Below are 57,671 nucleotides of genomic sequence, written 5' to 3'. Positions count from 1 at the left end.
GCGGTCTTCTTCCACATCTTCTACCGTTCCGATGAATGACTCGAATGGGCCGTCGATAATCTTAACTTGTTCACCAATATCGAAATGAACCGTATTGCGTGAAGAAGCTGCACCCTCTTCTGCTTGCTTGAAGATCGCTTGCGCTTCAGCATCCGTGATTGGCTGCGGGCGAATACCCTTACCACCCAAGAAACCCGTGACCTTCGGCGTATTCTTTACGAGCTGCCATGTCGCATCGGTCATTTCCATTTTAGCCAGTACATAGCCAGGGAAGAACTTGCGTTCTGCCTGAACTTTTTTACCACGACGCACCTCAACGATGTCTTCGGTTGGCACCACCACTTGCTCGAATTTATCGGCAAGGTTTTTCTGAACCGCCTGCTCCATGATGGAGGTCGCAACTTTTTTCTCAAAGCCCGAATACGCGTGAATGATGTACCAGCGCTGGCCTTTGCCGCCTTTGCTTGCGGGGGTGGCTTGCGTATTTTCGTTTGTTTGCACGGCCTCGTTCATGGTCTTCTCCTTAGTTACCTAATCCTAAAATCCATTGTACGGATGTCGCCAACACACCATCGACGATCAAAAAGAAAATCGCCGCCACCAAGCCCAGCACCAATACCATGGCGGTGGAAATACTGGTTTCTTTGCGCGTTGGCCAAGTGACTTTATTCATCTCCTGACGCACTTCGCGGATAAACTTCGCGGGATTCATGCTCATAGTTCAAACTCCGACAAAAAAGCACACCGTTTTAGGGGTGTGCGCGGCAAGCATATAGGGGGTTTCTAGGGGCAATGCAAGCGGTGTTTTTGCCAACCGCGCCGACATAAAATGTCATCCAACTGTCATACACCGTTTTGGGGGGGGATGCTAGATAGTCAATCACTCACTTGTACGGAGTCATTATGACTATTGAACTGGCCTTATCCGCGTCGGCGGCTGCGGCTGCACAATCTGCAGCACAGAATCTGCGCACACTCACCCCGCACGAGCAGGCGCCTGAAAGCTTGCTACAACCGATACAGCAGCGCGTACCACCAGCTCCAGCTACGTGCGAGCCGCGCTACCTGTTGATCGCTGCGTTTGCGGGATGCAGCACATCGCACGAACGCTATGTGCGCATAGCGCGTGAGAATGGCCTTCAGCTTGTCTATATCAATGTCAATTTAGGTGGGGCACCGCTTGCAGCAGGTGATATTCCACCTGGTGCCACAGAGTTTGTGATTCGCCAAAGTGGGCGGGTGCTGCATTTGCCAAACGATGCCTTTATCGCGGCAACGGCACGCCTAGGTCTTGACTCAGCCGGTAATGTCAGCGTGCTCGATCAAAATCGCCTACTGTTGCGCAGCTTTGATGGATACCCCTCACCAGATAGCGCCATACAATCCTACGTGCGCGAAGCACGTGATAATTGTCGGCCAATAGCATCAATAGATAGTGATAGTCGTGGCATCGCATAACCAACATTCAGATGAACAGCACAAAGAGCACGAAGCCCTCACTCCTTGGATATTAGGGGGCATTGGCGTTGTCAGCGCCATTACCTTAGCGCCGTATCTATTGCCGTTTCTAGGGCTTGGCACGCCCATCAATGCACCGCATGGGCACGCAGCCATGTCACTTATTGGTCAACCAGCCACGGCAGGTGCGCTTGGTTCGGGTTGGGCTGGTGGATTGCAAACGGCACTCTCGCAAGTCCCCGTCATTGGCTCTGCGCTTACTTCCACAGAAACCGTGAACATGATGGGCGCATCCATTACTGCAGGCGCACTCACAACGGCAATCAGTGCAGGGGTTATTGGTATTGGCGGTATGCTACTCGCCAACTGGTTGGAAAAACGCGAAACAGGTCACGAAAAAATTCGCTGGAGCAAAATCGTACGCTACGCATCACTCGCAACGAGCATGCTCATCAGCTTGCCTAGCTTGCTGACAGGTTTAAGCCTTGGCATCACCTTTATTGCTGAGTTGTTCGGTGCCAATCAACTACAGATGATTACCACCATGCGCGACTCACTTGGCGGCGTCGCTATGCAACATGGTGCAAGCGCTGGGAATGTTGGTGGCCTCATCGCACTTGTGCCGCACCTATTTAGTTGTGGGGTGGCAGCGCTACCGATTCTTGGCACGTTGCTTGTGGGGCAAAAATCCAAACCATCACCCACGCCTCAGGTAAGCACCTTTGCGCAACACTTACCAGACGGTTCGCGCGCACTTTCTATAGCACTACGTGACCAGCAGACTGGCGCAGCATTAACGCCGCACGCGATCGAAACAACACATACACGCAAACTACACACGATGGTGGTGAATCAATCACTCACGGACTATCACCATCTTCACCCTGAATATAATCCGAACACCGAGCAGTGGGAAACAACCTTCACTCCGCGTACGCATGAAGCATACCATGCATGGAACGAATTCACGCTGCGTGGCGATACAGCACCCACACAGCATAAGACCGATGTGCCGAGCGATGCGCAACTACGCAGCATCGAACCTGTCATCGCCCATCAAAATCATGCCAAAGCAGGCGATGTCATCATTCACTGTAACGGCAACTCACCTTTGCGTGCAGGTACTGAGAACACGTGGAGCATTGATCTGCGCGATGCACATGGAAAACCCATCACCTATTTTCATCCGATTATGGGCGCCGATGCGCATCTTGTTGGATTCAGCAAAGATGGCACGAGCATGATTCATTGTCACCCCATCGCACGTCACGATAATATCGTGCAGTTTCATATCGCGCCCAAGCACGAAGGCTTCACCAAATTTTTCTTGCAAATTCATCCTGAGAACGGCGACTTAACAACGATTCCGTTTGGCCAATATATTGCGCCCGCCCAGCACTACACACAGCGCACAAAGCAGGCGCCACATCATCATGCTGCAGTAGCGTTTGCCTAATCGTGCAACTGTCGCTAGTCTTGCGCACATGTCAATTGCACGGATCAAAAAATTCTTTGCTCCTGAAGCGGAGCCAACACCGATCGCGACGCGTCATTTTAGCGTGCCTGAAGGTGTGCGCGCCTATGCAGTGGGCGATATTCATGGCCGCGCGTCATTGCTCAAGAAAATGCTCGCCGCAATAGAAGAGGACGCTGCGCAGCACGCCTCACAACGCACCGTACAGATTTTCTTAGGCGATTACATTGATCGCGGTATGCAGAGTCGTGACGTCGTTGATCTGCTGATCGCGCCACCGCCGAAAGGCCATGAGCGCATCTGCCTGATGGGCAACCACGAGGAAGCATTGCTGCACTTCCTAGATGACCCCAATATCCTGCGCGATTGGGCAAACTTTGGGGGCTATGCCACCCTTGTTTCATACGGCATTCCCATGCCTGAATCTATGTCGCCCGAGCGCCTCAAAGCCTTGCGTGATGCATTCGCCCGCGCCATCCCACAAGCGCATCTCGACTTCTATAAGAACCTGCCTTTGCGTACCAGCTTGGGAGATTATTTATTCGTCCATGCGGGTATTATTCCAGGCCTGCCACTTGAGGAGCAAAAGCCCGAACACCTGCTCTGGATTCGCCGTCCATTCCTGAACTACAAAGGCTATTTTAACCACTACATCGTACATGGCCATACGCCTGTAACATCAGCAGAAATTCTACCTAATCGCGCCAATTTGGATATCAGCATTGCTGCCAAAAGCAGCCTTGCCGCACTGGTACTTGAAGGCGACGAACGTCGCGTATTGGTGGTTGAGGAGAGTGATTGATTTTTATCTCCCAAAGTGAGAGAATCCTAACCCAAAGGAAGCTTATGTACCGTCGCCCAGTTGCCATGAGTTGCGTGTATCTGTTCGTGCTGTCTGCACCGCTTTCTGCAGCACAATCTCAGGATATCGAAAAATTCCTCACCCTTGAAACTACACCGCTTGAGCAAGTCACCGACTATCGCTCGCAGCCACTTGCCCTACTCGCCCGCTTCCCGCAAGCAGGCACCGCAATGGCGCGCTATGTGGCGGATTTGGTCAGCAAACAGCCCTCGATCGTTCAATCCATCATGACGATCATTACCGACGCCACGCCAGACCAAGCAGCAGCGATCGGTGCGGGCGTTGCACGCAGTATGCGTCTGATTAGTGGCACACAACCCGAAGTTTCTGCCGCCATTGCCAGCAGCTCGCTGCGCGCCGATAACCCATGGTATAAGACCACGTTTCGTGCACTCGAAAAAGGTTATGTGCAAAACGCACCGCTCATCATGCCCGAACCCCTACCCCCTGTTCCTTTGAGTAATGACTATGTCGGTTTGGAGCTTCCACAAAATGCTGGTCGCGTTGGTCCAGCACGCATTGGTCAACCCGTTCCAAACTGGTTCAAACGTACTGGAAATAAAGGAAATTACGAGTTTTTTGAGCGACGTGGCACGATTGTTGCCATTATAGCATCAGACAAAGAGAAAAATGGCGCCGTATCCACCAGCCCAACGCAATGAACTAGTTCATGAATTTGGTTTGAGGTAAAGCGTATAAGAATAGGTCATCCGATACCATGAAGCTCGCACTGCTTAACGAAACACCGCTTGCCGCCAAACCCGCTCAGCTCCCTGAGATGGACGATTTGCTGTCGTTCCGGGAAATTATTGCCGTACTCCAGCGCCATAAAAAACTAATTCTGTTCTGTGTCGTAACTGGCCTGATGCTCGGCCTCGTTTACATCATGTTCTCTGCACCGCGCTACACCACCACAGCATCATTGCTGGTAGACCCAAGACAAAATAACAGTGCGCTACCACAGCAAATTGCTGGTGGCGTGACCTTCCAAGAAAACCTGATTATCGATAGCCAGATCGAAGTGATCAAGTCGCGCCGACTGATGGATAAGGTCGCGCAAAAAGCGGGATTATACGAAACCGTTGCCGCACCAACCAAAAGCCCTTTCGATTCTTTGAAAGAGACAATTTTTGGCCCCGACGACGCGAATAAAGCCAAAGCTCAGGGTGAGCGCACCAAGCAAGCAATGCTCGATGGATTCATGAGCGGCCTCAATGTTAGCCGCGTTCGTAACACCTACGTGATTGCTATCAGCTACACCGCGCCAAATCCTCAAGTTGCTTCAAACATCGCTAACCTGATTGCTGAAACCTATCTCGATTCAGAAATGGAAGCGCAGTACGAATCTTCCGACCGCGCCAACAAATGGCTCAAAATGCGCCTAGGTGTATTGCAGAAAGAACTGACAGCTACCGAATCAGCCGTTGAGGATTACAAAGCCGAAAACAACATTGTGCAAACAGGTGAAAAAACGCTGCTTTCCGACCAGCAGCTTTCCGAGCTGAATAGCAACCTGATTATTGCGCGCGCAGAAAGTGCTCAAGCAAAAGCGCGTTACGACAACATTCAGAACATCATCAAAGTTGGTAATCCTGAAACAGCGACCAGCGACGTTCTCAATAACAAAGTGATTGGCGAACTGCGCAGCAAATACATTGATCTGTCGCGCCTTGCGAAAGAAATTCTCCGCCGCGAAAGCAGAGATCACCAAGCCTATCGCAACCTGCTTCAGCAAATGCAGGACATCCAGAGCCTGATCTGGAGCGAGTATCGCCGTATCGCGGAAAGCTATAAGAATGAATACGAAATCGCCCGCTCGAAAGAACTGAGCCTACAACAGGAATTGGACGCAGTTAAAGGCACCAGCGCTGTGAGCGGCCGCAGCCAAATTGCCCTACGTGATATGCAGCGCCGCGCTGATTCAACGCGCAATCTCTACACCAAAATGCTCGATAAATCGAACGAGGAAATCGAGAAGCAAACGCTGCCATCTATCCACGCACGCATCATCAGCTACGCAACGCCACCGCTCTCTTCAAGCTGGCCTGATAAGCAAATGGTGTTGGCGATTGCGCTGTTACTCGGCAGCTTAGTGGGTATCGGTTTTGCCTTCCTGCGTGAGCAGTTCGAGAAATTCCTCTGGAAAGCAGAGGATATTGAATCCGCAGCACAGCGCACATGCCTTGGCATGCTGCCAAAAATCGCCTTCGACCGCGAAAAGGTGGTTCACTTCACCAAACGCTGGTCCACAAAGGACATCAGTGTCTCCGAATTATCGAACACGTTTAATGCAAGTGGTTTTGCTGAAATCACCAAACCGCTCGAGCAGCAAACGGGTATCATCACCGAGATTATGCGTAACGTTCAATTGGCGACGCATTTCAGTGCCGATAAAAAAGAAGGCCACGAAGCGAAAGTGATCTCGTTCGTTTCGGCGCGCCCTGGTGAAGGCAAGTCAATCACCTCGTGTTTCCTTGCCAAGCACCTTGCAAAAACGGGCGCACGCGTAGCGTTGATTGATTGCGACTTCCGCCGTCCAAGCTTGACGCATTGGTTCCTCTCAGGCGGCACGACAGGATTTTATGAATTAGCCTCGCGCCTCGGTCAGGAAGATGAGCGCATGGTGCTGATGGACCTTGCTAAAATCTGCCATAAGACGGGACAAGAAAATCTCTTCTTCATTCCTGCTAAAGGCACCACCACATCAATTTCCAACCTGAATCTCGTTGCCTCAGGTCAAATGCACGCGCTGATCAATTACCTTAAACAAGTGTTTGACGTCATCCTCATCGATTTGCCGCCAATCATGAATATCGTTGATGCGCGCATGATTGCGAACTCGATTGATAGCTTCATTCTCCTTGCACATTGGGGAAAGACCGACCGCAGCATCGTGAGCAAAGCATTGCACCGCGCCCCTGAAGTATTTAACAAAACCGTTGGCTCGTTGCTCACGCTGGTAGATACAGAGAAAGCCAGTAAGTACGGCTACTATAACTACAACTACTACTATTATTACCATCACCAGCCTTCATGAGCACCGCACGCCGCACCCTTTTTGCTGCACTAAGCTTAGTGTGCGTTGTCTGGTCATTCGCAGCACTTTATGCCCAGAAAATTCGCCTAGAGCACGGCAACCTCATCGAGCAGATTCGCGGTGAAGGCAGCCTAACGGACATGAAGGTGATTGATGCAGCCATCACCAGCTATAATCATGCGATCGACATATTACCCTGCAATATACCACTTCATGAAGACCTAGCCTTGCTACTTGCACTACGCACCGACAGTGTGATGCAATCTACCGACATTAATGCCGAGGCCGACGCACTTGATACCGTGCATGGCGCCCTCACTAATCTGCTTGCCTGCTCGCCCACCAACGGTAAAGCGTGGCTCGATCTAGCGATGATTAATGTATACCGCGAAGGATTTACCAAACGCTCAGCACGTGCCTACATCATGTCAGGCAAGGTAGCGCCCGGCGAGTCATGGCTCGCGGAAAAACGACTCATCTTCATTCTACCTTTTGTGCAATTGCTGGATGCGGATGGGCAGCGCACTATCACACGTGATCTGGCAACATTAGAGGTGGCACATTCTAATCGTACCGATGCCGTCATCGCAGCAGCACAGGTTAGCTCTAAGGCTGAGTTGCTGGGTTTGTTAGGTCAACCAAGCGCGACACGCGCACCCTAAGCATCGTAAACATACTTGGAAAAACGCCTAGATTGGGGTATAGATTATGGCAATGTTATTAGACCCTAACATGCAGCGCAGTTCGTCGTTTCTACATCTGAAAAGCTTTCTAGCTTCACCGATCGACTATGTCTTTTCGCGCTGGCAATCGGCAAAGTCACATGGCGTTGCGCGATGGGGCAGACCTGAAAGCCTCCATGATGATTGGGTAGAGCGCACGGCACTCATCGCCGGCATGATTCAGCCCAACAGTTCCATACTGGAATTTGGCGCAGGTAAAGAACGTCTGCGTGAATTCTTGCCACAAGGCTGCCGTTATCAACCTGCGGATATTATTGCCCGCTCGACCAACACTATTGTGGCCGACCTCAACGTCACCACACCTAAACTGACCGAGAAATATGACTATATCGTCTTCTCGGGCGTACTAGAATATATTCACGATGTGCAAAAATTACTGCATTATGTGCGCGATAACTGCACCACCTGCATCCTTTCTTACGCGCCAACCGATTGCTTGGAATGCATGACCACCCGTATGCGTAGTGGCTGGGTTAACCATCTCTCGAAGAACTCGTTTGAATCTATTTTGCATAACGCAGGGTTTGAAATCCTCGAGAAACGCGTCTGGCGCGGTCAGGATATTTACAGCCTACGCTAGGCTTTATAGACATTCACCCATAGACGCTATAAACTGCACGCCATGAGAAAGTATCTCTACCTCGCTTATGATACTCTGTGCATTTGTGCTGCGCTTGTCGTGGCGCTCTATTTGCGCCATGGATTCCCGCTCATTCAAGAGGGTAGCCCCGACGATATCTACACATTGCTACTCGCAACATTTATCGGCACGGTTTGTGTATTGCCGCTCATGCGCTTGCACACAGGTATGTGGCGCTTTACCTCGACCTCTGAAATCGCCGATATCGTGATTGCAGTCGGCTTAGTTGTTGTACTCGCCAACGCAGGGCTATTCCTCGTCAACCGTCTCGACATGATGCCGCGCTCCGTACCACCCCTGCATTGGGCAATCGCCGTATTTGGTATGGTCAGCACACGCTTGATGGCGCGCCAACTTTTTGGTCCCGCACGCAGCCACGCCGCCAATAAAACCAGCCACCAGCAGCATGTAATCGTGGTCGGCGCGGGCCACACTGCCGAGCTATATCTGCAATTCATTAAACGTATTAGCCGCCAGCCGATTCAAGTCGCAGGCTTAGTGGATAAGGACGAAAGCCTCACCAACCGCATGTTCCAAAAGCACACGATTTTGGGCACCCCGTCTGACATACCTCGCCTGATGGAAGAGTTCCACGTGCATGGCATTCAAATTGGGCAAATCGTACTTGCGGAATTGATGGATGAATTAAGCGAGGCCGACGTAGTGCTGCTGCATCAGCTTGGTCGAAGCGGCGTGGTAGAGGTCGTTCATTTTGCGAAACATATGGGCCCGCAATTGCAGCCAGAAACCGCTAAAACAATCGCTGATTATTATCAAGAAATTGGCACCATCCCCAAACATCATTTTGAAAAGCCTAATGGCCTCTACCCCTATGTAAAACGCATGTTCGATATGGTTTGCGCCATCATCTTGCTTGTGGCTCTCGCACCACTCATGCTACTCGCCGCAATAGCAGTATTACTCGACGTTGGGTTGCCCATTTTATTCTGGCAGCAGCGCCCTGGATTGCATGGAAAACCCTTCAAGCTTTATAAATTCCGCACCATGCGTCAAGCGCGTCGCAAGATAGGCGAAGACCGATTGCTGCACAAATCGGGCGACGAGATGCGCACCTCACGCTTAGGAAAATTGCTGCGCCGTTTGCGTCTGGATGAATTGCCTCAACTCATGCATATTTTGGTGGGCACGATGTCGTTTGTTGGCCCACGCCCCCTGCTACCTGACGACCAACCAGAAGGCGGTGAAGTTCGCCTGAGTGTGCGGCCAGGTGTCACAGGCTGGGCACAGATTCATGGTGGTGATGCGCTCACCCCTCAGGAAAAGCTTATTTTAGATGCATGGTACATACGAAACATGTCACTATGGCTCGATATCAAAATCCTATTGCGTACGTTGCTCGCCGTGCTTGAAGAAGATCGTCGCAAAACACCGATACTGAATAAAGGCACCACCGCCCATGAGCCAGTATAACGACAAGCTCTTTTCTGGCGGCCCCAGAAGCTATCTGCACCACATGCGATTCCACTGGCTCAAAAAGCATATTCGAGAAGCTGCGAATAGCTACACACTCTTTGAGCTAGGTTGCTTTGATTGCCGCAGCTTGAAATTCTTGCCCAAGCCCTCGGCCTATGTAGGCGCAGATGCGGATTGGGAAGGCGGCTTGCAAAGCGCCAAGACCACTTTTTATGACGATAAGAGTATGGAACTGCTCATCGCGCGTTCTGCTGGTGACTTGGCGGCCTATAAAGACCGCAGCTTTGATTATGCAATTGCGCTCGAAACCATCGAGCATATCCCCGACGCAGTCTTAAGCGGCTACATCGAATTTCTTGCCCGCGTGACACGCAAAAAATTACTGATCAGCGTGCCCGTCGAAATCGGCCCTGTCTTTCTCGCCAAGCATCTGGTGAAGCGCAGCATTGCAGGGCTTGAAAGCGGTGAAACTGAAAGTTACACGCTTGCCGAAATTTTCTGGTCCACGCTTGGCAAAACCGAGAAGGTGCGGCGCTTTGAGCATAAGGGGTTTAACTACCATACGCTCATTAACCAGCTCAGCCAGCATTTTCATATTCGCGCGGTCGCGGGGATTCCATTCCGACCATTCCCCTATCTTAGTTTCCAAGTCGGCATCGTCGCCGAGCCCAAGGTCAAGCCATGAAGATACTCGTCACTGGTAATGCAGGCTTTATCGGATTCCACACAGCACGCACGTTGCTTAAGCGTGGCGACCACGTAGTGGGATTTGACTGCGTGAATGATTACTACGATACACGCCTGAAAGAAGCGCGCCTTGCCGTGCTGGAAAAGGAAGCGCCCCACGGTCAGTATCAATTCTACCGCGCCAATCTAAGTAACAAAGAAGCGGTGACACGCTGCTTCAGTGACCATCAATTTGATCGCGTGATTCACTTGGCTGCACAAGCGGGCGTGCGCTACAGCATCTCGCATCCCGAAGATTATGTGGAGTCCAACCTCGTTGCGTTCCTCAATATGCTCGAAGCATGTCGTCACCACAACGTGCCGCACCTTACCTACGCATCAAGCTCCAGCGTTTATGGTGCGAACACGCACATGCCGTTTTCCGAACAGCATGGCGTCAACCATCCACTGCACATGTATGCTGCAACCAAGCGCGCCAATGAATTAATGGCACATGCTTACAGCAATCTTTTCACCCTACCGACAACGGGATTGCGGTTCTTCACGGTCTATGGTCCATGGGGCAGACCCGACATGGCGCTGTTTCTATTTACCAAAAATATTTTGGAGAATAAGCCTATCCAGCTATTTAATCATGGCAATCACACACGTGATTTCACCTATGTTGACGACATTGTCGAAGGTGTCATACGCGCAAGCGACCAAATCGCACAGCCTAACCCGAACTGGAATGCTGCAGCACCCGACCCAGCTACCAGCTACGCACCGTTCCGACTGTTTAATATCGGTAATAGCTCGCCTGTAAATCTTGGTGTCTACGTGGAAGCATTGGAGTCAGCCCTAGGTAAGAAAGCCGCCCGCGAATTACTGCCATTACAGCAAGGCGACATACCCGACACCTTCGCAGACGTGACATTGCTGCAACAAGCGGTAGGTTACAAACCCGCAACCAGCGTGGCATTTGGCGTGCAGCAATTTGTTGATTGGTACCGCAGTTATTACGGTTAACCTTAGTTAACAGGTCGTAAAGATTGTAGTAGCCGCGCCTAGCGTTCGCAAAAAAACTATACTTTTAACCAACTTACAGTGTATAGTATAAGTGGATTGCGCATCGAAGTAACACAATAACAAGAACATACACTTAACCATGAGAAATCGCACAATAACATTGGCTTCATCACCATGGTTGGAAACGCTAACGTTCCGATTCATTTTTGCAATTGCCGCTTCCAGCTTCTTGCTTACCAGTTGTGATTCGGTTCCAAGCGGCGGTCCGCGTCCTGACAGTTTCAATCAAGCGCGCTGGCAATATGTTGGCCCAGCAGATGACAAAACAGGCGCTAGCGCCCTACCCTTCGTACTCGTGAATGTTGATGGCAAAGTGATGGACACGCTTTCAACGGCAGAAGACGCGAATTATTTCAAAGGTGCATTCGTTGACAACAAACCACCCGCTCCCATGGCGATCGGTGTAGGCGATACATTGCGTATCACCATTTTTGAAGCGGGTCCTGGTGGATTGTTCATTCCATCAAGCGGCACGATTAGTGACGGTAACTACATCACCTTGCCCGACCAAGAAGTGGACCAAACGGGTCGCATCAGCGTTCCTTACGCTGGCAAAGACGGTGATAATGGCCTGATCAAAGTATATGGCCGTCACGTGGCGGAAGTTCAGCACGATATCCAAACCCGACTGATGAATAAAGCGATTGAGCCCCAAGTAATCGTGACCATCATTAAGCGCACCTCAAACCTCTATTCGGTCATGGGTGATGTGAATTCGCCTAATCGCTTCAGCCTAGACCAAGGCGGCGTCCGTATCCTCGACGCACTCAGTAACGCGGGCGGCCCACGCAACAATGACTACAACACCCTCATTACCCTCCAGCGTGGCAAAAGCTCAGCAACGGCGCGCCTCAGCACATTGTTGCTACAACCAGAAAATAATATCTTCGTGCAACCTAACGACCTGATTGCCGCCAAAAAAGATGAGCGTTACTACAATGTGCTTGGCGCAACGAACAACAATAGCCGCTTCGCCTTCGAAGCCGAGACCGTCAGCGTGGCGGATGCTGTATCCAAAGCAGGTGGCCTCAATAGCGAATTGGCCGAACCAAACACCGTTGTACTGCTACGTCGCGAGAACGTAGACACACTCACCTCCATGGGCATAAAGCTTGATGGCTATAAGAGCGGTGAGCCACTCCCCACCGTTTATCGATTTAACTTCGGTGAGCCAACGGGCTTATTCTTGGCGCAAAAAATTCAACTGCGTAACGATGACGTTGTCTATGTCTCGAACAGCAACTTCAGCGACTTCAGCAAGCTGTTGGGTGTCGTGCGTGACATACTGCTCATCCGCCTTATCGATACGAACGACTAGCGCGTGGCTGAATCGATCAATCAACATTTAAACACGGTCGCTAAGGCACTTGCTGTCATGCTTTCGGTGCTGTGCCTTGCCAAAGGCGCCGTGCATGATTCAACGATTGCTATCGCGCTGCTGATAAGTATTCCTATGATGTGGTTCGCGCTACGCGCCACCACGCAGGTTCATGGCCAGCTTAAAAAACTGGGCACAGTGTTCTTTGGCGCAATCTTCGCGATTTGTTTGCTGCAGTGGGCTTTTCCACCATCGGGCGATACTGCCGCACTTTGGCAAGAACTTTCCACCCTTAGTGGCGGCGAGATCAACGCCACCCTCGCTATGGACAAAGCCGCTTGGCTACAAAGCATTGGCCGTACCGTATTTTTACTCGTGGTATTTATTCTCGCACTGTGCATTGGCTCAACAGAAGCAAGCGCCCGCCACTTTCTGGAATGGCTGTTATTTAGTGGCGCACTCTGCATCACCCTTACCTTTTTTGCGGCCACCAGCGAAGGTGTGCCGATGACAACCTTTTACTCCTATACGCATGGTTTTGTGAACCCCAACAATGCCGCAACCTATATGGGCGTCATGCTGCTGGTCGCATTGGCGCAGGTATTTCGTTTTGTCAAAATCCCGCCAAAAGCATTCTACAAAATCTTCCTCGAGTTCATTGATACACTGAGCATGCCGATTATTCTTAAAGGCGGCTTCTTGCTGTTTGCCCTGCTGCTTGCCATGGCGGGTTTATTTATGACTGGCTCACGCGGCGGAATCATTGTGACATTCCTCAGCAGCGCAGCGCTCTGTATCACCATCTTGTTCAAAATGAATCTTCAGTCGGAAATGCGTAAAGGCATCATTATTGCAGCCGGCATTATCATGGCTATCATGTGTTTTTGGATTTTCCTAAATTTCGGGCAAGTAGCGCTCAACAAGCTATCCATGCAAGGGGCGGATTCAAATTCACGCTTTGATATTTACGCCGCAACATTGCCGCTCATTGCGCACCACCCGGTTCTGGGCGCGGGGATAGGCAGCTTCTCTGGTGCATTCCAAGCCTATCGTCCAGCCAATGTGTCCTCTGATGGTATCATCGACAAGGCCCATAATAGCTATCTTGAGTTCGCGGCTGAAATGGGCATACCTGCACTTATACTACTACTCGCTGTTGTGGGTTTGATTGGCTACGCTCTTTATCGTGGCGTACGCGAACACAAGGAATACTACGTTCTACCGACCCTTGGCTTATCGGTGCTCGCGCTTGGCGCGCTCCATTCGCTGGTCGATTTCCCCTTACAAGTTCCCGCCATTGCTGCGCTATTTATCGCGATTATCACCATTTGCCTTTCGCAAAATGAGCGGCCATTCTGCGTAGCTGCTGAGAAGCCACCTGAACCTACCAAGCGTGTCCGCACCCGCACGAAGCGCGCTAGGAAAGAGATCTGATTCGCTCCAAATACGCTTCAAATACGCGCTGTTCATCAAACTCTGCTTCGGCTTTAGCGCGGCTTTCTTGCCCCATGCGCTCACGCTGCACATCACTCAATTCTAGGAACTCTATCATACGCTCTGCTAACGACGCCGCATCCTGCGCACGGCATAGCAGCCCATTTTTTCCATGCGTCACGACCTGACGACAGCCCGCCACATCGGTTGTAATAATCGGCCTCCCCATGGCAGAGGCTTCCAGCAACACGCGTGATAAACCCTCACGGTAGGAGGGCAAAACAACGCAGGCATGCTGTGCCATCACCAAACGCACATCCTCCATCATACCGCGATAGGTTATAATCCCCTCGGCAACCCAACTATCCATAACCTCGTGTGCAACCGCGCTCTGGTTTTTGGCACCCATTGCACCCACTAGCGTAAATTGCGCATCAGGGTAGCTAGCCTTCACACGCCGCGCCGCTTCAACAAACTCGCCCACTCCCTTGTCCCACAACATGCGCGCAATGAGCACAAAACTTTGCGGAGTGGCGGTGCTGCTAGATGGCACAAAATGCTGCAAGTTAATGCCCGAACCCGCAAGCAGCAACGCCTTCTCAGGCACGACTAAGCGCGACTGTATAAACAAATCACGATCTTCAGAATTTTGGAAAAACACGGTATGGACCCGCGCAAATGCTGCACGATACAACAGCTTCACTACGCACGTTACCCACGTGTTACGAATGAACGCTGTCCCCAAGCCAGAGACATTGGCAATGACAGGTATGCCCCATAACCGCGCAGCCAGTGCACCATAAATATTCGGCTTCACTGTATAACTCAGCAGTGCCGCAGGCCGCGTACGGCGCAGCAAAAACACGTAGCGTATGAAAAGCATCATATCCGCAAACGGTGACGTTCCCGCATTATCCATTGGCAAATCGATATGCTGTTGCACGAGCGCTTCAAGCTTAGGCGTATAGTCATCGTGCGGCGCAGCCGAAATGAGCCTATAACCCGCACCTTTCAGGGCATTCAACAGCCCTGCACGGAAATGTACAATATTCCATGAGCTATTAATCGAGATCAGAAGGGTCTTAGACACTGGGGACATCGAATAAGATGTTTTTATACGGAATATACGCGAAGGCATGGTTGCCAAATAGGAACCATGTCATCAAAATCACCATGTGGAAGGTAATCACCGCAAAGATACTAATCATTTGCGCACGTCGCCCAAATGTCACCACCAGCGCGGGGTACACCATCATCGGCAAGAAATAGAGATACACGGTCAATCGACTAGCAACCGTTGGATAGAACAAGTTGATAAACAGAATCGTCAAGGACGCATACAAACCGAACGATAGCAACGATGGGTTGTAAACCGTATCCGCCATACGCTTGCGGTAAATAAACCCAAGCACCGCAGGCACAAAAATCATCGCAATATGGTAAATCGATCCCAAGGATAGATCGATGAAGTTGCCTTCCAGATAGCGCTGCTGATAGCGCGCAATGTTATCCGCATAAATTGGTACTGCAGTTCCCAAATAGAGCGTTGCAAGCAAGATGACACCCCCGAACATCAGCTTGTAACGCAGGCGGATATTCAGCTTAATAATGAGAAACAGGTTGTTGACGAGCGCGCTGGTATGGAAGAGCGCAGCAATCAGAATATAGATACCTCGACGAATAAAGCTGCGTGTTTCCCAACGCGAGAACAGAAACAGAATAATACCAGCCGCAATGGTCTGTCGCATTCCCGACATGCCCATGACCATGATAAAATAGGGCGTTGCCGCCACTAGAGCCAACCACGGATTCGCCGTACGGCGTGCAAAGCAAAAAACACCCGTTAACATGATGAAGCTCGCCACGATATTACTGAGATACACGCCATCCACCGTGCGCTGCGATGTCCAGAACAGCAGATACGAAAGCGGCTCCGCCTGATCAATCACTTCCCAAAAATTGAAGTAGGCTAGGCTTTGGTGAATATAGCGATATTGCTGCCAGTCTGGCCCCACCTCAAGTCGGAAGCCGACAAAGCCTAGAAAGATGAAAAACGTTAAGTACCACAAAACAATCGACAGGCGTCCGAGGTTCACCATGGCGAACAAGGATGGTATCAATAACATGATGAAATACGGAAGCATCAGTACCGTGACATTTTTCTAGTGTTCGCCGTCAAACAATGTCACTTTAGCGGGCAAACATGCTCAGGACAATGCCATGTGTGGAATTGCGGGGATTTTGATAGCACGTGACAGGGTGGATGCGGCTTCATTGCCATCCCTAGCCCAGCGCATGGGGGACGCTCTCTACACGCGCGGGCCTGATAGTGGCGGCATCTGGTGCAGCCACGAACAAGGCATTGCCCTTGCTCACCGCCGACTTGCGATTATCGACCTATCGCCCGAAGGTCACCAGCCAATGCACGCTGTATCGGGGCGCTACGTCATCAGCTTCAATGGCGAAATCTATAACTATCAGGAGTTGCGCGCGCGGCTGAACTATTCATGGCGCGGTCATTCCGATACGGAAGTGTTACTGGCGGCGATTGAAACATGGGGCATTGAACGCACACTACGCGAATGCGATGGAATGTTCGCCATCGCCATATGGGACATGCAGGAGCAATGCCTGACCTTAGCGCGCGACCGCATGGGCGAGAAACCGCTCTATTATGGCTGGGCGAATGGAAACATCGTGTTTGCCTCAGAACTCAAGGCATTCACAACCCTTCCGAACTGGTCGCCCAGCATTAATCGCAACGCGCTTCATATGTTGATGGGCTATAGCTACATCGCAGCACCCCATGCAATTTACGAAGGCATACACAAGCTCGCTGCTGCCCATTATGTGCAACTGAAACGTGGCGACACACACGCAACACCACTACCCTATTGGTCACTGCCTGCGGTCGTAGAATATGGCACGCAACATCGCAGTTCGCTTTCCGATAGCGATGCTACTGAAGCGCTCGATGCACAACTGCGCCTATGCGTCAAAGAACGCATGATGTCGGACGTACCACTTGGTGCATTCTTATCGGGCGGCATCGACTCCTCGACCATCGCTGCGCTGATGCAGGTGCAATCAACACGTCCCATCAAAACCTTTACGATTGGCTTTGCCGAACAGGGGTTTGACGAAGCGCCATTTGCGAAGGCTGTTGCAGCGCATTTAGGCACCGAACATCACGAGATTTACCTATCGCCCCAACAAGCGCTTGAGGTGATACCGCAGCTTGCCACCATCTATGACGAGCCCTTTGCCGATTCCTCGCAAATCCCGACGCATCTCGTCTCACATTTTGCCCGCCAACATGTTACTGTCGCTCTCTCTGGCGATGGCGGCGATGAATTATTGGGCGGCTATAACCGCTATGTGCGCGGCCCCACAATATGGAATACCGTTAATCTCTTGCCGCATCAGTTACGTATTCCTCTAGCAGCGCTCATGCTGCAGTTACATACGGGCCTTATCAGCAAACTCTTGCCCAATCATAATTCTACTGCAGCGCGGCTTGCGCGCAAGCTAGGTAATTATTACGAAAAAATTGGTACGCGTACGCCAGAAGATTTTTATCTCAAGCTCTGCTCGATTAATGAGCATACAGAGTCGTTGGTGATCGGCGGTCATGCGCCCGATTTACTCCCCAAGCTTCAAGGCCTGAACCTCGACTATGCTGAATGGATGATGCTGCAAGATGCGCTCACCTATTTCCCAGGCGATATCATGGCGAAGGTGGACCGTGCTTCCATGGCAGTTAGCTTAGAAACACGCACACCTTTTACCGACCCAGACCTCATCGCCCTAGCATGGCGTATGCCGTTGCATCAAAAAATTCGCGGCAACAAAGGTAAGTGGTTGCTGCGCCAAGTGCTGTATCGCTACGTGCCAGAGGCACTGATTGAGCGCCCCAAGTCAGGCTTCTCGATCCCACTCGCGCAATGGTTACGCGGCCCACTTAAGGGCTGGGCAGCAGATTTACTGGCGCCAGACTTGCTTAAACGGCAAGGTTATCTGAACCCACAAACTGTGCAGCAATTATGGAATGCACACCAATCAGGTGGTCGCGATATGGAGCATCGCCTGTGGAATATACTGATGTTCCAAAGCTGGCTTGCTGCTCAGCAAACCTCGTGAATCAGCCGTGCGATTTCTGGGCCGTAGCGCTGAATGCTGTAACGCTCTTCCACTGTCTTGCGACCCGCCTGCCCTAAGCGCTGGCGCAGCGCTGCGTCACCAACCAGTTGGTTGATAGCAGCCTGCCACTCCTCAGGCGTAGAGGCGAGCAAACCATTCACGCCATGTTGCACGATCTCGCTATTGACCCCCACAGGTGACGCAATGACAGGAATTCCGCATGCCATATACTGGATGAGTTTATAGCCGCATTTTCCACGCGCCCATGGTGCATCGGGAATCGGCATGATGCCAATATCCATAGCATGAATATCCGATATCTCGCGCGCCTCGTACCATAGGCGATACTCAAACGGGAGCGACGTATCCGCCGCGTGATTTGCTCCCACCACCAGCACGTGCATTTGTTTTGCATGAACCAACGACGACAAAACCGGTAAAATCGTCTGACAATAACGCCACGTTGAGGGCGAACCTATCCAACCAAGCGTTGGCAAGACATTCGCATCTTTGGATATTGGGGGCGTATAGTGCGCCACATCCACAACGGTGGGGATAATTTCCGCGCGATTGCAATAACGTGCCACATATTCGCGCAGGTAATTGTTACCACAAAAGGCCATATTTGCCCGACGCATTAGACCCTGCAATTTCCGCCCTAACGCGGCTCTCACCAAGGGGTTGGGATGCTGATCATATTGATGAAAAATCGCATCATCATAATCCAGAATAACAGGCTTATTTGTCAGTCGTATCAGCCACTCAAGCGGCAGATAGGGGAATAGCTCATATTGCACCCAGATAAAATCATACGCACCCATGCGTGTAAGCATCATCAAGCGCTTGGCATAAGCACTAGCAATTGCTGCAATAGGGCGCTTACCTTGTGCAAAAAACCCGCCCAAATACGCATTATCAAACAATGGCGCAAGCTGCAGCTCTATGCCCTCTTGTGCCAAATAAGGCATGGCTTGTACCATGCGCTGCCGCGTGGCTGCCGCCAGCGTATCATACTTGGAAAATACCAAACCGCGCTTCATATCGAGTTACTCTGATGCAACAGGAACACAGAATGGCGAAAATCATGCAAAATGGGCCATAAGGTCAGATCCATAGGCCATACGGCATGAAGCACCCTCTTACGACTGTAGCATATCGGCATGTGATTGTCCCCAGCGATAGATTAACGAGAATACACACAAATCCTATCGTTGCAAATAGCAGCACATGAGGCGATAGTAAGGGCATCATGCAGCTTGCCTCCAAATTTTTTGCGGATATTGCAAAGTCCGTCGGCTCTAGCGGCGTACAGCTCGTTATTATGATGGTGACAACACCACTCATGACGCGTCTTTATGAACCTGCCGATTATACCTCGTTTGGTATCATCAACCTGATGGCCACAGTGATTATCGGTATCGGCATGATGTCGATGGCCAATGTCTATCCCTTGGAAAAAAATCCCCAATACCGCACGGAGTTGCTGCAGACCATGTTCCTAGTCGTGACGCTATTGGGAATACTCTCTGCCATTGGCGCATTCGTTATGGCCATCACGGGCGCACTGGAACTACAGCCTTTGACCTTAGCGCTGTTACCCGTTCTCGTCTTCTGTTTTGGTATACGCCAAACGTTGGTGAGTATCGCCACACAACATGCACATTTTAGCAGCCTCGCTGTTGGACAGATTGCCGAACCCATCACCGCGCGCAGTGGCTCGATTGCATTGGGCGCATTGTTTGGCAGTAACCCCGTGTTTATTCTTGCTTCAGTCGCCGCTGGGCATTTGGCAACCGCAGCAACCGTTATTCGAATGGCCGTTGATCGCTCATGGCGCGATTGGCGCAACCTCCTAAATAACCGCCCACACCCCCTCACAGTGATTAAGCGTTATCGTGACTTTGCGTTGTATAACACGCCCTCACATCAGGCTCTGCCTTTAGTGATGCTGGCAATTCAGATTTTCATCGCCAGCTTCTTTGCACATGACATGGCAGGCCATTACATTCTGGCAGTTTCAATCCTGACACTTCCTGCAAGCGTTATCGGGCTGGCCAGTGCGCCTGTCGTATATCGCAAATTCATCGAGATTGAGCACACTAATCCTGCAGGTCTTGCCCGCTATCTCTGGCGCGCCATGGGGTTATATTTGCTTGCAGGATCTTTGGTACTAAGCCCCATTTTCTTTTTCGGCGAACCGATTTTCCGTTTTGTCTTTGGTAATATTTGGGGTCATGCGGGTGAGATTGCATCTATCTTGAGTGTTCCATTTGTTGGCAGTTTTACGCTGATGGGCCTATTGTCGATTTTCAGCGTTACGCGCCGCGTCAAAACCCACTTCACGCTCGAAGTCTGCACCTGCGCCTTCATGCTCATCGTCATCTACCTTAACTTCAAGGGTATGGACTTCGACACCGCTATTTTCTATCTCGCTATTATCTGGACCATTCGCAACATCGTTTTACTTTGTGGCTGTGCTTGGGCTGCAAATGCCCATGCTAATTTGAGTTTACGAGCATCGTAAATGGTCTATGCACTTGTCATAGCGCCCTATGTTCCTCCCATCAATGCGGCGGAGTCAATCCAGATTGGGCGTTTACTTGAAGCGCTGGATACCAAGATTAGCGGTCGCATTATCGCCGTCGAACCCGTCATGACGGGGTGGACACCGCATGATGCATCCTTGCAAAAAAACTTGCAGCATTTTGACCATCACTATCTCACCTTGCCACTGCATCGCATCGCGCAACGCATCATCGCGTCACGCATAGTGCGGCGGTTTCATGTACCCGATACACTGAGTTGGATAATTGGCAGAAGCGATGAAATCATCCGCAATCTTCCGCAAAAACCTAATATTATATATTCACGATCCTACCCGATGAGCGCCGCCTTACTCAGCATCAAACTACAAGAGAAATTGGGTATTCCATGGATCATGCATCTGAGTGACCCTTGGGTGGATAATCCCTATCGCACTGCCCGACACATAGAAAACGCGATGGAAGAAACATGCTTCGCACGTGCCAATCATATTACTCTCACCACGCAAGGACAGGCCGAATTCTACCAACGCAAATACCCGCAACATGCTGCAAAAATCAGCGTGTCGCCCAACACCATGCCAGAGATTACAGCACCTAGCCCATCAACCACATCATCTAATGATGTGCTAAATATTGTCTATGCTGGCAATCTTTACGGGGACCGCTCGCCAGAGCCATTGCTCAACGCAATTGCAATGCTTGAGCCAGACCAACGCCGCAAACTTCATGTTACCTTCTACGGCAATTGCCAATTTCCAGAGGTGATTAAAGCCCTGCCCGAGACAATCACCTATCGCGGCGCAGTGCCTTATGCCCAAGTCATGGCTGCACAAGCCGCAGCCGATGTATTGCTTAGTATTGAACCCGAAAATCACCACCCATTAGCCTCTGCATTCTTGCCATCTAAAGTACCAGAGGCTCTTGCCTTGCGTAAGCCCTTGCTGGCGATTACTCCCAAAGGCAGCACGACAGAATCTGTCTGTCATGAGGGTTATGGCTGGGCAGTAGCGCCAGCACACACGAAAGAGCTTGCTGCACGTCTAAACACGCTTATTTACACACGTCCAACCCAATCACCCCCGCCGCCTGCTCGCTTTGCTGCGGCCCATGTTGCGTCGGAATTGCTGCAACATTTTAACCGTCTGGTAGCGCAATGAATCAGCGCATTCTCATGGAAGGTTATTACGGCAAAGCCAATTTCGGTGACGATGTGCTGATGCTCGTAACCTACCAACTGCTCCGTCATGCCTCTCCCCGTGCGCATATCAGCCTCATCGTGGGGGATGCACAACGTGACTATCCACGCACGATGCTCAACGGAATCGCGATAGAAAAACCCAATCGCCATGCGCGTTATGATGTGATAGTTCACGGCGGCGGCGGCGTTTTTTTTGACTTCACGCGCCATGGAATCGTAAGGCGTATCCTCGAAATAAGCGTACAGATCATCGGTCTTAGCACCTTTGTACAATTCGAGCGCGTCATACGCAGATTGACGGGGCTGCACCGTATCCATGCCAAGCGACGCATAGGCTTAGGCATCGGGGTTGGCACCTTTACTAAAGGCTCGCCACGTATGTTACGCAGCGCGCCTATTCTTGCGGAATGCGACGCATTATGGCTACGTGACCATGAAAGCGCCGCCAACCTCAAACGCTTTGCACCTATATTGCGTGCCGAACTACTCCATGGCTCAGACCTTGCATTCTTAACTGAAAACTGGGCGCCTCCTACACGCGAGAAAAGTCAATCCGATAAGCCCAAACTAGGAATTGCGCTGCGCGACTGGAACGGCATGGATTACGAAAAAATCAAAAGTGAACTCGCCACTCTTTCGCACGATTATACGCTGACTGGTTTTATTTTTGATGCGCATCATGACCCCAAAATGCGCGCGCTTCTGGCCCCTTACGACACGCATATCTGGAACCCAGAAGAGATGAGCATCCATGCTTTTGCTTCACAGATTGCTGCACAAGACGGGCTGATCACCAGCCGCGCTCACGGTGCTATTTGCGCTGCCTGTATGGGCGTGCCGTCCGTCATACTCAACATTGAACCCAAAATGGAACAGGTGCATCAGATGCTGTGCAATAGCACGCAGCTTATCGAGCATCATCAGCCTTGGCAGCAGGCTATTGTCACGATGCTAGCAATTTCCAAAGAACAGATCGCAGGTGATGTGGCATTAAATCGCACCGCATCGCAGGCTGCATGGTCAAAAATCATACGGTGGCTAGCATGAAAATTCTGATGCTCACCACACAATTAGGCTATGGCGGCGCAGAGACTTCATTCATACGCCTCGCTAACTGCCTCGCACAATCGATGGATGTTACGATTGCGCTATTTACCAATACAGGCACTTACTCTGCTGGTCACGCACCACTCGATGCAAAGGTGCATGTAACATTGCTCGACACCGCATCTAGCAATCAGTTTGTGCGTTGGTGGCGCAGAATTCGCACATTCCGCAGCCTCAAACAGCAGCACGATGTCGCCATCAGCTTTCTTTCAGGGCCTAATATGGTCAATGTATTAGCTGGCAAGAATGCACGCAGTATCATCTCCATTCGCGGCTCACGTAAATATGACCCCGTTAGTTCGTGCGCGCAACGCTGGCTGTTTCACTATGTGATTGATCCTATCATCTATCTTCTCGCGGGGGCGATTGTGCCGGTGTCAGATGGTCTTAGGCAGGAAATACCGAGCTATGCGCAATCAAGAATTCATGTGATTTCGCCCTTCATTGAGCCACTAGCTATCGCTGAGCGCTTGAATGAACCGCTACCTCAGGCCTACGCTGCTTTGAGAAATCAAAAGGTCATTGTGGCGGTTGGGCGCTTGTCGGTTGAAAAAGGATTTCACCACCTCATTCGCGTATTCTCGGCACTAAGTAAGCGCGAAGCTGGCATCAAATTACTACTGGTGGGCGATGGACCCATGTTGCAATCACTGCGCACTCAATGTAGCGACCTTGCCCTTGCAACAGATGATATGTCACCAGCACAAAATGCTGTAATTTTTGCAGGCTATCAAAAGAATGTTCTGCCATTTATCGCGCTGGGTCGTGTCTTGGCACTGACTTCGGCCACTGAGGGCTTCCCCAACGTGCTGCTTGAAGCAATGGCTGCAGGCGTACCTATCATCGCTGCCGATACTCCATGGGGTGCGCGTGCGATTCTACATAAGCATGATACCAGCAAAGGCCCCTACCCCACTCATCGCATCACACATACTGACTATGGCACTCTCATGCCTCGGATTGACGATATAAATCATCAGCACATGTGGGTGGATGCGTTAGCGCAGGCGCTAGAGCAGCCCCATGCACCCAATTGTAGCGCACGTGTGACCGATTTCAGTCTTGAAACGGTCGGCGCATCATGGAAACTGCTGGTAGAAAATTGAGCGCCTCATGAAATATCGTAGCGAGATAGATGGCCTGCGTGCACTGGCGGTGCTTCCGGTGATACTTTTTCACGCGGGATTTAGCGGATTAAGCGGTGGATTTTTGGGTGTCGATGTATTCTTCGTTATCTCGGGCTACCTGATTACCTGCATCATCCTAGATGATGTAGCACGCGGCACTTTCTCCATTGCGCGCTTCTACGAACGCCGTGCGCGACGCATATTACCCGCATTATTTTGCGTGCTGCTTATCACGAGTATCGGTGCATGGGCATGGATGCTCCCATCACAGTATGACGTATTCGCACGCAGCCTAATCGCTACTATCTTTTTTGTGCCCAATATCTTTTTCTGGCGTGAGAGCAGCTATTTCGCCGCAGATGCTGCGCAGCAACCCCTACTACATACATGGAGCCTCGGCGTCGAAGAGCAGTTTTATGTGCTCTTTCCAATCGCAATGATCGTGCTTTGGCGCTTTGGTAAACGTCCTACCATGCTCTTTATGCTGCTTGCGGGAGTCATTAGTTTCATCGCCTGTGAATATGCGTCACGCATGATGCCTAGCGCCAATTTCTTTTTACTACCAACACGCGCTTGGGAATTGATGGTTGGTGCGCTTTGCGCTTTTGCGCATCACCAGCATGCGCCGCGCAAGCACAACCTTCTTGCCATGCTTGGCTTGGCACTTATTCTGGCATCCTTTTTCACCCTTGGTGAGCATATACGCCTGCCGTCCGCCTATAGTTTAGCGCCTGTGTTAGGCACCGCGCTGATTATTCTTTTCGCGACCTCCGATAGCTGGGTAGGTCGCGCTCTTTCGCTTCGCCCTGTCGTTGCTATCGGCCTCATCAGCTATAGTGCCTATCTTTGGCATCACCCCATTTTTGCATTCGCGCGTATCCGCACGATTCATGAAACACACACGATTGCATTACTGGCGCTCGTTGCTGCAGCCTTACTGCTTGCCGCACTCACATGGTACTTCGTCGAGCAACCTTTCCGCAATAAAGCGCATCGCCATTATGTGAATGGCCGCACGGGGCTGCGCGTCGCCATACTGATTGCGTTGATGGTGATTGGTATTGGCGTTCATGGCCACCTAACCCATGGCAGACTGGAAGCATGGCAAGCACAAGCCACCGCATTTCAGCGTAATGCCTTTAGTTTGATGCAAAAAGAACAGGCGCGCCGCTTTGAATATGACAATGGCGATTGCAGATTCAACCTCAACCAACTGACCGAGGCCGACGAACCGCGCATTGCAGCCTGCAGCAAAACATACGGTAAAGGGATTGCCATTATTGGTGATTCGCACGCCATGAATCTCTTTCACGTCATGCGCCATAGTTTGGCGGATGCGCCATTCCTTGTTGGTTTTGCGCAAGGCATGTGCAGGCCTTATGAAACGCTGGCGACCTGCAATTACCTGCCATTCTTGAAGATGCTTGAGCGTCACCCATCCCTTTTCGAACATATCATGTATGAGCAAGCTGGCTGGGAAATGCTGCGCGATATGCATGGCCGACCACTTGCACAAGATATGATTTCAGGCCTGCCGCTTGACGCGCGCGTCCCTGATTTCACACCCAACCGCGACAGCATTAACGCCGCACGTGATTATCTGGTGAAGCTCACCCCGTTTGCACGCGTCACTTGGCTAGGGCCGCGCCTTGAGCCAGAGATCACTGAAACCATGGTGATCCAGCGAGGCTGCGATTATCCCTTCACTCTTAGGCCCAATCAAGAAGCCGTATTTCGAGGCTTCGATAGCGCTATTAGTGATGCCTTGAGCAGCAGCACTATTCACTACCGCTCACAAATTGACCTCATTCAGCTCGATATGAAGAACGACTTCATGAATTGCGAACAAACCTATTGGAAAGATCGTAACCACTATAGCGAAGCGGGCGAAGCATATTTCGCCAAGCGCCTAACGCGGGAGAAGATTTTGCCATGAGCACCCTTCCCATCATCTATGCCGTGGATGCCGCGAGGAATGTGACAGGCTCATTCACATCACTGCGTAACTTCGCCCAAGCATTACGCGAATCAGCACGTATCGTACTAGTATTACCCGAAGATCACGCCATTCCGCCCAGCGAGTTAACAGGCTTTTGGCGCGTAGAGACCCTACCTATTTATGCACCCTCCAAGCGCGTGAGTGTGTTGCGGCGTTATGTGCCAGCACTGCTTATTAGTGGTTGGAAATTACGTCGTATGATGCAGCGCGACCACGCCACTCGTCTGCTGCTTAATGATTTCTATATACTGCAAGGCGCCATGATGCGCCTATTCTACTATCAAGGCCTAATTATCACATGGGTACGTTGCGAGCCGCGCCGATTTGCTGGCCCACTAGCGCGTCCCATTCTCGCGGTTGTGCGCGCCACCAGCGATCACATGGTTGCCGTATCACAATTTATCCGCAGCATATTACCCGCAGCCATGCAGCCAGAAGTCATTTACAACATCTATCAGGGCCGCACCCGCCAACATCAGCTTTGGACAAATGGGCCCAAGCGCATCCTCTATGTCGGCAATTATATTGCAGGCAAAGGCCAAGACATGGGGCTGGAAGCTTTCGCCATCGCTGCACAAGATGACCCAGACCTTGAGCTACATTTTTATGGTTCTGACATGGGTCTCGCCAAAAATAGTGAGTATCGTAACGCCCTGAATGCGCGCGCCGAGCAACTTGGTATGAGTCACCGCGTCACGTTTGGTGGTTTCGTGGCCGACACCTTCCCCCTGCTCGAATCAGCGTATATGAGCCTGAATTGCTCGGTCTCTGAGTCTTTCTCGCGCACGGTACTCGAAGCTTCGGGTGCAGGCGTTGCAGTCATTGCAACACAGTCTGGTGGGCCACAGGAAATCATTCGCGAGGGTGAAACGGGCTATCTTATTCCCGTAGGCGATGTGAATGCCTGCGCCGCACGGATAGCGGAACTCGCACGCGACCCCGCCAAAACTGCCCGTATGGGCGAAGCAAGCGCCGCGCACATCGCGCAACATTTCTCGGCGCAGACAATACTAAATCGACTTAAAGATTTGCTGAAATTATAGATACTTAAAAGCCAACAAAGTTGGCAGGGGCGACAGGAATCGAACCTGCAACCTTCGGTTTTGGAGACCGACGCTCTGCCAGTTGAGCTACACCCCTACATGCACATGGCATCTGACGTCGCGCTTATAATGAGAGATAACGCGCTTGTCTAGCCAACAAAAAAGCCCACCGTTTCCAGTGGGCTTTTCGTTAGTCTTTTGGCAGTCGCTTACGCAACTACTTTAGCGACGACGCCAGCACCTACGGTACGGCCGCCTTCACGGATCGCGAAGCGAAGACCCTGATCCATAGCGATCGGAGCAATCAATTCGATTTCCATCTTAATGTTATCGCCAGGCATCACCATCTCAACACCCGCTGGCAGCTTCACTACGCCCGTCACGTCGGTCGTGCGGAAGTAGAACTGTGGGCGGTAGTTGGTGAAGAACGGCGTGTGACGGCCACCCTCATCCTTGGTGAGTACATACGCCTCAGCTTCGAACTTCGTGTGTGGCGTGATCGAACCTGGCTTCGCCAATACTTGGCCACGCTCAACGTCCTCACGCTTCAGACCACGCAGCAATACGCCCGCGTTGTCACCTGCTTGTGCTTCGTCCAGCAACTTGCGGAACATCTCGATACCCGTGCAGGTCGTCTTCTGAGTGTCTTTCAAGCCAATCACTTCAAGCTCTTCACCCACTTTAATCTGACCGCGCTCAACACGACCCGTTACTACCGTACCACGACCCGAAATCGAGAACACGTCCTCAACTGGCATCAGGAATGGTTGGTCAACTGGGCGTGCAGGCTGTGGAATGTTCGCATCAACAGCAGCCATCAGCTTCAGAATCGCTTCTTCACCAAAGCCATCCGCTTTACCTTCAAGCGCGCTCAATGCCGAACCATGAATGATGGGAATCGTGTCGCCTGGGAAGTTGTACTTGCTGAGCAATTCACGAACTTCCATCTCAACCAACTCAAGAAGTTCTTTATCGTCAACCATGTCGCACTTGTTCAAGAACACAACAATCGCAGGTACGCCAACCTGACGCGCCAGCAGAATGTGCTCGCGGGTCTGTGGCATTGGGCCGTCCGCAGCCGATACCACGAGAATCGCGCCGTCCATCTGAGCAGCACCCGTGATCATGTTCTTCACGTAATCCGCGTGGCCTGGGCAATCTACGTGTGCGTAGTGACGGTTCTCCGTCTCGTACTCAACGTGTGCCGTGTTGATCGTAATACCGCGCGCCTTCTCTTCTGGTGCAGCGTCAATCTGATCGTAACCCTTGTACGCGTTCTTGCTGTTCTGCTTCGCCATTACTTTCGTAATCGCTGCCGTCAACGACGTCTTACCATGGTCAACGTGACCAATCGTCCCGATGTTACAGTGCGGTTTCGTTCTCTCAAATTTTTCCTTAGCCATGTTAAACTCCTCAAGTCTTTACAAATTTTAAGCGCGCGCAACATGCGCTCCAGCGCGTAGGATGGGCGGGGTTTAGCGCAAACCGTCAGGCGCTGCAAGCGGAAAAGATGCAGCGGGTGATGGGAATTGATGTCGGCCTACTGGCCTCCACCCTGCGGGCGGCTTCGCCGTCCAAAACTTCTCCTGAAGTTTTGTGAACCTGTGGGTTCTCTAGCATCATCTTTCCATTTACCCATCACCAAATGGCGATGGGTAAATGGAGCGGGTGATGGGAATCGAACCCACGTATGCAGCTTGGAAGGCTGCCGTTCTACCATTGAACTACACCCGCATCGGATTGCCTTTATACGGCAAATTGGCCACGTGACAAGTAGGTATCGTTAAGTATAGTCACCTCATGGGCACCTTTCATCACCACCATCACACACCAAGCGTCTCGCCAGAGATTCGCGGCACTGTTTACGAAGAGCACGCGCGGCTCATGCGCCTTGCCACCTATGCCTCCGTAGGCATGGCCTCGGCACTGATTATCCTAAAAACCGTTGCATGGTGGATGAGCGATTCGCTCGCCATGCTCTCCTCCCTCACCGACTCGTTTTTTGACGTTCTGACCTCGGTAATGAACTTGGTAGCGCTAAGCTACGCGCTCAAACCCGCAGATGACGACCACCGCTTCGGCCATACACGTATCGAGGACATTGTTGGCCTCGCACAGTGCGCCTGCATTGTGGCGTCCATGCTTATCATTATGCTGCAGTCATTTGAGCGTCTGGCAAGCCCCGAGCCTATGATACATTCTACACTCGGTATTGGTGTTTCCATCATCGCGATGATTGCAACAGGCGTTCTCGTGCTCTTTCAAGGCTATGTCGCCAAACGCACCAAATCACTCATCGTCGCAGCAGACAGATTGCACTACGTCGGCGACGTGCTGTTCAATCTTGGTGTGATTGTTGCGCTCGTACTCACCAGTGTTTCAGGTTGGTTGTGGGCTGACCCTGCCATGGCCATCTTAATGGCGATTGCAATTATTTACTCAAGCAAAGACTTGGGCCTGCGCGCCTATAACAACCTCATGGACAAAGAGATGCCCGACAGTGAAAAAGCAAAAATCTATGAGGTGTTGGAAAGCATGCCAGAGGTGCGTGGCCACCATAACCTCAAAACACGCTACGCTGGCAATAAACCGTTTATGCAGATGCATATCGATATTGACGCGTCACTGAGCTTCAGGGAAGCACACGACATTGTCGATAGGCTGGAAAACACATTGATGGAAACTTTCCCAGGCGCAGAGGTGATTATTCACCCCGATCCACGCGAAGCATAATAACCCACGCATGGACGTCCGTTGAGGACGAAAGCACAGCGGCGCTTGAGCGAGCTTAATATGAAATAACTTCTACGAAGTTATTTCGCTCTTTCCATGAAGCTCAAATCTTCGATCTTCACGACGATTTTCTCGCCCGTGGTGATATAAGGCGGAACCATTACGCGCGCGCCATTATCGAGCGTTGCTGGCTTGTACGACGACGATGCCGTCTGACCCTTCACCACTGCTTCCGTATCAACGATTTCGCAAACTGCTGTACCAGGAAGTTTCACCGAAAGCGGTGTGGTTTCATACATTTCGATATCCACCGTCATGTTGTCTTGCAAGAATGGCAGCGCATCGCCAATCAGCTCCTTAGGCAGAGTGAATTGCTCGAAATTCTCATTGTCCATGAAGTTGAGGTTCTCACCATCATCGAATAGGAAGTTCGCTTTACGTGAATCGATCTGCACGCGCTCAACCGCCGCGCCCGAGTTCAGGCGGATATTGTTTTTGGTGCCCGACTTTACATCTTTCAATTCAACTTGGTTGAATGCGCGCAAGTTACCTGGCGTGCGAATCTCGTGCTTCACTACAAGCCAAAGCTTATTTTCATATTCAATCACCATGCCGGAACGTACGGCTGAACCATCGACTTTCATAAGTCACTCCTTGAAATTGCTGGCGGGAACATAGCGCCCGATTCACAGAATGCAAGCGGGGACTAGACTTTGCCCTGCCCGTTGGGATGTGCAGCACGTGCTTCACGAGCCAGTCTTCCAACCGCTCCATAGGGGTTCTCACCCTGCGCTATCGGCGCTTGCGGGTCTACATGCGCTGCTACCCATTGTTTACGTTCATGCGCACTGCCAAGCTCTGGATCATCAATCAAAAGCTCGCGCGACGAACCCGCCTCTCTGCCAAGTAAATCCCTTTCGGCCTCGTCGGCAAAAGTAAATCCCTCCGCCTCAATAAGCGCGTTGTTCAGCGCGCCGTTATACCCTTGAAGCCCAAGCCCAGTAATCAGTAGCTCCGCCAAACCGCCTACTGGCTGCTTACCATGCAATTCCGACTGCGCAGGCATCACAACACCCTGTGGTAAATGTTGCGCGACATAATTTAGTAACATTGTCCATTTTACTTCGATAGGAGCTTCAGGCTGGTTATTGATCGTCATGTTATCAAGTAATGTATTGCGCACTCCAAGCCATGGAATAATAGGTTTACTTGTGCGCACCAACCGCTTGTCGATTGCACTTAAGTTCAATACGAAATCACCGTAATCGCGCACATCTATCTCTGGTGAAAAATCTCCAGTGCCTCCAAGAACACCATAATTTGCACCATCACGGTTTACAGCCACATCATACCCTTTTTCGTCACGGGTAGGTTCAGACGGACTACCGTAACGATAGCTTGGCAAATCACCTGGGCGATTGGTCATAGTGCAACCCTTCTAGGATGTAAGTTGCACTAATCTATCAGACCATAACGCTGATTTGTATGACATTTCCATGAACAATCAATCAGTAAAAATGTTATTTATCAGTATATTAAGCGGGTCAAGTTTCTACTAGTAAGCAGGGGTGCTATGGGCTATGAAGGCGGCTATGTCTATGAAGAAACACAAGAATCGGCCCCATCACCAACGGCCCGAACATGATCAAAAACGACCAGCCACACCCACAGGGAGCTATTGGATGGTCGGGTGGCATGCCGTTCTAGCCGCCCTGAATAACCCAGAGCGCACCGTTAGTCGCTTGTTGGTTACCAGTTCCTCGGCTGCTGAATTACCGCGTTTTGAGCGCAATATACGCCCTGAAACCGTTGAGGGTAAAGAGATTGAGCGCGTCGCAGGCTCTGACACCGTGCACCAAGGCATCGCTGCGCTGGTGCACCCACTTGAGCGCGATACGCTTGAGCCGCACCTGATGGGAAATGGCCCCTTATTGATTCTTGACCAAGTGACAGATCCACATAATGTCGGCGCGATTTTACGTAGCGCTGCAGCCTTTGGTGCAACAGCACTCATTCTCACCAAGGACCATTCGGCACGCGAAGCCTCCGTCATGGCGAAAGCTGCCTGTGGTGCGCTTGATATCGTGCCGATGATTGAGGTCACCAACCTCGCCCAAGCGATTCGCGACATCAAGGATGCGGGCTTTTGGACATTGGGATTAGATGGCACGGGTAAACGCACCCTTGCTGAAAGTAAGCCAACGGGAAAACTAGCGCTCATATTGGGTGCTGAGGGCAAAGGCATGCGCCGCCTCACTGCTGAAAGTTGCGACGAACTGGTAAAGCTACCTATCGACAGCCGCATGGAAAGCCTCAACGTATCCAACGCTGCCGCAGTTGCACTCTATCAACTTTACGTGAGCCGCGCATGAGCGATGCTGCACAAAAAGCCATTACCCTCGCAATGCGCAGTGGCGCCGATGCCTCCGATGCCTTGATTGTTACCTCACGCGACCTAACGGCCAGTATCCGCAATGAAGCACCCGAAACGATTGAACAATCTGAAGCCTGCGGATTAGGTATTCGCGTTTTCGTGGGCAAGCGCACCGCGACACTCTCAACCTCCGACCTCTCACCACACGCTATTGAAAAGTTGGTGGAGAATACGGTTGCTATTGCCAAAGCAGCACCCACTGATCCGCATGTTGCACTCGCGGACGCAGCATTACTGGCAGCAGCATTACCCGAACTGGAGCTGGCCGATAACACCGAGCCCAGCATGAAAGACTTGCAACGCCTCGCCCGCGAATGCGAAGCTGCAGGCAGAAGCGAGAAAGGCATCACCAACAGCGAAGGTGCCGACGCGTCATGGGGAACACTGCATGTTGGTCTGTTTACATCGCATGGTGTTGCGCATGAATATCGCACGACGCATGGCGGGCTATCCTTATCACTCATCGCAGGCACTGGCGATACGATGCAGCGTGATTATGCCTATAGCAGCAAACGCTTCATGCGCGATATTCGCAGCGCAGAATCTATCGGCAAAGAAGCGGCGCTACGCACCTTGCGTCGCATGAACCCGCGCAAAATCGCTTCAACCAATCTGCCTGTAATTTTCGAGCCACGCGTGGGCAAACAGTTGCTTGGTGCGTTTGCTGGCGCCATCTCGGGCAGCGCGATTGCGCGCGGCACGAGTTTCTTGAAACAAGATTTAGGCAAACAAGTGTTTTCCAAAACCATTTCCATCAGTGACGACCCGCTCATAAAACGTGGTCTTGCCTCGCGCCCATGCGATGGCGAAGGTGTCGCTGTAAAAAAACAAGCCATGGTAAGTGCGGGAACCCTCAATAGCTGGTTCCTTGATACACGCTCAGCCAATCAGCTCGGCATGAAAACAACAGGCCATGCTTCGCGCAGCTTGTCATCTGCGCCACATCCTTCTGCTACTAATCTCTATATTGAAGCAGGCGTACAAACACCCAAAGCGCTGATGCAGGAAACAGGTACTGCGCTTTACATCACCGAAACATTTGGCCATGGCGTCAACCTCATCACGGGTGATTACTCGCAAGGCGCTTCAGGCTTCATGGTTGAGAATGGCGAGATGATCTATCCCGTTAGCGAAATTACGATTGCTGGCAATTTGCGCGAGTTGTTCGCACAACTCACTGCAGCAAATGATTTAACTTTCGAGTATGGTTTCAACGTACCAACCTTACGCGTGGCGAACATGGCAGTGGCAGGCAACTAGTGGCACGTTTCAAGAACAGCACATGGCAATTATGGCGGCGCTTGGTTAGAAGCCATGTGATGCCCTATCGCAAGCGTCTATTGATTGCTGCGGGCTGCATGGTGCTGGTCGCTGGCGCAACGGCTGCACAAGCCTACATGGTCAAGCCTGTACTCGACGATATCTTCGTCAATAAAGACGCCGATAAACTGCTGATACTGCCTTTCATCATTTTGCTGATTGCTTTCGCTGGCGCCTTGGGTGATTACGGCCAATCGCTACAATTGCGTTACGTAGGGCAGAAAGTCGTCACCGACATGCAGGGTGCGTTATTTGCCCACCTCATCCGCGCTGATATCACCACTTTTCATGACCAAACCTCGGGCCGACTCATCTCGCGCATGACCAATGATATCATGCTCATGCGACTGAGTGTGTCCAACGTGCTCACTGGTTTCATCAAAGAAGCCATGACCGCATTATTTCTGGTCGGCCTTATGTTTTGGCAGAGCTGGCAAATGGCTCTATTCACCTTCTTTATTCTGCTTTTTGGTGTGCTGCCCACCGTGCGCCTTGGCCGCCGCATGCGCAAAATCACGGACGCAACCCAGTCCAAATTCGCTGACTTCACCAGCCAGCTTGATGACACCTTCCAAGGTGTACGCGCTGTAAAAGCCTACGGGCGTGAAGAGTTCGAAACCCACCGCGTGCGCAATATGCTGAGCGAATTATTCCGACTCTATTTCAAAGCATCACGTGTGCAAGCAGCAAGCGGCCCAATCATGAACTTGATTGGCGCTATCGCGATTGCAGGTGTGGTGTGGTACGGCGGGTTCGAAGTCATTCGCGAGCGCACCACGGCGGGCGAATTCTTCTCCTTCCTCACTGCGATGATGATGGCCTATCGCCCTGTGAAAGTGCTTTCGTCACTCAATACGCAATTGCAAGAAGGTATGGCTGCCGCGCAGCGCTACTTTGATGTGATGGACACAGCCAATACGATTACACAATCACCTCATGCAGCGCCGCTTGCCATCGCGAAGGGTGAAGTAGTGCTACAGAATGTCAGCTTCGCTTATGGAACAGGCAAAGGCGGCGTTGAACAGGTTTCTTTCATTGTTCCCGCAGGAAAAACGGTAGCATTAGTTGGCCCATCGGGCGGCGGCAAAACGACCTTGATGAATCTGCTATTGCGCTTCTATGACGCGCAAAGCGGCCACATCACCATAGACGGGCAAAACATTAAAGACGTTACCATCGCTTCGCTGCGCAATGCATTTGCATTAGTGAGCCAAGATATCGTGCTCTTTGATGATACGGTTCGTGGCAATATCGCCTATGGTAAGCTGGATGCTAGCGAAGCTGAAATTATCGAGGCCGCAAAAAAAGCCCACGCCGATGCGTTCATTCGTGAATTACCACAAGGCTACGACACTCCGATTGGTCCACATGGCGTGAAGCTTTCTGGTGGCCAGCGTCAGCGCCTTTCGATTGCTCGTGCCATCTTGAAAAACGCACCCATTCTGTTGCTGGACGAAGCGACCTCTGCGCTCGACAACACGTCCGAACGCTTAGTGCAGGATGCATTGGCCGAACTCATGCAACACCGCACAACCTTGGTGATTGCCCACCGCCTTTCTACTATCCACCACGCCGATCAGATCGTCGTGCTGGATAAAGGCCGCATTGTCGCATCAGGCACCCACCAGAGCTTGATTGCCGAAGGTGGCTTGTATCATGATTTGTATCAGCTACAATTCGCCCAATGAAAAAAGTGATGAAATCGGAAGAACTCCATCCGCTTGTCTCATGGCTTCTGAGCACATGGCTGCGCTTTATCTATGCCACAGCGCGCGTTCGGATGACGATACCAGAGGCCTCAAAGCCGTTTATGAATGGCGAACAACAGGCGATTTTCTGCTTCTGGCATGGCCGCATGATTTTGAACGTCTTCAAGCGCCCCAAACAGCGCGACATGCGCGTGATGATTTCCCGCCACCGCGACGGACAGATTATCACGGATGTTCTCAAACATTTTAACATTGGCACGGTACGCGGCTCCACCAAAAAAGGTGGCGATGCAGCGATTCGTGAGGTCATCACGGCAGTTGCTGGTGGCACCAACATCGCTATCACTCCTGATGGTCCCAAGGGCCCAGCGTTTATTGCGCAGCATGGCGCCGCCTATATCGCACAAAAAACAGGGCTTCCTCTTGTGCCTATTAGCTTTGGTGCCTCGCGCGCAAAAATTTTCGATAGCTGGGATAAATTCTTACTACCCAAACCCTTCAGCAAAGTGGTGTTTGTCGTAGGTGAACCACTCATCATTGCGCCCGAAGATAATGTAGAAGAGCGCTCCGAATATCTACAAAACCGCATCAACCACGTGATGCAGGAAGCAGATAAGGCCGCCGCATGATTATTCACCTCTACAGTCTGCTAGGTTGGTTATTGACGCCACTGCTATGGTTCTGGCTCAAGCGCCGCACCAAGCGCGGCAAAGAAGAAGCAAGTCGTTTGGGCGAGCGTTTCGGCGCCACACGCATCCGCCGCCCTGAGGGCAAGCTCATTTGGCTGCACGCTGCAAGCGTCGGTGAAACACAATCCGTATTCACGCTCATCGATAAATTATTAGCACAGCATGCCAAACTCCATATTTTGGTGACCACGGGAACCCTCACGTCCGCACAAATGATTAAAGCGAAAAACCTGCCGCGCGTGATTCACCAATACCTGCCTAGCGACGTGCCTCTGGCCTGCAAGCGCTTCATGCGCCAATGGCGTCCTGATCTGGCATTGTGGGTAGAGTCAGAACTTTGGCCACAAATGTTGCAGCAAATTGCGCAGCAAAAATTACCACTCATGCTCATTAATGGACGCATGTCGCCGCGCGCCTATACACGCTGGACACGTTGGCCTAAATTAGCCAAACACATGCTCAACTGCTTCGACATGATGTTTGTGATGAGCGAAGAGGACGGTGCACGCTACCGCTTACTCGGTGCGAAGAAAGTCCGCTATGTCGGCAACCTCAAATACGATGCAGATGCATTGATGGCCGAAGCAAATAGCCTTGCACAATTAGGTGAACAGCTAGCCAATCGTCCTGCTTGGGTGGCAGCAAGCACCCACCCTGGTGAGGAGATGCAGCTCATCCACACTCACACGCAGGTAAAAAGACTCTACCCTGAGGTGCTTACCATCATCATCCCACGCCACGCACATCGCGGTAAAGCCATTACTGCTGAATTGCGCGCCGCAGGGTTGCAAGTGGCGCAGCGCAGCGAGGGTGAGCCTATCACCGCGAATACCGACATTTACCTCGCCGACACGATGGGTGAGTTGGGATTATTCTTCCGCCTCAGTGATATTGTATTCTTGGGTGGCTCTTTAGTCGCGCATGGTGGTCACAACCCGCTTGAGCCCGCACGCTTAAATTGCGCACTACTCACGGGTGAACATACCCACAACTTCGCTGCCGTGATGGAAGCGCTACGCGCACAACGCGCCATCCAAGTGGTGCATGACAATGACATGCTGGCACGCGCGATTGTCAAACTTCTGGCAGATGACGAAGCACGCCTAGGCATGGCAGAGCGTGCGCTCGATGTGGTAATGGCATCGCAAGGTGCTGCCGAAACCATCGTACTACACATTAATCATATACTCCACGAGCGTAGCAGCTATGCGCACGCAGCCTAATTTCTGGACAGCGAAAAGCGCTATATCCACGCTACTTCTGCCACTAGCATGGCTATATGGTTTAGGTTCTATGCTGCATCGAAAATTCACAAAACCCGAAACGCTTCATGCGCCCGTTATCAGCATTGGCAACATCACCGCCGGCGGCGCTGGCAAAACACCTACCACCATCATGCTTGCACACCTGCTGCAAGAAATGGGCAAGACACCTCACATTCTTTCGCGCGGTTACGGCGCAACCATTGCAACACCTATACGCGTTGCCACCCAACACCATCACACGCGTCAGGTCGGCGACGAAGCATTGTTACTCGCCAAACACGCACCCACATGGGTATTCCCCAGTCGTTTTCAATCAGGCATCGCAGCGATTGCTGCGGGTGCCGATATTCTGCTCTGTGATGATGGCTTGCAGCATTATGCACTCTCCAAAGACGTGAATTTGCTGGTCATCGACGGAGCATATGGTGTGGGCAATGGCAGATATTTGCCTGCTGGTCCATTGCGCGAATCACTTGCACACGCCCTCACACGTTGCGACGCGGTGATTCTTATTGGCCAAGATAAGCACCATCTGCGCGATAAGATTACCTTGCCAATCTTCAATGCATCAATACGCGCTACAGGTGACACAAACTGGCTGAAGGGCACCCATGTTATTGCGTTTGCGGGTATTGCTCGCCCGCAAAAATTCTACGACACATTGCTTGAACTTGGCGCAGTGCTTAGCGGTACTTTTAGTTTTGCTGACCATCACCATTTCAGTGAAAAGGAACTGGCGCTGCTTAATCAGAGTGGTGCTATGTTAGTGACAACCGAGAAAGATTGGGTAAGGCTCCCCGCACAGTGGCAAACACGTATTCGCTACGTACCCGTTGCGCTGCATCTTGAAGAACCTGCTGCGTTGCGCCAATGGCTGGAGCAAAAGCTATATGCTTAGAGGTTTACAGAATATCGTTGAGTACATCATCGTCTGGAGTTTCTTCCAGTTAGTTGGTCTGCTGCCACCCGTTACTGCGTCGCGCTTTGGTGGCTGGCTTGGACGAACACTCGGCCCCTATATTAAGCGCACCAAAATGGCAGAGCGTCTCATGGCGCAGCACCTGCCTGAATTATCTGAGACACAGCGCAGTGATGCCGTAACTGCCATGTGGGATAATATGGGGCGCATTCTATGCGAGTACCCACATCTCGCGCGCGGCGCACTGGACCGCTTCATCACTATTGAAGGAGGCGAACATATTCAGAATATGATTGCTTCCAACGCACCCTCAATGATTGTTTCAGGCCATATCGGCAATTGGGAAATATTGCCCAAAGCTGCTGCCTTATCGGGCCTCAAGGGGCATATTGTTTATCGTCCACCGAATAATCCATTCATCGATAGGCTGATCGATAAGCAACGCAGATCCTATAGTCTTGGCCATTATGGCAAAGGCAAAGAAGGTGCACGCGGCACGTTACGTGCGATTAGTAGGGGCGAATCGTTCCTGATGCTGGTGGACCAAAAAGACAATGACGGCGCGCTGCTGCCATTCTTAAACGCACCCGCCATGACCATGACATCCGCCGCCAAACTCGCCATTAAGCACAAGCTTCACATCGTCATGGCGCGTTCTATTCGCGAGCATGGGCATCACCACCGCGTCATTTACTACCCGCCAATCACCCTTCCAGAAGGGGATGATGAGGCAGCCATGCTCGCCCTTACGCAGCAATTTAACGATATCATCGGTAGCTGGGTGCGCGACATACCAAGCCAATGGTTCTGGCTACATCGCCGTTGGCCCAAATAAGCACTTGAAACTTACCCACTAAACACCATATTCCACCTATGAATCCTCTTTATTTATTTCCACTGGCACTCATCGTGCCGTTCATCGTGGCATTTGTTGCGTTCACGCCTGCTTATGCAGGGTTCTTTGGCGCCGCTTATGTTATCTACCAGCAGCCCGATGCGGTGAATCCGTTATGGCAGCACAAGCTTGATGTATTTTATATGTTCGACGTGTATGGGCAGCTCTTCAGTTATTGGAGCGCACATATGGCCACCTCCAATTTTGTTGATTTCACCCTGCCCTTATTCGGCCTGCCACTTCTTGGTATTGCAATTGCTGGTTTCCTGACGTGGAAATTAGTTTCCATGCTGGTGAATTTCTTCCGCATGGCATCCGTAACTTAGCACGTTGCGTAGCGCCGCAGCTGCGCGAGCCGCAAAGCGGCGGGGGAGTCACGAGGGGGTAAGACCCCCTCGAAAATACTAAAACAACTCACCTTGCTTCTTCGTTCCAACGAATGCTTTCTTCTCACCATCCGCAAATTGCAGCGTGATTTCACCCTGCGGCAATGCAGCAGCGCTGGTGAAAATTGTATCGCCCGATTTCACGATGGCAAATCCGCGCTTGAGCACATGATTCACATCCAAATGCTGCAATTGAGAAGCCATCAATTCCACGCGTTGTGCAGCCTGTTCCAACTTACGCTCCATCAGCGGCGTCAGTCGCGCCATCACCAATTGCACACGGTGCGATTGGTGCGTAAGTTGCTGCACAATATGCGAAGGCGTGAGCTTTGCGCTCAGTAGCTTCACGCGTTGCGCGGCACGCTCCAGCACGCTCGGCAAGGCGATATTCAAACGCGTTGCAAGCTCATCCACGCGCTGCGACGCAAGCCCAAGCAGATTAGCAAGACTTGGCAAACCACGTGCCACACCCGTCAAACGTTCCTGCGAAAATTGTAATTTCCGATGCAATCCTTCGCGCATCCTCAACCCATGATCTTCGACGAGCACCATCAGCTCTTCACGCACTGGCACGGCCATTTCAGCCGCAGCCGTTGGCGTTGGCGCACGCATGTCGGATGCATAATCTATCAACGTCGTATCCGTTTCGTGACCGACTGCCGAAATCAGAGGAATGTTCGAAGCTGCCGCCGCACGCACTACGATCTCTTCGTTAAAACACCATAAATCTTCAATCGAACCACCACCCCGCGCAACGATTAATAGGTCAGGCTTGGGAGAGAAATTCTGGAAGCCCTCTATTGCCATCGCAATCTGCTCGGCAGCGCCTTGGCCTTGTACCGCCACTGGCCAGACAATCACATGGCTCGGAAACCTGTCCGAAATGCGATGCAGAATATCGCGAATCACCGCACCCGTTGGCGAAGTAATGACAGCAATAACGCGCGGCAAATAAGGAAGCGGTTTTTTACGTGCTGCATCAAACAAACCTTCGGCAGCAAGCTGCTGCTTACGTTTTTCAAGCTGTGCCATCAACGCGCCGATGCCCGCAGGTTCAATCGACTCAATCACCAACTGATATTTCGAACTACCCGGATAGGTAGTGAGGCGACCCGTTGCAATCACCTCCAACCCTGCTTCGGGCTTATGGGCGAGCTTCTGGAACGTCCCTTTCCAGCATACCGCATCCAGTACCGCTTTGTCGTCTTTCATGGTGAAGTATGCGTGGCCAGACGACGCATTCACCGAGATTTTCGAGACTTCGCCGCGCACACGCACTTGGCCGAACGTATCCTCGACCACACGCTTGATGTGCCCTGCAATCTCCGAAACACTATATTCAGGTTGATTATGCGTGAATGCCATGTCTAAACACTAGCAGTGAATTCGGGGATTCCTATGAAAATTTTGGTCATCGGTTCTGGCGGTCGTGAACACGCCATTATCAAGGCGCTGCTCAGGAGCCCTTCGAAACCCCACGTCATCTGCTCTCCGGGCAATGCAGGCATTAAAAATGACGTGCCATGCGTCAGCATCGACGGTGCAGTAAACTACTGCAAAACAGAATCCATTGACCTTGTCATCGTCGGCCCCGAAGCACCTTTGGTAGAAGGTCTGGCGGATGAATTGCGTGCCGCAGGCATCGCCACCTTCGGCCCCAGCAAAGCAGGCGCACAGGTGGAAGCCTCGAAAGACTTCACCAAAAAACTTTGCGACAAATATAACCTGCCAACCGCCGCCTATAAAACCTGCACCAGCAAGGAAGAAGCCCTCGCCTATCTGAAGCAGCAAGGTGCACCGATTGTCGTTAAGGCCGACGGCTTGGCCGCAGGCAAAGGCGTGACCGTAGCGATGACGGAACAAGAAGCCGCCGCCGCGATTGAAGATTGCTTTGCAGGCGCCTTTGGCGATGCAGGCAGCACCGTCGTGCTGGAGGAATGTTTGGTGGGTGAAGAAACCAGCGTATTCGCATTGAGCGACGGTAAACGCGCCGTGCTATTCGCCAGCGCGCAAGACCATAAACGCGTCGGTGATGGTGACACGGGTCCCAACACGGGCGGCATGGGCACTTATTCGCCTGCGCCGTGCTCCACCCCCGCTATTGAAAAAGAAGTGATGGAGAACATCATCACCCCTGCAATCGAAGGGCTGGCAAGTGAAGGAATCCCCTATATCGGCGTGCTATTCGCGGGTATCATGATTACCACGAAAGGCCCCAAACTCATCGAGTTTAATTGCCGATTTGGTGACCCCGAAACGCAAGTCATGTTCGCACGCTTTAATGGGGATGCTGCGAAATTGCTGCATAGCTGCGCGGTGGGCAATCTCGATACACAGTATCTTTCGTTCGATGCGGTTTCAGCGCTTTGCGTAGTCATGGCCGCAAAAGGCTACCCCGCGACACCACTCAAAGGCACGGTGATTCGCAATCTCGATGCTGCGGCAAAGCACGCCGATATTTTGCATGCAGGCACCGCCGAAAAAGATGGTAATATCGTCGCGAATGGTGGGCGCGTATTGAATGTGGTGGCGACTGCCCCAACACTCAAAGAAGCGTTCGATAAAGCCTATAAAGCAGTCGATGCTATCGATTGGCCAGAAGGTTTCTGCCGCCGCGATATCGGTTGGCGGGCATTAAGCTAGACGCTAGCACCTTGGTCAACTGACTTTGCAGCTCGCGCCGCTTCCTCTGCCAAACGCTTCTGATATGGAGCATCAGCAATCGCACCAGCCAGACCACGCACGCGCTTCGAAAGACGCTCAGGCATAACACCATCCCGCACCATAACGTTAGCTTTGGTTACATCATCTGTTAAATGCTTTATCGCGCCCATCGGACTAGTAAGATCTTTGGGGTCGACCTTCATAATGCCATGTTGATTCAGGCGAGTGAGAGATTCACCCAAATCTTCGAGTTTTGCAACATCCATGCTTGTAGCAATTGACTCATAGCGCTTAGCTTTTGAAAGCTCTTGCACATGCGCTACACCGTCTTGGATGGACTTAAATTTATCCTGCATCTTACTTGTCAGAACTTTTTCTTGCGTATTAAGTCTTCCAGCAATTGTCTTCATGGCTTCAAGTGTATCAGGATCTGGCATTGCTGCTGGCGACATTTCTCTTTGCTCATAAAATGCTTCCACTTTCCTAAGAAGCGGTGCAAATGCTATCTTCTCACTGGGCGTAGCAGCGACGTCATCAAGCAAATCCACGATTCCTTTGCCGCTTTTTGCGTCATGGCCATAAGCAAAATCTGCGTAGTCAGAAAGCTTATGGAAATGCTCTTGCCATTTTCTCGGGTTAAGGTCTCTCTTCGTGGCATAGCGAACCATCGCATCTGGCATATCATCGATATGTCGCGTTATCTGACTTAAGGTGCCAGCAATTTTACCTTGCGCAACCATCGACAAGCCGCCCGCAATACGGATCTTGTTTGCCAGATCTTTCATGCTGCCTTCGATCGACTTGATAACCTTGGTAACTTTTTCGCCACCGTCGCCGCGTATGGTTGAAACAACGCCGGCAAAATGGGCTTTCTTGGGTGCAAGCGTATCTGCTACTTTAGTAACGGAGGATTGGCTTGAGATTTGTTGATGTGCAGCTAAAGAGAGATCGCTGACTCTTGCCCTAAGTGCGGCATCATACTGGCTGCAGACATCAGCTGAGGCACCCGCACCCTTCAATCGACCAACAATCCCAGTGATGGACCTCTCCATCTCATTAACTTTAGTCCGAATTATCGTTTCAGAAAGAGGGCCTTCTGGTAATTTAAGCTCAGCACGAGCATGTGAAATAGTCACAGGTTCCTTTAGTTTAGCCAATGCCTTAGGTGTTAATGCCTCCAAGGCAACATCAACATCTTTTAAATGTCTATCGAGTACGTCTCTAGCGCCGCTTTTAGCAACTGCCCTAAGCTCTGTGAGAACCTTTTTCACACCCAACAGGCCGCTCACTCCGTTCATCACCTGCTGTGATGTCGTGTCAGTGCGGAATTTTGAAACTTTGTTAATATATGCTGTCAGATCCGTTCTAGAAAGAATATCTGTGATCTGTTTTGCATCGATAATTTGCCCTTTTGCTTTTTGGAACGAAAGCAAGGTCCCAAGCACGCTCTCTTGCTTCCCTGTTTGTCTGAATGCGCCTGCAGCGGCCACAGCATCTTCATGCAAAGTACGTACTTTTTGGGTCGTAGTTGTAAGCAGCGTGCTTAATTCTGCAGGAACCTCTAGTTCTGCTTTTTCAATTTTTGTGATATACGCACGTATATCATCTGCCAAAGCCACAAGATCGGCAGGCTGCTTTGCAGCAGTTAATCTTTGATTGAATTTAGAACGCTGTGTTGTAATGACTCTTGCAGCATCTTTGTCTAGAGTTGAAATAACCGTTTCAATTTGTGCAATTGCCGATTCTTTCGTCACTAATGCAGTAGCGCCTTCAACTTTCGTAATTTTGATGTCTTTAGAAAGCCTGTCTTTTAATTGTACAAGCCCCTTTCTAAGCGCCATCAAATCATCCAATGGCTTTACACCATTCTTACCAACCAAACTGGTAGCTTTCTCAAATCTCAAAATAAAATTTTCAAGTTGAAGTGCGCTAATTTCACTCTTTTCTAAAAGCGCAGCAATCGGCTTCAAACTATCAGGGACCTCAAGCGGATCTAAGCTCTTGACTCGTAGTTTAAGAGCTTCAGCAACCTGCGATTCAAGCGCGTCCAAAGCGCTTAAAAGATTCTCTCTATCTTTACCTTTTGCATTAGCGGATACGCTAGTACGCAAATCGCCAAACAGTTTACCGCTTTTTATTTCCTGTAGCGCTTGATAATCATTTTCAAGAATAGCTTTTGTAATGCGCTGAGATTGAGTCGTCAAATTCTGGAAAATTTCAGTGTTACGTGAAACTGCATGAGACGCATGTTCTAGATTGGTTGCTGCTCGAATTAGCTGCACCATCTTCTCAAAACCATCTCCAGCTGTTGCAATTGCGCTCATAATTATCCCCAATGTACTATTTACTGTCCTACGATAACATTCGCGGGGATTTATGTGTGTGAAGCTTTTGTGAAGAGTGAGGTATTTCCTCACTTTTTTGGCTATTTACAGTAACTTGGGAGGGGCTTGACGAGACAAAAATCGGCGTTTTTACCGGTCAAATACAGGGCTATTCGGCCTTTACAGCATAACGCTGCACCAACTTATACTGGCTCGCAGCGAAGAGAATGGTGATAGTGAACATTCCAAATACTTTGAAGCTCACCCAAAAATCCGTGCTGAAATTTCGCCAGATCATTTCGTTGAGAAGCGCCAAAAATAGAAAGAAAAAACCCCACCGCGCCGACAATACGCGCCAACCTTCGTCGGTAATGCTAAATGCCATTTCAAGCAGGTATTTGAGCAGCCCGCGCTTGAACCCATAAGCGCCCACTAATAATACCAGCGCGAAGAGGCAATTCACCAGTGTGGGTTTCATTTTAATGAAAAGCGGGTCATTGAGCAGCAAGGTCAGACCACCAAACACCGCCACCATCGATCCTGAAACAAGCGGTGCAAGGGCCACGCGTTTTTCTACCAGATAGGTAATCGCAAGACTCAGTAACGTAGCGAAAATCAGCGATGCTGTCGCCAGCATCAGATCCCCGAAGCGATAGCCAATGAAGAAAACCGCGAGCGGCCCCAAATCAAGGATAAAGCGCTGGCTAGCGGTCAGTGAACGTGCGGGCATGTGGCGGATTAACCAATGTTTAAGGTTTTCGGGCTATAACCTCCTCACGATACGCAAAATTCATTGACGTGTCAGCAAGAAGAATTAGGCTCGGCAGGCAAAATAAAAAGGGGTGTTATGGCGAACGCAACGAATAAAACCAAAGTACTCATCGTTGAAGACGAGGTGGCGATTGTCACCCTGCTACGCTACAACCTCGAAAAAGAGGGATTCCAAGTCATCTCCACCGGCGACGGCGAAGAGGCTGTGACCTTGGTAAAAGAACATAAGCCCGACATCATCGTTCTCGACTGGATGCTTCCAGGCATGACAGGTGTTGAGGTTTGTAAACATATTCGCTGGAATCAGGACGTTAAAAATACGCCTATCATCATGCTTTCTGCGCGCGGTGAAGAAGGCGACCGTATTCGCGGCCTCGATTCAGGTGCCGACGACTACATGGTAAAACCTTTCTCGCCACCAGAGCTGATTGCGCGCATCAACGCAGTATTTCGCCGCATCCGCCCATCACTGAGCGAAAAAATACTCGAATTCTCACAAATCATCATGGACCTCTCCTCGCACAAGGTGACCCGTGACGGTAAAGACGTGCATTTATCACCGACCGAATTCGGCCTGCTCAGACATTTAATGGAGCACCCAGGCCGCGTATTCGCGCGCGAGCAATTGCTCGATAGCGTATGGGGTCATGATATTTACGTCGAACTTCGCACCGTAGACGTACATATTCGCCGTCTGCGTAAAGCCCTCAATTATGATGGCAAACAGCCTGATTTGATCCGCACGGTCCGCTCAGCAGGCTATGCGCTTGAGGAAAATCCAGGCGGCGTGAACTACGTTAACCCTGATAACGAAGAAGCCGAAGAATAGACGTAGCCCGTCAGGCGATCGTTTTTAGTAAAGCCTCAGCGTCAAGCATATACTCACTTGCTTCCCAAGCTTGCTCCAACTGCCTCAGCGCATCGCCCAACGCTTTACCCTGATAGCCCAAATCCATCAGCGCTTTGGAAGTCACGGGAAATTCAGGAACAACCCACGTATTCGCCAGCGTAAGCCAAGGGTCAAGACGGCTCAGCAACCCATGTGCTGCTGATAGCATGAGCAATCGAATATACGCCGCGCGGCCATGTACCCGCAGGTAACGCTTATGCGCTATCGGCGCGTCCTCATCACTAAGCAAGATAGATGCTGCAAGCAACCTAAGCGCATCGGCGTCCTTATTGCTGAGTTTCCATCGCGCACTTACATACTCCGTCACGCGCTGGGCGCTCGACACATCGATGATGGCAAGCAAGCGCACAGCCCAATCAGGTGCGAGATGTTCGCGCTGCTCACACGCCATCAACAACGGCATGGAGGCAAGCTGGAATGAAGCATGGGTTACCAGCGTATCAATTTCTGCAGCATGCATCTGCTCCAAGCTATAGAGCGGATTGGCCGCCGTAAGTAGTTTACGCATCTCTTGTGCAATTCGTTCGCCTGAAAGTGCCGCAAGCATAGCACGCTTAGCGATACAGGCTTCTTGTGCATCAGCATCAACAGAGGCTTTGCCATGCGTTGCTAGAAAACGATAGAAGCGTAAGATGCGCAAACCATCTTCTTCGATGCGCTGACTCGCATCACCAATGAATCGTACACTGTGTGTAGCAATATCCTGTTTACCATGATGGTAATCATAAATCGTGCCCTGCTTGTCCATGTACAACGCATTGATGGTGAAATCACGACGCGCGGCATCTTCTTCCCAACTATTCGTATAGGCAACCTCTGCATGGCGACCATCACAGGCTGTGTCTTTACGCAAGGTGGTGACTTCAAGCGTACGTTCGGGCAGCACGATCGTCACCGTGCCGTGATCAATACCAGTAGGAATGACCTTAAACCCAGCAGCCTGTGCTACCTTGCTCATAACGTCTGGAGTAAGCGTAGTTGCTGCATCAAGCTCCTTTGCACTACGCCCCATGACATAGTCGCGCACGCACCCACCCACCAGACGCAGCGAGCCGCCCGACGCCTCTATCGCAGCAGTCAGCTTAGCAAGTCCAGGCTCTTCAAACCATTTCATGCAACCACACTCATGATATGCTCCACCACCTGCGTTTTCTTGGCGGGGTGATCGAGCTTTAACCCATAGGCATCCTTGATATAAAACACATCCACCGCTTTTTGGCCATACGTTGCAATATGCGCCGTGACAATTTGAAGCTGTTCCTCTTCCAATGCACCCAGAATGTCATACAAAAGGCCCAGCCTGTCTTGTGCATTCACCTCCAGAATCGTTGCATCGTGGCTGACATTATCATCCATATAGACGGCGGCCGTTACGCTAATCTTACGCCCTGTACGCACCACGCTTCGGCGCGGTAGTTCGGTGGCAAAATCCAGCGTACCTTGTAGCGCCTGCACTACCAGCTCAGGCAAGCGCTCTAAGCGTTCCGCTTCTGTGAAAGCGTGGCTTTGCATATCTTGAATGCCAAATTCAGCAAGCAGTACGCCTGCTTTAATGGCGTGTATTTTCGCTGAAACAATACTCGCGCCCATCAGTGCCATCACGCCCGCCAATACTCGAAAAGCATTTTTCTGATAGGCGACACAACAGGTCACCAGCGTAATGTCGCGGAAAGTATCGGTGGTCACTTCTAAATGTGGTGTGCCATTAAATGCAGCAATCATGGCTTCGTGCTGCGTGCCCGTATCCTGACTGCTCAGCGACGTCAGGCTTACCCCCATCGCCCGAATGCAACGCTCATAGACACGGCGCAACAATTCGCCTTTCCAGCCATTATATATCGTTGGGCCGACGGCGCGAATATCCGCTACCGTCACCAGCAGCAAGAGGCGCAAACGCTCAGGCGACTGAATGATATTCACCAACGCTTGAATGGTCTGCGGATCATCCAGATCGCGCTTAAAGGCCATTTCGCTGAGCAATAAATGGTGACGCACCAACCATGCGGCAAGCTCTGCCTCATCTGCGCGCAAGCCCAGTCGCTGGGCGAGTGCCACAACCATGGCCTCACCTTTTATGTTGTGCCCACCACCCATACCTTTGGCGATGTCGTGACATAACATGCCGATATAAAGCGCGCGGCGCTCGACGATTTCTTTGGCCACACGCGTCGAAAGCGGCAATTCATCTTTAAGTGCGCCAGATTCAATGGTGAACAGATTACCTACAGCAACAATCGTATGCTCATCCACCGTGTAAGTGTGGTAACCGTCATACTGCATCTGGCCAACAATACCCGTGAACTCAGGAATCAGCGCACCAAGCACGCCCGCCTCATTCATTTTGCGCAAGGTGACTTCAGGACCTTTGCTGGAGAGCAGAATTTCTAAAAATGCTGCAGAAGATGCTGCATCATTCGGCAAATGCTGTTGCAACATGGGCAGAGACGTATGCAGGGCAATCAATGCTTGCGGGTGAACGTCCAGCCCTTCACGTTGAGCAACGGCAAACAAACGAATCGCCAGCGCTGGTGCATGCGTCAAGGATTGCTCAGGGTGAAAGTTCAGCCGTCCCGTTTCAAGGGCAAATCCATCAATCACTTCACCATGGCGTAGTTGTGCACCAATCGCCAAGGTTGGTTTGCGCTTCTTTTCTTCTTCGAGCAGCGCACATAAAGCACGGGTTAACGCACCAACCTCACGCGTGTAATCAAAATAGCGGAACATAAACGCTTCGGCTTTTTGCTGCGGGGTTTCCCCTACAAAACCCAGTGCTTGTGCGATATGTATTTGCATATCGAAACTAAGACGCTCATCCGCCCGCCCACGCGCTAAGTGCAAATGTGCGCGCACCCTTGAAAAGAACAATGTCGCCGCTTCGAACATGTCCCAATCTTTAGCGCTAAGCAGCCCTAGCTTCACGGCGTCTTTAGGGCGCGCCACGGGGTAACAATAGCGCACCAACCACTGCAACGTATGTACGTCTCGTAAGCCGCCCTTACCTTCTTTCACGTGAGGTTCCAGCATGAAGCGTGAGTCACCGTATTTGGCATGGCGTGCATCGCGCTCACTCAGTTTGGCTTCAACGAATTGCAGCATATTACTGCCGACAATATCTTTAAGAGAACGCTTCAGCGCCGTGGCCAACTTTCGCTCCCCCACTACCAAACGCAAATCCATCAAACTTGCGCAAATCGTGTGGTCTTGACGCGCCGCTTCTACCGCCTGCTCCACCGTATAGACCGCATGCGAAAGCTGCAAACCAAGGTTCCACAAAGGGTATAACCACTGAATGATCTGATCCGCGTCGCGCACAGGTGCATCGGTCAGAATAATGACGTCCACATCGGAAAACGGTAGTAACTCGCTACGACCATAGCCACCCACCGCCATAATGCTCATGCCCTTGGGCTTCGCCGTGGCATAGAGTGCGCCAATCAGGCCATCCATGGCCGTGCTAAGCGAATGCCATAGTGCATGGATGTCGTTATCCGCTAAAAAAGACTGGCAGGCAGTCGTGCGTGCAGATAGGTAAGAAGTGATAGTAGCGTCGCTCATGGCGCGAACTTACTTGAAACCCGTATGCGCTCCAACTTTTTTCGTACCCATCCCTATCTCTTTGCTGCAGCACTGATGATTACATCCTGCGCTAGTTTCTCGCTCATGAATGTATTTATTCGTTTGGGCTCGGAAACCATCCATACGACCATGCTGGTGTTTTTGCGCAATCTTATCACCATGATTGTCTTTATTCCTTGGGTTATCAAAGACAATTTCAAGCTGGTGCGCACCAAGCGCCTAAGCTCCCATTTCTGGCGCGCTACGATTGGTATTGTCGGCATGCAAAGCTGGTTTTACTGCATAGCCACCTTGCCGCTTACCCATGCCACCGCACTAAGCTTTACCGCGCCCATTTTTAGCACGATTTTTGCCGTACTGTTCCTCAAAGAAAAGGCCGACACATGGCGCTGGCTGGCGATGGCGCTAGGATTTTCGGGGGTTCTCATCATTTTAAGGCCCGCAGGTGATGAGTTTTCGCTCCTCTCGCTCATTGTGCTCTTCACCACATCCATGTGGGCGATTGCGGGCATGCTTATAAAATCCCTTACTGATACAGAATCGCCCCTGCGTATTGTGTTCTTTATGGTGCTGTTCATGTCCATCTGGTCTCTGCCGCCCGCCCTTTATTACTGGCAATGGCCCAGCCTAACTGTATGGTTTTATCTCGTCATCATCGCGTGTTTTGCCTTTGTTGCCCAATGGTCCTTGGCGAAGGCTTACAGCCTGGCCGACATAGTGACCCTGACCCCCTATGACTTCTCGCGGTTAATTTTCACCTCGATTCTGGCCTATATTGCTTTTGGGGAAAGCAGCGACATCTATACGTGGGTAGGCGCCGCTATCATCGTTACCAGCGCCCTAATGAATGCGCGCCGTGACGCGAAATCCGCAAATGATACCATCGCATAGGGTTTTACCCGTGAAGCATTGCTAATACTTGACCTCGCCCGCGAAGCAGTCGAAACTGCGCCCATGACTCAAGAAACCCCTACCGCACTCAACATCGCGCTGCTTTCTATGCGCCGCGCCATGGTCTATGCGTTCTTATTCTCCTTTGCCATCAACCTGCTTTCGCTACTGATGCCGATTTATTCCTTGCAGGTATTTGACCGAGTGATGACCAGCCGCTCGATGGATACGTTGATTGGGTTGAGCATCGTCGTACTAATTGGTTATGCGTTTTATGGCGCACTTCACGCCGTGCGCTCGGGCGTAATTGCACGGATTGTAGAGTGGCTGGAGCACCGCATTACACCAAAATTATTAGAGGTATCGATTGGCGCAGCGTCGGAAACGCCGATTAATTCCACCGCACAGCCATTACGCGAGCTGGCGACAGTGAAAAACTTCATCGCTGGTAGCAGCCCCACACTCATGGATATCCCCTTCTCGGCAATATTCGTGTTGGTGATTTACATGATTAATCCGATTCTCGGATTCATTACGCTAATTGGTATCGCGCTGATGTGTATCTTCGCGCTGGTCAATGAATACAGCACACGCAAACCCTTGATGCGCGCTAATATTCACCAAACAGAATCTATGATTCATGCCGACATGCTCGGCCAACAAGCCCAGACCATTCAAGCCATGGGCATGATGGAACCTGTGCTGAAGCGCTGGCAACAACACAATGCCAAAGGCCTAGAGGAGCAAGAGCACGCCCAGCAACGCAGCGCGATTGTGCAAGGTCTCAGTCGTTCGTTGCGCATGATCTTGCAATTAGTCGTCATCGCAGTTGGTGCGGTGTTGGCGCTTGAACAACAAATGTCGATGGGTGGACTCGTCGCCGCCTCCATTCTGGTAGCACGCGCAATGGCACCGTTTGAAGGCATTATCATGGTGTGGAAACAAATGACGAATGCGCGTGACGCCTATGGCCGCATTCAACACTTGCTGCGGTATGCGCCAGGCAAGCGGGGCGATACTGCACTGCCAACACCACAAGGCACGCTCAGCATCGAAGGATTATATTACACGGCAGGGCGCACTACGCCCATCCTGCGCGGGATGAGTTTCGCACTTCAGCCAGGCGAAAGCCTTGGCATTATTGGGCCTTCGGCAGCAGGGAAATCCACGCTGGCAAAATGTCTGGTTGGTATCTATCCGCCCACCCATGGCAACGTGCGCCTCGACGGGGCAGACGTGTATCACTGGGCACGCGCTGATTTCGGCCAGCACGTTGGCTACTTGCCACAAACCGTTGAGCTGTTCCCTGGAACCATCAAAGAGAACATCGCGCGGATGCACGAAAACATGGATGACGCTGCCGTTGTGCTAGCCGCACAAAAGGCAGGCGTGCATGAGATGATTTTGGGACTACCTGAAGCCTACGACACCAAATATGTAACGGGTCAGGCATCGCTTTCGCCTGGGCAGAAACAACGTATTGGCCTCGCCCGTGCACTGTATGGCAATGTGCGCCTTGTCGTGCTGGACGAACCTAATAGCAACCTTGATGGCGACGGAGAGCGTGCCCTGATGCAAACGATACAGCTTCTCAAGCAAGCGCGCATCACTACCGTTGTGGTGGCACATCGTCCGTCGATTCTACAAACCGTCGATAAAATTCTGATGGTGCGCAATGGCACGGTCGAAGCCTTTGGGGTGCGCGACGAAGTCATGGCGCGTTACACGGCGGCGGGTCGCCAGAAGCTACAAACTGCGCAAGGAGGTTCAGATGGCGCGTCCTCCTAAAGTGCAGCATTTTTCGCGTGGCGAATCGCCCGATAAATCAAGAAAGCAAGTGGCGGTAGGCAAAGGCGGCAACCGCAAACTGGTCGAACGTCTGCAAGACGCTAACGCCAAGATCGACCAAATGTCGCATTGGTTAGTGCCCTATAACCCTGCCCTCAAAGATTCACCTGAAGGTATGGCGCGGCCAACCATCGTGCGCGGTATGTGGTTAATGGTGATTCTCTTCGGCGTGATTGGCGTATGGATGAGCCTCTGGCCTCTCGCTACTGGTGCAATCGCTGCAGGACGCGTGATTGTGGATAGTAACCGCAAAGAAATCCAGCACCTAGAGGGCGGCATCGTCAAAGAGATCTTGGTGAAAGAAGGCCAAGCTGTGAAGAAAGACGCCGTGCTCGTACGGCTTGATAATACCAATGCCGCCGCGCGCCAAGGCTTACTGCGTGGCCAGTATATTTCCGCCAAAGCTACCGAAGCACGCCTGCTTGCGGAGCGCGACAAAGCTGAGAGCATCACCTTCCCGCCCGACCTCGTGAAAGAAGAAGCGACGGACACTGAAGTAGCCAAAAACCTTGATTCGCAGCGCCGCTTGTTCCAGACCCGCAAGGAAACCTTGCAAGGGCAAGTCGATGTGCTGAATCAAAAAGCTCGCCAGAGCGAAGAAGAAATTGGCGGCTATCGTCAGCAAATCAGCTCTGCGAATCGCCAGCTTGAGTTGCTCAATCAGGAAATTGACGTAGTCCGCCAATTGCTCAGCAAAGGCAATGCGGTGAAGCCACGCCTACTCGCGCTCGAACGCCAAGCTGCAGAATTGCAGGGTCAGCGTGGACAGGCTCAGGCAATGGTATCGCGCGCCAACCAAACCATCAATGAAGCAAAAATCACCATCCTCAATCAACGCACCGAGTTCTTGAATCAGGTGTTAGCCGAGCTGAAGGAAGTGCAGCTCAGACTTTCCGATCTTACCGAACAAACCAGCGCCTCCGACGATGTGGTGCGCCGCATCGAAATCAAAGCACCAATTGACGGGCGTGTGACTGCCCTAAAATCCAATACAATCGGCGGTGTGATTAGGCCAGGTGATACGATTATGACGATTGTACCAAGCAACGAAAAACTCACCGTCGAGGCGCGTATCAACCCGCAGGATATCGACGTGGTGCATGATGGTTTACCTGCGCGCGTGCGCCTCAGCGCTTACTCTGCGCGCTACGTACCGCCCGTTGAGGGCACGGTGGTCACCGTCTCCGCCGACCGGTTTGATGACGCGAACACAGGCATGTCATACTTCCTTGCCCGCATCGAAATTCCTGAAGAAGAAATGCAAAGACTTGAGGGTGTGAAACTTACGCCAGGTATGCCTGCTGAGGCACTCATCGTAACGGGCTACCGCACGATGCTGTCGTACCTCATTCACCCCATTCGTGATTCATTCGGCAGAGCCTTCAGAGAGCAATAGGGCCCCTTGCCACCACCTGATCTACCAATGCCACATGCTTCGGCAGCAAATCTTTAAGCGCATAGTGCTGCACAATGGTTTCGCGGGCTGACCGACGCAACCGCTCAGCCAACGGTTTATCGTCCAATAAGCGAATGCATGAAGCAGCGAGCTGCTCAGGCGAGAAGAAATCAACCAGCAAACCTTGCTGTTCATGCTGCACTACTTCGCGCACCGGCGCCGTGTCAGACGCCACAAGCGGCACGCCACAGCTCATTGCCTCCATCATCGACCAGCTCAGCACAAATGGGTAGGTTAGGTATATATGCGCCGCCGATACATTGAATGCTTTAAGTAGCTGCTCATATGGCACTGTGCCACACCAGTGAATACGCGTTGCATCAAGCGATACTTGCTCGCTCCAAATTTCGCGGTAGCTTTTACCTTCGCTTGCGCGCTGGCCGTAGCTCACACCATCTGCGCCGATTGCAATAATATGAAGATTAGGCCGCTCGCGTAGTAAAATTTCTGCCGCCTTCATGAAGGTAGGAAACCCGCGATACGGCTCAAAATTCCTTGCAATGTAGGTGACAACTTCATCTCCGCGCTTGAACTCTTTACCGCTCGGTGTGCGGAAAATGGCCGTTGGGTTCGGCACGCAGATATCCGTATCAATACCGTCATGCAGCACATGGATTTTTGGCTGAAACTCTTTCGGATGCAAACTCCACTGCCACTGTGTTGGCGATACACCTGCATCGCTGATTTCTAAACTCACCTGATTGACGATATTCTTCATGCGAATACGCGCTAAATCGTCTTCATTCACGGGGTAACTTGGGTCAAAACCCACATCCGCACCATGTGCGCGATAGTAAAACTCGAAGAAACTCAGCAATGGGGTTGAAGGAAAAATCTCTTTGATAAACAGCGCGTCGCCCCACCCAGGGTGGCCAATGACAATATCGGGAGTGAACCCCTCGTCCTTTAGTTGTTTGCACACACGCCAAACATGCTGACCCTGAATCACCGCATGCTCGGCGCGCGCCAAATAACGATGGATACCTTGTGTAGGCTTGCGAGTGATACCGTACGTAATACGCTTAACGCCAGGTATCTCGGCCGTCTTATGCTTGGTAATGAAAACGACCTCATGCTCGCCACTCGCACCATAATGTCGCGCCAGATGTTTATACTGGCCAGGCATATTGGGGTGGAGAAAGAGTATCTTCATGCGCTACGCGTGCTTTTCCATGTGTTGTAAATGGTGCCGGCAAGAATAATGACTGCGCCTGCTAACGTCCATCCATCGATCAATTTGTGGAACACGAAGTAGGAAAGAATCGTAGTGAATACGAGCATCACGAAGTTGAGCGGAATAATCACCATGTATGGCACTTTGGAAATCGCCATGCCTACCAGAATTTGTACTGCATAGCTCAGCACGCCAATCGCAATCAGCCAGCCCCAGCCTTCCAATGAAGGAGTTTGCCAGTGATAAATTCCCATGGGGATCGAGAAGATGCTTGTCAGCAACAACATGTAAAACGCGATATGCTTAGGTGACTCGGTGCTGGAAAGCAGCTTGATGACCACCCCGCAGAACGAGAAGCCCAGCGCCGCACCAAGCACATAGAGCACGCCAGCATTCGCAGGAATCATCCCCGGACGCGTGATGATCAACACCCCAACAATACCGATGAATAATGCAACCCATGTATGAACATGGCCCTTTTCTTTCAGCACCAGAATCGTCACCACCGTAGCAAGAAGCGGCGTAATGAAATTCAGCGCCGTGTGCATTGGTAAGGTGAACACATCGCCTAAGTAGCTCAACGAAATCAGCGTAAGCGAATAGGCGCCATATTCTAACACCGCACGCAGCCCGTGCCCTTTGATGCGCGTTGTGGCAAGCCCCTTACGGCCTTGTTTGAGTGCCCACGGCGCCATGCACAAAAGCGCAACAATGCTATAGACCATCAGAATCATGAAACCATGATAGCCAAAGCCATAGCTAGGAATCGAGATATACGGCACGATCGAGAAAATGACCGAATTGCCCAGCAGCACCAATAAAAACAAAAAAATGGCTATCGACGTTTCACGTTTCTGATTCATGGAGCTAGCTTTCTAAAAAGAGAATTGTTCAAGAGTAATGCGTTCTTCAAGATTATGCTCGGGATCAAACAGCATCGTCAACGAGATGTTGCGCTCTTCGAACACCGAAACGCTCACCACATCGCGCACTTCGGTAAAGTCCGCTACCGCGCTGACAGGGCGCTTATGTGGCTCGAGAATTTCGAACGTAACGCTGGAACTGTGCGGCAGCAGCGCGCCTTTCCAACGACGCGGACGGAACGAGGCAATCGGCGTAAGCGCGAGCACATTCGCACTGAGTGGCACGATCGGGCCGCCAGCAGAGAAATTATACGCTGTCGAACCTGCGGGGGTTGAAACAATCACCCCGTCACAAATCATTTCTTGCACGCGCACGACATGGTCAATCGTCACGCGGATTTTTGCCGCTTGGCGAGACTCACGGAACAACGACACTTCATTGATAGCAAGTTCCTGCCGCTCTTTACCGTCCGACGTGCGTGCATACATGATGAGAGGGTGCAGCATAGCCTTGCGCGCCGTCGCGATGCGGTCATAGAGATTTTCTGGTGAATAATTATTCATCAAAAACCCTACGGAACCGCAATTCATGCCATATACGGGAATATTACGGTGCATATATTTGTGCAGTACTTGCAGCATAAATCCATCGCCGCCCAGCACAACAATCACATCTGGCTTGGTGCGCTTGCCTGCAATATCAAGCAATTCGTATTGCTCAGAAAGTTCGCGAAGTGCTGCCTGCGCCTTAGGCGTATCATCCGCCATGCATGCAATGCGTAATCCCGCGTTCATACGCGCCCTACATTCTGTCGTACGAGCGCCATGAGGTAAGGCAGATTCGCAACTTCCTGATCGCCCGCATGCGCCAAGATGCGCTCGACGACTCGGTTTGCGTAGAGCAATGACCCTGGCAACGCATCACCACCGTCTAGTTCCTGCACAACAGTCAGCAACAGACGCACCGCATCATACATGCTTTCAGGCATTTCTGTGCGCTCATACAGGGCTTTGAATCCAAGTCCGCCTTTATCAGTCACCAGTTTTTGTGCGTTCGTTACTGGAATATGCGCCAACACAGCAAGCGCAGTCACAAAGAAATAATGCTGCCCACGACATAACGCCGTCATAATGATAGAAGGGGTCAGGCGGCCTTCTTGTGCCATCTGCGCAACCAATGCTTGAATCGCCGCAGGATCATCTTCCTGCTCCAACATTTTAAGCGTGGTATCTTCGCGCGTGCCTGCTGTATCTTTGCGAATTTGCTCTTCACTTAATTTGTATTTCTTCTTTAGTTCAACAGCGACAGCTTCCGTAGCATGGCTAATCAGCTTCTCTACCACCGCTATCGGCAGGTTGGCACGTTTGATGACCGAATCCATCACCGCAGGTTCGCGCGCAAATTCTTCCAAGATACGATCATAGGTGCGCGGGTTGATGTCTGCGCCTTCGTTAGTAACAAGCGAGCTCACTACGTCTGGATAGTTTGTTTCAACCAACGCATCACTCACCCGCCCTGAAACTTGTGG

General features: G+C 51.4%; 50 protein-coding genes and 2 tRNA genes (2 of these 52 running past the window's edge). 33 read left to right on the top strand and 19 right to left on the bottom strand.

Annotation, left to right across the window (positions count from 1 at the left end):
• Window positions 1–513, bottom strand: the 5' portion of a protein-coding gene (gene nusG, locus J0M34_08220; protein ID MBN8544233.1) for a transcription termination/antitermination protein NusG. Its footprint begins 81 nt before the window's first position; only the first 513 of its 594 coding nucleotides appear in the window; it begins with the start codon at window positions 511–513; its stop codon lies beyond the left edge, outside the window.
• A 10-nt stretch (window positions 514–523) separates the two neighbouring features.
• Window positions 524–712 carry a preprotein translocase subunit SecE gene (gene secE, locus J0M34_08215; protein ID MBN8544232.1) on the bottom strand — a complete coding sequence of 63 codons (189 nt, stop codon included), beginning with the start codon at window positions 710–712 and terminating at the stop codon, window positions 524–526.
• A 191-nt stretch (window positions 713–903) separates the two neighbouring features.
• Between secE and J0M34_08210 the strand changes: the two genes are divergently transcribed.
• The 12 genes from J0M34_08210 (at window position 904) to J0M34_08155 (ending at window position 14,155) form a co-directional block, all read left to right on the top strand.
• Entirely contained in the window at window positions 904–1,458 is a 555-nt protein-coding gene (locus J0M34_08210; GenBank protein MBN8544231.1) for a hypothetical protein, read from the top strand.
• Complete coding sequence (locus J0M34_08205; protein ID MBN8544230.1) at window positions 1,445–2,914, top strand: hypothetical protein; 1,470 nt, start codon at window positions 1,445–1,447, stop codon at window positions 2,912–2,914. The genes J0M34_08210 and J0M34_08205 overlap by 14 nt, the downstream gene beginning before the upstream one ends.
• A gap of 28 nt (window positions 2,915–2,942) precedes the next feature.
• Window positions 2,943–3,734: a serine/threonine protein phosphatase gene (locus J0M34_08200; protein ID MBN8544229.1), complete on the top strand. Its 792-nt coding sequence runs from the start codon at window positions 2,943–2,945 to the stop codon at window positions 3,732–3,734.
• 44 nt (window positions 3,735–3,778) lie between these two features.
• Window positions 3,779–4,456: a hypothetical protein gene (locus J0M34_08195; protein ID MBN8544228.1), complete on the top strand. Its 678-nt coding sequence runs from the start codon at window positions 3,779–3,781 to the stop codon at window positions 4,454–4,456.
• A gap of 56 nt (window positions 4,457–4,512) precedes the next feature.
• On the top strand, window positions 4,513–6,831 hold the full coding sequence (locus J0M34_08190) for a polysaccharide biosynthesis tyrosine autokinase (protein MBN8544227.1): 2,319 nt from the start codon (window positions 4,513–4,515) through the stop codon (window positions 6,829–6,831).
• Complete coding sequence (locus J0M34_08185) at window positions 6,828–7,493, top strand: hypothetical protein (GenBank protein ID MBN8544226.1); 666 nt, start codon at window positions 6,828–6,830, stop codon at window positions 7,491–7,493. The genes J0M34_08190 and J0M34_08185 overlap by 4 nt, the downstream gene beginning before the upstream one ends.
• A 46-nt stretch (window positions 7,494–7,539) precedes the next feature.
• Window positions 7,540–8,154, top strand: a complete 615-nt coding sequence (locus tag J0M34_08180; protein ID MBN8544225.1) for a methyltransferase domain-containing protein — start codon at window positions 7,540–7,542, stop codon at window positions 8,152–8,154.
• Window positions 8,155–8,196: 42 nt separating this feature from the next.
• A complete protein-coding gene (locus tag J0M34_08175; protein MBN8544224.1) occupies window positions 8,197–9,645 on the top strand; it encodes a sugar transferase in 1,449 nt (482 codons plus the stop codon).
• Window positions 9,632–10,333 carry a hypothetical protein gene (locus tag J0M34_08170; GenBank protein ID MBN8544223.1) on the top strand — a complete coding sequence of 234 codons (702 nt, stop codon included), beginning with the start codon at window positions 9,632–9,634 and terminating at the stop codon, window positions 10,331–10,333. The genes J0M34_08175 and J0M34_08170 overlap by 14 nt, the downstream gene beginning before the upstream one ends.
• Window positions 10,330–11,343 carry an NAD-dependent epimerase gene (locus tag J0M34_08165; protein MBN8544222.1) on the top strand — a complete coding sequence of 338 codons (1,014 nt, stop codon included), beginning with the start codon at window positions 10,330–10,332 and terminating at the stop codon, window positions 11,341–11,343. The genes J0M34_08170 and J0M34_08165 overlap by 4 nt, the downstream gene beginning before the upstream one ends.
• A gap of 139 nt (window positions 11,344–11,482) precedes the next feature.
• Window positions 11,483–12,721, top strand: coding sequence for a polysaccharide biosynthesis/export family protein (locus tag J0M34_08160; GenBank protein ID MBN8544221.1), 1,239 nt, complete (start codon window positions 11,483–11,485; stop codon window positions 12,719–12,721).
• A 3-nt stretch (window positions 12,722–12,724) separates the two neighbouring features.
• A complete protein-coding gene (locus J0M34_08155) occupies window positions 12,725–14,155 on the top strand; it encodes an O-antigen ligase family protein (GenBank protein ID MBN8544220.1) in 1,431 nt (476 codons plus the stop codon).
• Here J0M34_08155 and J0M34_08150 read toward each other — a convergent pair.
• Together J0M34_08150 and J0M34_08145 are read right to left on the bottom strand one after the other, a co-directional pair.
• Window positions 14,139–15,245, bottom strand: a complete 1,107-nt coding sequence (locus J0M34_08150; protein ID MBN8544219.1) for a glycosyltransferase family 4 protein — start codon at window positions 15,243–15,245, stop codon at window positions 14,139–14,141. The two genes, J0M34_08155 and J0M34_08150, sit on opposite strands and share 17 nt — an antisense overlap.
• On the bottom strand, window positions 15,238–16,254 hold the full coding sequence (locus J0M34_08145; protein ID MBN8544218.1) for an EpsG family protein: 1,017 nt from the start codon (window positions 16,252–16,254) through the stop codon (window positions 15,238–15,240). The genes J0M34_08150 and J0M34_08145 overlap by 8 nt, the downstream gene beginning before the upstream one ends.
• Window positions 16,255–16,375: 121 nt before the next feature.
• On the opposite strand from J0M34_08145, the gene asnB reads away from it, so the two are divergent.
• The gene (gene asnB, locus J0M34_08140) at window positions 16,376–18,295 is read left to right on the top strand and encodes an asparagine synthase (glutamine-hydrolyzing) (protein MBN8544217.1); all 1,920 of its coding nucleotides are present in this window, start codon (window positions 16,376–16,378) and stop codon (window positions 18,293–18,295) included.
• Here the strand turns inward: asnB and J0M34_08135 are convergent.
• Window positions 18,280–19,335, bottom strand: a complete 1,056-nt coding sequence (locus J0M34_08135) for a glycosyltransferase family 4 protein (GenBank protein MBN8544216.1) — start codon at window positions 19,333–19,335, stop codon at window positions 18,280–18,282. The two genes, asnB and J0M34_08135, sit on opposite strands and share 16 nt — an antisense overlap.
• A 209-nt stretch (window positions 19,336–19,544) precedes the next feature.
• Between J0M34_08135 and J0M34_08130 the strand changes: the two genes are divergently transcribed.
• From J0M34_08130 to J0M34_08105, 6 genes are read left to right on the top strand one after another with little or no spacing between them, the layout of a single operon-like run.
• Window positions 19,545–20,819 carry a hypothetical protein gene (locus J0M34_08130; GenBank protein MBN8544215.1) on the top strand — a complete coding sequence of 425 codons (1,275 nt, stop codon included), beginning with the start codon at window positions 19,545–19,547 and terminating at the stop codon, window positions 20,817–20,819.
• Window positions 20,820–21,998 (top strand): glycosyltransferase, encoded by a 1,179-nt coding sequence (locus J0M34_08125; GenBank protein MBN8544214.1) that lies wholly within the window; start codon window positions 20,820–20,822, stop codon window positions 21,996–21,998.
• A complete protein-coding gene (locus tag J0M34_08120; protein ID MBN8544213.1) occupies window positions 21,995–23,086 on the top strand; it encodes a polysaccharide pyruvyl transferase family protein in 1,092 nt (363 codons plus the stop codon). Before J0M34_08125 ends, J0M34_08120 begins: the two co-directional genes overlap by 4 nt.
• Complete coding sequence (locus J0M34_08115; GenBank protein ID MBN8544212.1) at window positions 23,083–24,252, top strand: glycosyltransferase; 1,170 nt, start codon at window positions 23,083–23,085, stop codon at window positions 24,250–24,252. Before J0M34_08120 ends, J0M34_08115 begins: the two co-directional genes overlap by 4 nt.
• 7 nt (window positions 24,253–24,259) lie before the next feature.
• Window positions 24,260–26,209 (top strand): acyltransferase, encoded by a 1,950-nt coding sequence (locus tag J0M34_08110; protein MBN8544211.1) that lies wholly within the window; start codon window positions 24,260–24,262, stop codon window positions 26,207–26,209.
• Window positions 26,206–27,315 (top strand): glycosyltransferase family 4 protein, encoded by a 1,110-nt coding sequence (locus tag J0M34_08105; GenBank protein MBN8544210.1) that lies wholly within the window; start codon window positions 26,206–26,208, stop codon window positions 27,313–27,315. Before J0M34_08110 ends, J0M34_08105 begins: the two co-directional genes overlap by 4 nt.
• Before the next feature lie 21 nt (window positions 27,316–27,336).
• Here J0M34_08105 and J0M34_08100 read toward each other — a convergent pair.
• The 3 genes from J0M34_08100 to J0M34_08090 all read right to left on the bottom strand — a co-directional run bounded on the left by J0M34_08100 (window position 27,337) and on the right by J0M34_08090 (window position 29,049).
• Window positions 27,337–27,412 (bottom strand) — tRNA-Trp (locus J0M34_08100).
• Window positions 27,413–27,524: 112 nt separating this feature from the next.
• A complete protein-coding gene (gene tuf / locus J0M34_08095; GenBank protein ID MBN8544209.1) occupies window positions 27,525–28,718 on the bottom strand; it encodes an elongation factor Tu in 1,194 nt (397 codons plus the stop codon).
• A 257-nt stretch (window positions 28,719–28,975) separates the two neighbouring features.
• Window positions 28,976–29,049: transfer RNA gene (locus tag J0M34_08090), tRNA-Gly, on the bottom strand.
• A 66-nt stretch (window positions 29,050–29,115) separates the two neighbouring features.
• On the opposite strand from J0M34_08090, the gene J0M34_08085 reads away from it, so the two are divergent.
• Window positions 29,116–30,048 carry a cation diffusion facilitator family transporter gene (locus tag J0M34_08085; GenBank protein ID MBN8544208.1) on the top strand — a complete coding sequence of 311 codons (933 nt, stop codon included), beginning with the start codon at window positions 29,116–29,118 and terminating at the stop codon, window positions 30,046–30,048.
• A gap of 80 nt (window positions 30,049–30,128) precedes the next feature.
• Here J0M34_08085 and efp read toward each other — a convergent pair whose 3' ends face one another.
• Both efp and J0M34_08075 read right to left on the bottom strand, forming a co-directional pair.
• Window positions 30,129–30,692 carry an elongation factor P gene (gene efp / locus J0M34_08080; GenBank protein MBN8544207.1) on the bottom strand — a complete coding sequence of 188 codons (564 nt, stop codon included), beginning with the start codon at window positions 30,690–30,692 and terminating at the stop codon, window positions 30,129–30,131.
• A gap of 62 nt (window positions 30,693–30,754) precedes the next feature.
• Window positions 30,755–31,474 carry a hypothetical protein gene (locus J0M34_08075; GenBank protein ID MBN8544206.1) on the bottom strand — a complete coding sequence of 240 codons (720 nt, stop codon included), beginning with the start codon at window positions 31,472–31,474 and terminating at the stop codon, window positions 30,755–30,757.
• Between the two features lie 166 nt (window positions 31,475–31,640).
• On the opposite strand from J0M34_08075, the gene rlmB reads away from it, so the two are divergent.
• Genes rlmB through J0M34_08035 form a run of 8 tightly spaced genes read left to right on the top strand, consistent with a single transcriptional unit; the run spans window position 31,641 to window position 39,605 of the window.
• Window positions 31,641–32,420, top strand: a complete 780-nt coding sequence (rlmB, locus tag J0M34_08070; GenBank protein ID MBN8544205.1) for a 23S rRNA (guanosine(2251)-2'-O)-methyltransferase RlmB — start codon at window positions 31,641–31,643, stop codon at window positions 32,418–32,420.
• Window positions 32,417–33,742, top strand: a complete 1,326-nt coding sequence (locus J0M34_08065; GenBank protein ID MBN8544204.1) for a TldD/PmbA family protein — start codon at window positions 32,417–32,419, stop codon at window positions 33,740–33,742. Before rlmB ends, J0M34_08065 begins: the two co-directional genes overlap by 4 nt.
• A gap of 59 nt (window positions 33,743–33,801) precedes the next feature.
• A complete protein-coding gene (locus J0M34_08060) occupies window positions 33,802–35,490 on the top strand; it encodes an ABC transporter ATP-binding protein (GenBank protein MBN8544203.1) in 1,689 nt (562 codons plus the stop codon).
• Window positions 35,487–36,140: a lysophospholipid acyltransferase family protein gene (locus J0M34_08055; protein ID MBN8544202.1), complete on the top strand. Its 654-nt coding sequence runs from the start codon at window positions 35,487–35,489 to the stop codon at window positions 36,138–36,140. Before J0M34_08060 ends, J0M34_08055 begins: the two co-directional genes overlap by 4 nt.
• Window positions 36,137–37,423: a 3-deoxy-D-manno-octulosonic acid transferase gene (locus J0M34_08050; protein ID MBN8544201.1), complete on the top strand. Its 1,287-nt coding sequence runs from the start codon at window positions 36,137–36,139 to the stop codon at window positions 37,421–37,423. Before J0M34_08055 ends, J0M34_08050 begins: the two co-directional genes overlap by 4 nt.
• Window positions 37,407–38,363, top strand: coding sequence for a tetraacyldisaccharide 4'-kinase (lpxK, locus tag J0M34_08045; GenBank protein ID MBN8544200.1), 957 nt, complete (start codon window positions 37,407–37,409; stop codon window positions 38,361–38,363). The genes J0M34_08050 and lpxK overlap by 17 nt, the downstream gene beginning before the upstream one ends.
• Entirely contained in the window at window positions 38,356–39,219 is an 864-nt protein-coding gene (locus J0M34_08040; GenBank protein MBN8544199.1) for a lauroyl acyltransferase, read from the top strand. The genes lpxK and J0M34_08040 overlap by 8 nt, the downstream gene beginning before the upstream one ends.
• Window positions 39,220–39,257: 38 nt before the next feature.
• Window positions 39,258–39,605 carry a hypothetical protein gene (locus tag J0M34_08035; protein MBN8544198.1) on the top strand — a complete coding sequence of 116 codons (348 nt, stop codon included), beginning with the start codon at window positions 39,258–39,260 and terminating at the stop codon, window positions 39,603–39,605.
• A 78-nt stretch (window positions 39,606–39,683) separates the two neighbouring features.
• Here the strand turns inward: J0M34_08035 and J0M34_08030 are convergent, their stop codons facing one another.
• Window positions 39,684–41,030: an exodeoxyribonuclease VII large subunit gene (locus J0M34_08030; GenBank protein ID MBN8544197.1), complete on the bottom strand. Its 1,347-nt coding sequence runs from the start codon at window positions 41,028–41,030 to the stop codon at window positions 39,684–39,686.
• Window positions 41,031–41,063: 33 nt separating this feature from the next.
• Here J0M34_08030 and purD point away from each other — a divergent pair, with 33 nt between their 5' ends.
• Entirely contained in the window at window positions 41,064–42,308 is a 1,245-nt protein-coding gene (purD, locus tag J0M34_08025; GenBank protein ID MBN8544196.1) for a phosphoribosylamine--glycine ligase, read from the top strand.
• Here purD and J0M34_08020 read toward each other — a convergent pair.
• Both J0M34_08020 and J0M34_08015 read right to left on the bottom strand, forming a co-directional pair.
• Window positions 42,305–44,653 (bottom strand): hypothetical protein, encoded by a 2,349-nt coding sequence (locus J0M34_08020; GenBank protein MBN8544195.1) that lies wholly within the window; start codon window positions 44,651–44,653, stop codon window positions 42,305–42,307. The two genes, purD and J0M34_08020, sit on opposite strands and share 4 nt — an antisense overlap.
• Window positions 44,654–44,822: 169 nt before the next feature.
• Complete coding sequence (locus J0M34_08015) at window positions 44,823–45,383, bottom strand: septation protein A (protein MBN8544194.1); 561 nt, start codon at window positions 45,381–45,383, stop codon at window positions 44,823–44,825.
• 117 nt (window positions 45,384–45,500) lie between these two features.
• Between J0M34_08015 and phoB the strand changes: the two genes are divergently transcribed.
• Entirely contained in the window at window positions 45,501–46,253 is a 753-nt protein-coding gene (gene phoB / locus J0M34_08010; protein MBN8544193.1) for a phosphate regulon transcriptional regulator PhoB, read from the top strand.
• Window positions 46,254–46,263: 10 nt separating this feature from the next.
• On the opposite strand, the gene J0M34_08005 is transcribed toward phoB, so the two are convergent.
• Window positions 46,264–47,448 carry a CCA tRNA nucleotidyltransferase gene (locus J0M34_08005; GenBank protein ID MBN8544192.1) on the bottom strand — a complete coding sequence of 395 codons (1,185 nt, stop codon included), beginning with the start codon at window positions 47,446–47,448 and terminating at the stop codon, window positions 46,264–46,266.
• Window positions 47,445–49,889 (bottom strand): [protein-PII] uridylyltransferase, encoded by a 2,445-nt coding sequence (gene glnD / locus J0M34_08000; protein MBN8544191.1) that lies wholly within the window; start codon window positions 49,887–49,889, stop codon window positions 47,445–47,447. Before glnD ends, J0M34_08005 begins: the two co-directional genes overlap by 4 nt.
• A 24-nt stretch (window positions 49,890–49,913) precedes the next feature.
• Between glnD and J0M34_07995 the strand changes: the two genes are divergently transcribed.
• From J0M34_07995 to J0M34_07985, 3 genes are all read left to right on the top strand, one after another.
• Complete coding sequence (locus J0M34_07995) at window positions 49,914–50,801, top strand: DMT family transporter (protein MBN8544190.1); 888 nt, start codon at window positions 49,914–49,916, stop codon at window positions 50,799–50,801.
• Window positions 50,802–50,864: 63 nt separating this feature from the next.
• Window positions 50,865–52,589 (top strand): type I secretion system permease/ATPase, encoded by a 1,725-nt coding sequence (locus J0M34_07990; GenBank protein MBN8544189.1) that lies wholly within the window; start codon window positions 50,865–50,867, stop codon window positions 52,587–52,589.
• Window positions 52,573–54,045 carry an HlyD family type I secretion periplasmic adaptor subunit gene (locus tag J0M34_07985; GenBank protein MBN8544188.1) on the top strand — a complete coding sequence of 491 codons (1,473 nt, stop codon included), beginning with the start codon at window positions 52,573–52,575 and terminating at the stop codon, window positions 54,043–54,045. The genes J0M34_07990 and J0M34_07985 overlap by 17 nt, the downstream gene beginning before the upstream one ends.
• Here the strand turns inward: J0M34_07985 and J0M34_07980 are convergent.
• The 4 genes in view from J0M34_07980 to J0M34_07965 are tightly spaced (at most 12 nt apart) and all read right to left on the bottom strand, a layout consistent with a single transcriptional unit that may run on beyond the window.
• Entirely contained in the window at window positions 54,032–55,258 is a 1,227-nt protein-coding gene (locus J0M34_07980) for a glycosyltransferase family 4 protein (GenBank protein MBN8544187.1), read from the bottom strand. The two genes, J0M34_07985 and J0M34_07980, sit on opposite strands and share 14 nt — an antisense overlap.
• On the bottom strand, window positions 55,255–56,142 hold the full coding sequence (locus tag J0M34_07975; GenBank protein ID MBN8544186.1) for a DMT family transporter: 888 nt from the start codon (window positions 56,140–56,142) through the stop codon (window positions 55,255–55,257). The genes J0M34_07980 and J0M34_07975 overlap by 4 nt, the downstream gene beginning before the upstream one ends.
• Window positions 56,143–56,154: 12 nt before the next feature.
• Window positions 56,155–56,937: an NAD kinase gene (locus tag J0M34_07970; GenBank protein MBN8544185.1), complete on the bottom strand. Its 783-nt coding sequence runs from the start codon at window positions 56,935–56,937 to the stop codon at window positions 56,155–56,157.
• A protein-coding gene (locus J0M34_07965) for a DUF2336 domain-containing protein (GenBank protein ID MBN8544184.1) crosses the window boundary here: on the bottom strand, window positions 56,934–57,671 show its 3' portion. The gene runs 408 nt beyond the window's last position; only the last 738 of its 1,146 coding nucleotides appear in the window; its start codon lies beyond the right edge, outside the window — the gene reads right to left on this strand; its stop codon occupies window positions 56,934–56,936. The genes J0M34_07970 and J0M34_07965 overlap by 4 nt, the downstream gene beginning before the upstream one ends.

Source organism: Alphaproteobacteria bacterium (genome assembly GCA_017302575.1).
Taxonomy (GTDB): domain Bacteria; phylum Pseudomonadota; class Alphaproteobacteria; order Rickettsiales; family UBA3002; genus JAFLDD01.
This window is presented reverse-complemented; position numbering and strand designations above follow the sequence as displayed.

What these genes read in the sequence shown, in the direction of transcription:
- J0M34_08210 (MBN8544231.1), top strand. Translation starts at nt 904, where the DNA reads ATGACTATTGAACTGGCCTTATCCGCGTCGGCGGCTGCGGCTGCACAA.
- J0M34_07975 (MBN8544186.1), bottom strand. Translation starts at nt 56,142, where the DNA reads ATGAATCAGAAACGTGAAACGTCGATAGCCATTTTTTTGTTTTTATTG.
- J0M34_08020 (MBN8544195.1), bottom strand. Translation starts at nt 44,653, where the DNA reads ATGAGCGCAATTGCAACAGCTGGAGATGGTTTTGAGAAGATGGTGCAG.
- J0M34_08170 (MBN8544223.1), top strand. Translation starts at nt 9,632, where the DNA reads ATGAGCCAGTATAACGACAAGCTCTTTTCTGGCGGCCCCAGAAGCTAT.
- glnD (MBN8544191.1), bottom strand. Translation starts at nt 49,889, where the DNA reads ATGAGCGACGCTACTATCACTTCTTACCTATCTGCACGCACGACTGCC.
- J0M34_08005 (MBN8544192.1), bottom strand. Translation starts at nt 47,448, where the DNA reads ATGAAATGGTTTGAAGAGCCTGGACTTGCTAAGCTGACTGCTGCGATA.
- J0M34_08200 (MBN8544229.1), top strand. Translation starts at nt 2,943, where the DNA reads ATGTCAATTGCACGGATCAAAAAATTCTTTGCTCCTGAAGCGGAGCCA.
- rlmB (MBN8544205.1), top strand. Translation starts at nt 31,641, where the DNA reads ATGTCTATGAAGAAACACAAGAATCGGCCCCATCACCAACGGCCCGAA.
- phoB (MBN8544193.1), top strand. Translation starts at nt 45,501, where the DNA reads ATGGCGAACGCAACGAATAAAACCAAAGTACTCATCGTTGAAGACGAG.
- J0M34_08015 (MBN8544194.1), bottom strand. Translation starts at nt 45,383, where the DNA reads ATGCCCGCACGTTCACTGACCGCTAGCCAGCGCTTTATCCTTGATTTG.
- J0M34_07985 (MBN8544188.1), top strand. Translation starts at nt 52,573, where the DNA reads ATGGCGCGTCCTCCTAAAGTGCAGCATTTTTCGCGTGGCGAATCGCCC.
- J0M34_08065 (MBN8544204.1), top strand. Translation starts at nt 32,417, where the DNA reads ATGAGCGATGCTGCACAAAAAGCCATTACCCTCGCAATGCGCAGTGGC.
- tuf (MBN8544209.1), bottom strand. Translation starts at nt 28,718, where the DNA reads ATGGCTAAGGAAAAATTTGAGAGAACGAAACCGCACTGTAACATCGGG.
- J0M34_08145 (MBN8544218.1), bottom strand. Translation starts at nt 16,254, where the DNA reads ATGGTGAACCTCGGACGCCTGTCGATTGTTTTGTGGTACTTAACGTTT.
- J0M34_08120 (MBN8544213.1), top strand. Translation starts at nt 21,995, where the DNA reads ATGAATCAGCGCATTCTCATGGAAGGTTATTACGGCAAAGCCAATTTC.
- J0M34_08035 (MBN8544198.1), top strand. Translation starts at nt 39,258, where the DNA reads ATGAATCCTCTTTATTTATTTCCACTGGCACTCATCGTGCCGTTCATC.
- J0M34_08040 (MBN8544199.1), top strand. Translation starts at nt 38,356, where the DNA reads ATGCTTAGAGGTTTACAGAATATCGTTGAGTACATCATCGTCTGGAGT.
- J0M34_08055 (MBN8544202.1), top strand. Translation starts at nt 35,487, where the DNA reads ATGAAAAAAGTGATGAAATCGGAAGAACTCCATCCGCTTGTCTCATGG.
- J0M34_08125 (MBN8544214.1), top strand. Translation starts at nt 20,820, where the DNA reads ATGGTCTATGCACTTGTCATAGCGCCCTATGTTCCTCCCATCAATGCG.
- J0M34_08105 (MBN8544210.1), top strand. Translation starts at nt 26,206, where the DNA reads ATGAGCACCCTTCCCATCATCTATGCCGTGGATGCCGCGAGGAATGTG.
- asnB (MBN8544217.1), top strand. Translation starts at nt 16,376, where the DNA reads ATGTGTGGAATTGCGGGGATTTTGATAGCACGTGACAGGGTGGATGCG.
- J0M34_08190 (MBN8544227.1), top strand. Translation starts at nt 4,513, where the DNA reads ATGAAGCTCGCACTGCTTAACGAAACACCGCTTGCCGCCAAACCCGCT.
- lpxK (MBN8544200.1), top strand. Translation starts at nt 37,407, where the DNA reads ATGCGCACGCAGCCTAATTTCTGGACAGCGAAAAGCGCTATATCCACG.
- J0M34_07990 (MBN8544189.1), top strand. Translation starts at nt 50,865, where the DNA reads ATGACTCAAGAAACCCCTACCGCACTCAACATCGCGCTGCTTTCTATG.
- J0M34_08185 (MBN8544226.1), top strand. Translation starts at nt 6,828, where the DNA reads ATGAGCACCGCACGCCGCACCCTTTTTGCTGCACTAAGCTTAGTGTGC.
- secE (MBN8544232.1), bottom strand. Translation starts at nt 712, where the DNA reads ATGAATCCCGCGAAGTTTATCCGCGAAGTGCGTCAGGAGATGAATAAA.
- J0M34_07980 (MBN8544187.1), bottom strand. Translation starts at nt 55,258, where the DNA reads ATGAAGATACTCTTTCTCCACCCCAATATGCCTGGCCAGTATAAACAT.
- J0M34_07970 (MBN8544185.1), bottom strand. Translation starts at nt 56,937, where the DNA reads ATGAACGCGGGATTACGCATTGCATGCATGGCGGATGATACGCCTAAG.
- J0M34_08115 (MBN8544212.1), top strand. Translation starts at nt 23,083, where the DNA reads ATGAAAATTCTGATGCTCACCACACAATTAGGCTATGGCGGCGCAGAG.
- efp (MBN8544207.1), bottom strand. Translation starts at nt 30,692, where the DNA reads ATGAAAGTCGATGGTTCAGCCGTACGTTCCGGCATGGTGATTGAATAT.
- J0M34_07995 (MBN8544190.1), top strand. Translation starts at nt 49,914, where the DNA reads ATGCGCTCCAACTTTTTTCGTACCCATCCCTATCTCTTTGCTGCAGCA.
- J0M34_08110 (MBN8544211.1), top strand. Translation starts at nt 24,260, where the DNA reads ATGAAATATCGTAGCGAGATAGATGGCCTGCGTGCACTGGCGGTGCTT.
- J0M34_08075 (MBN8544206.1), bottom strand. Translation starts at nt 31,474, where the DNA reads ATGACCAATCGCCCAGGTGATTTGCCAAGCTATCGTTACGGTAGTCCG.
- J0M34_08135 (MBN8544216.1), bottom strand. Translation starts at nt 19,335, where the DNA reads ATGAAGCGCGGTTTGGTATTTTCCAAGTATGATACGCTGGCGGCAGCC.
- J0M34_08050 (MBN8544201.1), top strand. Translation starts at nt 36,137, where the DNA reads ATGATTATTCACCTCTACAGTCTGCTAGGTTGGTTATTGACGCCACTG.
- J0M34_08130 (MBN8544215.1), top strand. Translation starts at nt 19,545, where the DNA reads ATGCAGCTTGCCTCCAAATTTTTTGCGGATATTGCAAAGTCCGTCGGC.
- J0M34_08165 (MBN8544222.1), top strand. Translation starts at nt 10,330, where the DNA reads ATGAAGATACTCGTCACTGGTAATGCAGGCTTTATCGGATTCCACACA.
- J0M34_08030 (MBN8544197.1), bottom strand. Translation starts at nt 41,030, where the DNA reads ATGGCATTCACGCATAATCAACCTGAATATAGTGTTTCGGAGATTGCA.
- J0M34_08060 (MBN8544203.1), top strand. Translation starts at nt 33,802, where the DNA reads ATGCCCTATCGCAAGCGTCTATTGATTGCTGCGGGCTGCATGGTGCTG.
- J0M34_08085 (MBN8544208.1), top strand. Translation starts at nt 29,116, where the DNA reads ATGGGCACCTTTCATCACCACCATCACACACCAAGCGTCTCGCCAGAG.
- J0M34_08160 (MBN8544221.1), top strand. Translation starts at nt 11,483, where the DNA reads ATGAGAAATCGCACAATAACATTGGCTTCATCACCATGGTTGGAAACG.
- J0M34_08175 (MBN8544224.1), top strand. Translation starts at nt 8,197, where the DNA reads ATGAGAAAGTATCTCTACCTCGCTTATGATACTCTGTGCATTTGTGCT.
- purD (MBN8544196.1), top strand. Translation starts at nt 41,064, where the DNA reads ATGAAAATTTTGGTCATCGGTTCTGGCGGTCGTGAACACGCCATTATC.
- J0M34_08195 (MBN8544228.1), top strand. Translation starts at nt 3,779, where the DNA reads ATGTACCGTCGCCCAGTTGCCATGAGTTGCGTGTATCTGTTCGTGCTG.
- J0M34_08180 (MBN8544225.1), top strand. Translation starts at nt 7,540, where the DNA reads ATGGCAATGTTATTAGACCCTAACATGCAGCGCAGTTCGTCGTTTCTA.